At 64.0% G+C, this 54,253-nt stretch carries 64 protein-coding genes and 1 tRNA gene (1 of these 65 cut by a window edge); 49 read left to right on the top strand and 16 right to left on the bottom strand.

Features of this window, described 5'->3' with window-relative positions; translation table 11 throughout:
- Positions 1-325: 325 nt before the first annotated feature.
- The 20 genes from rpsJ to rpmD all read left to right on the top strand — a co-directional run bounded on the left by rpsJ (position 326) and on the right by rpmD (position 9,712).
- Complete coding sequence (rpsJ, locus tag B4L36_RS14155) at positions 326-634, top strand: 30S ribosomal protein S10 (protein WP_042247848.1); 309 nt, start codon at positions 326-328, stop codon at positions 632-634.
- An 11-nt stretch (positions 635-645) separates the two neighbouring features.
- Positions 646-1,542: a 50S ribosomal protein L3 gene (gene rplC / locus B4L36_RS14160; protein WP_292958446.1), complete on the top strand. Its 897-nt coding sequence runs from the start codon at positions 646-648 to the stop codon at positions 1,540-1,542.
- Positions 1,539-2,159, top strand: coding sequence for a 50S ribosomal protein L4 (gene rplD, locus B4L36_RS14165; protein WP_292958448.1), 621 nt, complete (start codon positions 1,539-1,541; stop codon positions 2,157-2,159). Before rplC ends, rplD begins: the two co-directional genes overlap by 4 nt.
- Positions 2,156-2,452, top strand: coding sequence for a 50S ribosomal protein L23 (locus B4L36_RS14170; RefSeq protein ID WP_292958450.1), 297 nt, complete (start codon positions 2,156-2,158; stop codon positions 2,450-2,452). Before rplD ends, B4L36_RS14170 begins: the two co-directional genes overlap by 4 nt.
- Before the next feature lie 95 nt (positions 2,453-2,547).
- Entirely contained in the window at positions 2,548-3,387 is an 840-nt protein-coding gene (rplB, locus tag B4L36_RS14175) for a 50S ribosomal protein L2 (protein WP_292958452.1), read from the top strand.
- Positions 3,388-3,390: 3 nt separating this feature from the next.
- A complete protein-coding gene (rpsS, locus tag B4L36_RS14180; protein ID WP_292958454.1) occupies positions 3,391-3,669 on the top strand; it encodes a 30S ribosomal protein S19 in 279 nt (92 codons plus the stop codon).
- Between the two features lie 5 nt (positions 3,670-3,674).
- The gene (gene rplV / locus B4L36_RS14185; protein WP_292958456.1) at positions 3,675-4,055 is read left to right on the top strand and encodes a 50S ribosomal protein L22; all 381 of its coding nucleotides are present in this window, start codon (positions 3,675-3,677) and stop codon (positions 4,053-4,055) included.
- On the top strand, positions 4,055-4,765 hold the full coding sequence (gene rpsC, locus B4L36_RS14190; RefSeq protein ID WP_292958458.1) for a 30S ribosomal protein S3: 711 nt from the start codon (positions 4,055-4,057) through the stop codon (positions 4,763-4,765). Before rplV ends, rpsC begins: the two co-directional genes overlap by 1 nt.
- Before the next feature lie 12 nt (positions 4,766-4,777).
- Positions 4,778-5,191 (top strand): 50S ribosomal protein L16, encoded by a 414-nt coding sequence (gene rplP / locus B4L36_RS14195; protein ID WP_292958460.1) that lies wholly within the window; start codon positions 4,778-4,780, stop codon positions 5,189-5,191.
- Between the two features lie 201 nt (positions 5,192-5,392).
- A complete protein-coding gene (gene rpmC / locus B4L36_RS14200; RefSeq protein ID WP_292958462.1) occupies positions 5,393-5,599 on the top strand; it encodes a 50S ribosomal protein L29 in 207 nt (68 codons plus the stop codon).
- A gap of 12 nt (positions 5,600-5,611) precedes the next feature.
- Complete coding sequence (rpsQ, locus tag B4L36_RS14205) at positions 5,612-5,857, top strand: 30S ribosomal protein S17 (RefSeq protein ID WP_292958464.1); 246 nt, start codon at positions 5,612-5,614, stop codon at positions 5,855-5,857.
- 76 nt (positions 5,858-5,933) lie between these two features.
- On the top strand, positions 5,934-6,302 hold the full coding sequence (gene rplN / locus B4L36_RS14210; protein WP_010400243.1) for a 50S ribosomal protein L14: 369 nt from the start codon (positions 5,934-5,936) through the stop codon (positions 6,300-6,302).
- Positions 6,302-6,607, top strand: coding sequence for a 50S ribosomal protein L24 (gene rplX, locus B4L36_RS14215; RefSeq protein WP_292958504.1), 306 nt, complete (start codon positions 6,302-6,304; stop codon positions 6,605-6,607). The genes rplN and rplX overlap by 1 nt, the downstream gene beginning before the upstream one ends.
- Positions 6,607-7,167 carry a 50S ribosomal protein L5 gene (gene rplE, locus B4L36_RS14220; RefSeq protein ID WP_292958506.1) on the top strand — a complete coding sequence of 187 codons (561 nt, stop codon included), beginning with the start codon at positions 6,607-6,609 and terminating at the stop codon, positions 7,165-7,167. Before rplX ends, rplE begins: the two co-directional genes overlap by 1 nt.
- Before the next feature lie 18 nt (positions 7,168-7,185).
- A complete protein-coding gene (gene rpsN / locus B4L36_RS14225) occupies positions 7,186-7,491 on the top strand; it encodes a 30S ribosomal protein S14 (protein ID WP_292958508.1) in 306 nt (101 codons plus the stop codon).
- 10 nt (positions 7,492-7,501) lie between these two features.
- Complete coding sequence (rpsH, locus tag B4L36_RS14230) at positions 7,502-7,900, top strand: 30S ribosomal protein S8 (RefSeq protein ID WP_292958662.1); 399 nt, start codon at positions 7,502-7,504, stop codon at positions 7,898-7,900.
- A gap of 12 nt (positions 7,901-7,912) precedes the next feature.
- Complete coding sequence (rplF, locus tag B4L36_RS14235; RefSeq protein WP_292958510.1) at positions 7,913-8,446, top strand: 50S ribosomal protein L6; 534 nt, start codon at positions 7,913-7,915, stop codon at positions 8,444-8,446.
- A 12-nt stretch (positions 8,447-8,458) separates the two neighbouring features.
- Entirely contained in the window at positions 8,459-8,818 is a 360-nt protein-coding gene (gene rplR / locus B4L36_RS14240; RefSeq protein WP_292958512.1) for a 50S ribosomal protein L18, read from the top strand.
- Between the two features lie 117 nt (positions 8,819-8,935).
- Positions 8,936-9,511, top strand: a complete 576-nt coding sequence (gene rpsE, locus B4L36_RS14245) for a 30S ribosomal protein S5 (protein ID WP_292958514.1) — start codon at positions 8,936-8,938, stop codon at positions 9,509-9,511.
- 12 nt (positions 9,512-9,523) lie between these two features.
- A complete protein-coding gene (rpmD, locus tag B4L36_RS14250; RefSeq protein WP_292958516.1) occupies positions 9,524-9,712 on the top strand; it encodes a 50S ribosomal protein L30 in 189 nt (62 codons plus the stop codon).
- Positions 9,713-9,869: 157 nt separating this feature from the next.
- Here the strand turns inward: rpmD and B4L36_RS14255 are convergent, their stop codons facing one another.
- Positions 9,870-10,562 carry a VPLPA-CTERM sorting domain-containing protein gene (locus B4L36_RS14255; protein WP_292958518.1) on the bottom strand — a complete coding sequence of 231 codons (693 nt, stop codon included), beginning with the start codon at positions 10,560-10,562 and terminating at the stop codon, positions 9,870-9,872.
- A 537-nt stretch (positions 10,563-11,099) separates the two neighbouring features.
- Between B4L36_RS14255 and rplO the strand changes: the two genes are divergently transcribed.
- The 18 genes from rplO (at position 11,100) to B4L36_RS14345 (ending at position 26,990) form a co-directional block, all read left to right on the top strand.
- Positions 11,100-11,576, top strand: a complete 477-nt coding sequence (rplO, locus tag B4L36_RS14260) for a 50S ribosomal protein L15 (RefSeq protein WP_292958520.1) — start codon at positions 11,100-11,102, stop codon at positions 11,574-11,576.
- Between the two features lie 109 nt (positions 11,577-11,685).
- Positions 11,686-13,056, top strand: coding sequence for a preprotein translocase subunit SecY (secY, locus tag B4L36_RS14265; RefSeq protein WP_292958522.1), 1,371 nt, complete (start codon positions 11,686-11,688; stop codon positions 13,054-13,056).
- A gap of 40 nt (positions 13,057-13,096) precedes the next feature.
- Positions 13,097-13,744, top strand: a complete 648-nt coding sequence (locus B4L36_RS14270) for an adenylate kinase (protein WP_292958524.1) — start codon at positions 13,097-13,099, stop codon at positions 13,742-13,744.
- A 213-nt stretch (positions 13,745-13,957) separates the two neighbouring features.
- Positions 13,958-14,326, top strand: coding sequence for a 30S ribosomal protein S13 (gene rpsM, locus B4L36_RS14275; protein WP_292958526.1), 369 nt, complete (start codon positions 13,958-13,960; stop codon positions 14,324-14,326).
- 11 nt (positions 14,327-14,337) lie between these two features.
- Positions 14,338-14,727 carry a 30S ribosomal protein S11 gene (gene rpsK / locus B4L36_RS14280; RefSeq protein WP_090616034.1) on the top strand — a complete coding sequence of 130 codons (390 nt, stop codon included), beginning with the start codon at positions 14,338-14,340 and terminating at the stop codon, positions 14,725-14,727.
- Positions 14,728-14,844: 117 nt separating this feature from the next.
- Positions 14,845-15,861, top strand: coding sequence for a DNA-directed RNA polymerase subunit alpha (locus B4L36_RS14285; RefSeq protein WP_292958530.1), 1,017 nt, complete (start codon positions 14,845-14,847; stop codon positions 15,859-15,861).
- 110 nt (positions 15,862-15,971) lie between these two features.
- The gene (gene rplQ / locus B4L36_RS14290; protein ID WP_292958532.1) at positions 15,972-16,397 is read left to right on the top strand and encodes a 50S ribosomal protein L17; all 426 of its coding nucleotides are present in this window, start codon (positions 15,972-15,974) and stop codon (positions 16,395-16,397) included.
- 320 nt (positions 16,398-16,717) lie between these two features.
- Positions 16,718-17,329 (top strand): helix-turn-helix transcriptional regulator, encoded by a 612-nt coding sequence (locus B4L36_RS14295; protein WP_292958534.1) that lies wholly within the window; start codon positions 16,718-16,720, stop codon positions 17,327-17,329.
- A gap of 62 nt (positions 17,330-17,391) precedes the next feature.
- Positions 17,392-17,982, top strand: a complete 591-nt coding sequence (locus B4L36_RS14300) for an acyl-homoserine-lactone synthase (protein ID WP_292958536.1) — start codon at positions 17,392-17,394, stop codon at positions 17,980-17,982.
- A gap of 60 nt (positions 17,983-18,042) precedes the next feature.
- The gene (locus B4L36_RS14305; protein WP_292958538.1) at positions 18,043-19,359 is read left to right on the top strand and encodes a replication-associated recombination protein A; all 1,317 of its coding nucleotides are present in this window, start codon (positions 18,043-18,045) and stop codon (positions 19,357-19,359) included.
- Positions 19,360-19,390: 31 nt separating this feature from the next.
- Positions 19,391-19,765, top strand: a complete 375-nt coding sequence (gene crcB, locus B4L36_RS14310) for a fluoride efflux transporter CrcB (RefSeq protein ID WP_292958540.1) — start codon at positions 19,391-19,393, stop codon at positions 19,763-19,765.
- Positions 19,762-20,808: an RluA family pseudouridine synthase gene (locus tag B4L36_RS14315; RefSeq protein ID WP_292958542.1), complete on the top strand. Its 1,047-nt coding sequence runs from the start codon at positions 19,762-19,764 to the stop codon at positions 20,806-20,808. Before crcB ends, B4L36_RS14315 begins: the two co-directional genes overlap by 4 nt.
- Positions 20,805-21,464 carry an HAD-IA family hydrolase gene (locus tag B4L36_RS14320; RefSeq protein WP_292958544.1) on the top strand — a complete coding sequence of 220 codons (660 nt, stop codon included), beginning with the start codon at positions 20,805-20,807 and terminating at the stop codon, positions 21,462-21,464. Before B4L36_RS14315 ends, B4L36_RS14320 begins: the two co-directional genes overlap by 4 nt.
- Positions 21,461-22,174 (top strand): ATP12 family chaperone protein, encoded by a 714-nt coding sequence (locus B4L36_RS14325; protein ID WP_292958546.1) that lies wholly within the window; start codon positions 21,461-21,463, stop codon positions 22,172-22,174. The genes B4L36_RS14320 and B4L36_RS14325 overlap by 4 nt, the downstream gene beginning before the upstream one ends.
- A gap of 170 nt (positions 22,175-22,344) precedes the next feature.
- The gene (locus B4L36_RS14330) at positions 22,345-23,361 is read left to right on the top strand and encodes an amino acid ABC transporter substrate-binding protein (RefSeq protein ID WP_292958548.1); all 1,017 of its coding nucleotides are present in this window, start codon (positions 22,345-22,347) and stop codon (positions 23,359-23,361) included.
- 118 nt (positions 23,362-23,479) lie between these two features.
- Complete coding sequence (locus B4L36_RS14335; RefSeq protein WP_292958550.1) at positions 23,480-24,736, top strand: amino acid ABC transporter permease; 1,257 nt, start codon at positions 23,480-23,482, stop codon at positions 24,734-24,736.
- 1 nt (position 24,737) lies between these two features.
- Positions 24,738-26,192 (top strand): amino acid ABC transporter permease, encoded by a 1,455-nt coding sequence (locus tag B4L36_RS14340; RefSeq protein ID WP_292958552.1) that lies wholly within the window; start codon positions 24,738-24,740, stop codon positions 26,190-26,192.
- Positions 26,193-26,201: 9 nt separating this feature from the next.
- Complete coding sequence (locus B4L36_RS14345) at positions 26,202-26,990, top strand: amino acid ABC transporter ATP-binding protein (protein WP_292958554.1); 789 nt, start codon at positions 26,202-26,204, stop codon at positions 26,988-26,990.
- Between the two features lie 94 nt (positions 26,991-27,084).
- On the opposite strand, the gene B4L36_RS14350 is transcribed toward B4L36_RS14345, so the two are convergent.
- From B4L36_RS14350 to rpmH, 11 genes are all read right to left on the bottom strand, one after another.
- The gene (locus tag B4L36_RS14350) at positions 27,085-27,603 is read right to left on the bottom strand and encodes a SixA phosphatase family protein (protein WP_292958556.1); all 519 of its coding nucleotides are present in this window, start codon (positions 27,601-27,603) and stop codon (positions 27,085-27,087) included.
- Positions 27,600-28,217, bottom strand: coding sequence for a ferredoxin (locus B4L36_RS14355; RefSeq protein ID WP_292958558.1), 618 nt, complete (start codon positions 28,215-28,217; stop codon positions 27,600-27,602). Before B4L36_RS14355 ends, B4L36_RS14350 begins: the two co-directional genes overlap by 4 nt.
- A complete protein-coding gene (gene argB / locus B4L36_RS14360) occupies positions 28,207-29,106 on the bottom strand; it encodes an acetylglutamate kinase (RefSeq protein WP_292958664.1) in 900 nt (299 codons plus the stop codon). The genes B4L36_RS14355 and argB overlap by 11 nt, the downstream gene beginning before the upstream one ends.
- 66 nt (positions 29,107-29,172) lie before the next feature.
- Entirely contained in the window at positions 29,173-29,823 is a 651-nt protein-coding gene (gene yihA, locus B4L36_RS14365; RefSeq protein WP_292958560.1) for a ribosome biogenesis GTP-binding protein YihA/YsxC, read from the bottom strand.
- Positions 29,820-30,581, bottom strand: coding sequence for an MOSC domain-containing protein (locus B4L36_RS14370; RefSeq protein ID WP_292958562.1), 762 nt, complete (start codon positions 30,579-30,581; stop codon positions 29,820-29,822). Before B4L36_RS14370 ends, yihA begins: the two co-directional genes overlap by 4 nt.
- A complete protein-coding gene (yidC, locus tag B4L36_RS14375) occupies positions 30,578-32,437 on the bottom strand; it encodes a membrane protein insertase YidC (protein ID WP_292958564.1) in 1,860 nt (619 codons plus the stop codon). The genes B4L36_RS14370 and yidC overlap by 4 nt, the downstream gene beginning before the upstream one ends.
- A 169-nt stretch (positions 32,438-32,606) precedes the next feature.
- Entirely contained in the window at positions 32,607-33,902 is a 1,296-nt protein-coding gene (locus B4L36_RS14380; protein ID WP_292958566.1) for a GGDEF domain-containing phosphodiesterase, read from the bottom strand.
- Between the two features lie 69 nt (positions 33,903-33,971).
- The gene (ttcA, locus tag B4L36_RS14385) at positions 33,972-34,847 is read right to left on the bottom strand and encodes a tRNA 2-thiocytidine(32) synthetase TtcA (protein ID WP_292958568.1); all 876 of its coding nucleotides are present in this window, start codon (positions 34,845-34,847) and stop codon (positions 33,972-33,974) included.
- A 13-nt stretch (positions 34,848-34,860) separates the two neighbouring features.
- The gene (gene yidD, locus B4L36_RS14390; RefSeq protein ID WP_292958570.1) at positions 34,861-35,109 is read right to left on the bottom strand and encodes a membrane protein insertion efficiency factor YidD; all 249 of its coding nucleotides are present in this window, start codon (positions 35,107-35,109) and stop codon (positions 34,861-34,863) included.
- Positions 35,106-35,525, bottom strand: coding sequence for a ribonuclease P protein component (gene rnpA / locus B4L36_RS14395; RefSeq protein ID WP_414692190.1), 420 nt, complete (start codon positions 35,523-35,525; stop codon positions 35,106-35,108). Before rnpA ends, yidD begins: the two co-directional genes overlap by 4 nt.
- A gap of 43 nt (positions 35,526-35,568) precedes the next feature.
- On the bottom strand, positions 35,569-35,703 hold the full coding sequence (gene rpmH, locus B4L36_RS14400; RefSeq protein WP_028725980.1) for a 50S ribosomal protein L34: 135 nt from the start codon (positions 35,701-35,703) through the stop codon (positions 35,569-35,571).
- A gap of 263 nt (positions 35,704-35,966) precedes the next feature.
- On the opposite strand from rpmH, the gene B4L36_RS14405 reads away from it, so the two are divergent.
- A complete protein-coding gene (locus tag B4L36_RS14405) occupies positions 35,967-37,388 on the top strand; it encodes a sensor histidine kinase (RefSeq protein ID WP_292958583.1) in 1,422 nt (473 codons plus the stop codon).
- Between the two features lie 74 nt (positions 37,389-37,462).
- Positions 37,463-37,539 (top strand) — tRNA-Arg (locus B4L36_RS14410).
- A 29-nt stretch (positions 37,540-37,568) separates the two neighbouring features.
- Here B4L36_RS14410 and B4L36_RS14415 read toward each other — a convergent pair.
- Positions 37,569-39,164, bottom strand: a complete 1,596-nt coding sequence (locus B4L36_RS14415) for an NAD(P)H-hydrate dehydratase (protein ID WP_292958585.1) — start codon at positions 39,162-39,164, stop codon at positions 37,569-37,571.
- A 155-nt stretch (positions 39,165-39,319) separates the two neighbouring features.
- Here B4L36_RS14415 and B4L36_RS14420 point away from each other — a divergent pair, with 155 nt between their 5' ends.
- The 7 genes from B4L36_RS14420 (at position 39,320) to B4L36_RS14450 (ending at position 49,101) form a co-directional block, all read left to right on the top strand.
- On the top strand, positions 39,320-39,658 hold the full coding sequence (locus B4L36_RS14420) for a P-II family nitrogen regulator (RefSeq protein ID WP_292958587.1): 339 nt from the start codon (positions 39,320-39,322) through the stop codon (positions 39,656-39,658).
- Positions 39,659-39,736: 78 nt separating this feature from the next.
- The gene (glnA, locus tag B4L36_RS14425) at positions 39,737-41,143 is read left to right on the top strand and encodes a type I glutamate--ammonia ligase (protein WP_292958589.1); all 1,407 of its coding nucleotides are present in this window, start codon (positions 39,737-39,739) and stop codon (positions 41,141-41,143) included.
- Between the two features lie 141 nt (positions 41,144-41,284).
- Positions 41,285-42,430 (top strand): RsmB/NOP family class I SAM-dependent RNA methyltransferase, encoded by a 1,146-nt coding sequence (locus B4L36_RS14430; protein WP_292958591.1) that lies wholly within the window; start codon positions 41,285-41,287, stop codon positions 42,428-42,430.
- An 80-nt stretch (positions 42,431-42,510) separates the two neighbouring features.
- Positions 42,511-44,610, top strand: coding sequence for a hybrid sensor histidine kinase/response regulator (locus B4L36_RS14435; protein WP_292958593.1), 2,100 nt, complete (start codon positions 42,511-42,513; stop codon positions 44,608-44,610).
- Positions 44,611-44,875: 265 nt separating this feature from the next.
- On the top strand, positions 44,876-45,946 hold the full coding sequence (gene recA, locus B4L36_RS14440) for a recombinase RecA (RefSeq protein ID WP_292958595.1): 1,071 nt from the start codon (positions 44,876-44,878) through the stop codon (positions 45,944-45,946).
- Between the two features lie 195 nt (positions 45,947-46,141).
- The gene (alaS, locus tag B4L36_RS14445) at positions 46,142-48,799 is read left to right on the top strand and encodes an alanine--tRNA ligase (protein ID WP_292958597.1); all 2,658 of its coding nucleotides are present in this window, start codon (positions 46,142-46,144) and stop codon (positions 48,797-48,799) included.
- Complete coding sequence (locus B4L36_RS14450) at positions 48,796-49,101, top strand: DUF1330 domain-containing protein (RefSeq protein ID WP_292958599.1); 306 nt, start codon at positions 48,796-48,798, stop codon at positions 49,099-49,101. Before alaS ends, B4L36_RS14450 begins: the two co-directional genes overlap by 4 nt.
- A gap of 16 nt (positions 49,102-49,117) precedes the next feature.
- Here B4L36_RS14450 and B4L36_RS14455 read toward each other — a convergent pair whose 3' ends face one another.
- Positions 49,118-49,588 (bottom strand): DUF4177 domain-containing protein, encoded by a 471-nt coding sequence (locus B4L36_RS14455; protein ID WP_292958601.1) that lies wholly within the window; start codon positions 49,586-49,588, stop codon positions 49,118-49,120.
- A 135-nt stretch (positions 49,589-49,723) separates the two neighbouring features.
- Positions 49,724-51,238, bottom strand: a complete 1,515-nt coding sequence (gatB, locus tag B4L36_RS14460; protein ID WP_292958603.1) for an Asp-tRNA(Asn)/Glu-tRNA(Gln) amidotransferase subunit GatB — start codon at positions 51,236-51,238, stop codon at positions 49,724-49,726.
- A gap of 282 nt (positions 51,239-51,520) precedes the next feature.
- Here gatB and B4L36_RS14465 point away from each other — a divergent pair, with 282 nt between their 5' ends.
- A complete protein-coding gene (locus tag B4L36_RS14465) occupies positions 51,521-52,147 on the top strand; it encodes a lytic transglycosylase domain-containing protein (protein ID WP_292958605.1) in 627 nt (208 codons plus the stop codon).
- A gap of 312 nt (positions 52,148-52,459) precedes the next feature.
- On the opposite strand, the gene B4L36_RS14470 is transcribed toward B4L36_RS14465, so the two are convergent.
- A complete protein-coding gene (locus tag B4L36_RS14470) occupies positions 52,460-53,845 on the bottom strand; it encodes a M20/M25/M40 family metallo-hydrolase (RefSeq protein WP_292958607.1) in 1,386 nt (461 codons plus the stop codon).
- 166 nt (positions 53,846-54,011) lie between these two features.
- On the opposite strand from B4L36_RS14470, the gene hemA reads away from it, so the two are divergent.
- On the top strand, positions 54,012-54,253 hold the 5' portion of the coding sequence (gene hemA / locus B4L36_RS14475) for a 5-aminolevulinate synthase (protein ID WP_292958609.1). It continues 988 nt past the right edge of the window; the window shows 242 of its 1,230 coding nt (coding positions 1-242); it begins with the start codon at positions 54,012-54,014; its stop codon lies off the right edge, out of view.

Here is a 54,253-nt window from a genome sequence, read left to right on the forward strand (position 1 = left end):
CCCGGAAAGGGCGGGCCTTTTGCGATACAGACGATGCCGGGAATGGCGCGGCGCATGGTCGCGCCCCGACGGCCGGAAGGCGAGGTTTCGGAGACTTTCGACATGGGCGCCGCATTGTCCGGGGCAATGCCTTGTCGAGGGTTGACGGCGTCGCCGGTTTTCCGCATAAGCGCGCCATCGCAACCGATGCATCAAGAATCGCTTGCCGTGGCCAGGGCCGTCCGCTAAGGGGGCGGCCTTGCAGTTTTTCATACGGTCCGACGCTGGCCCCGCGTGGTGCGTGGTCAGCCTCTCGACTGAAACCCTCAGAGACCGAGGGATGACGATGCAAAGTCAGAATATCCGAATTCGGCTGAAGGCGTTCGATTACCGCGTGCTGGATGCCAGCACCCAGGAAATCGTCAACACCGCCAAGCGCACGGGCGCGACCGTCCGCGGCCCGATCCCGCTGCCGAACAAGATCGAGAAATTCACCGTCCTGCGTGGCCCGCATATCGACAAGAAGTCGCGCGACCAGTGGGAGATCCGCACCCACAAGCGCCTGCTGGACATCGTTGACCCGACGCCGCAGACGGTTGACGCGCTGATGAAGCTCGACCTCGCCGCCGGCGTGGATGTCGAGATCAAGGTGTAAGGAGGTAACCCATGCTGCGTACTGGTGTTATCGCCAAGAAACTGGGCATGACGCGCCTGTTCCTCGAGGATGGCCGTCAGGTTCCCGTCACCGTCCTGCAACTGGACAGCCTTCAGGTCGTCGATCAGCGCACCGTCGAGCGTGACGGCTATGCCGCCGTGCAACTGGGCGCCGGTGTGGCCAAGGCCAAGCGCACGACCGCCGCGATGCGCGGTCATTTCGCCAAGGCCTCGGTCGCGCCCAAGCGCAAGATCGCGGAATTCCGCGTGGCCGAAGAAAACCTGATCAATGTGGGCGAAGAGATCACGGCCGACCATTACTTTGCCGGCCAGTTCGTGGACATCGCCGGAACCTCGATCGGCAAGGGCTTTGCCGGTGCCATGAAGCGGCACAATTTCGGCGGTCTGCGCGCCAGCCACGGTGTGTCGATCAGCCACCGCTCGCACGGCTCGACCGGCCAGTGCCAGGATCCGGGCAAGGTGTTCAAGGGCAAGAAGATGGCGGGCCACCTGGGCGCAGTGCGCGTCACGACCCAGAACCTGCAGGTCGTGCGCACCGATTCCGATCGCGGTCTGATCATGGTCAAGGGCTCGGTTCCCGGCTCGAAGGGTGGTTGGGTCACGATCAAGGACGCGGTCAAGAAGGCGCTGCCTGACAACGTGATCTATCCCGCCGCGCTGAAATCGGCCGCCGAGGCTGCTCATCGCGCCGCCGAGGAAGCCGCCGCCGCCGCCGCCGCCGAGGAAGAGGCCGCCCGCGAGGCTGCCGCTGCCGAAGCCGCCGCCGCAGAAGAGGCCGCGCTGAAGGAAGCCGAGGCGCAGATCGACGCCGACAAGGCCGCAGCCGATCCCAATGCCGACCAGTCCGCTGGTTCGGCCGACGGCGCGCCCGAAGGAGACAAGGAATGAAACTCGATGTGATCAAGCTGGACTCTGGCAGGGCCGGGTCCATCGAGCTGGCCGACGAGGTCTTCGGGCTGGAGCCGCGCGGCGACATCCTGCAGCGCGTTGTCCGCTGGCAGCGCGCCAAGGCGCAGGCCGGCACGCATTCGGTGCTGGGCAAGTCGGATGTCAGCTATTCGACCAAGAAGATCTATCGCCAGAAGGGCACCGGCGGTGCGCGCCACGGGTCCAAGAAGGCGCCGATCTTCCGTCACGGCGGCACCTACAAGGGTCCGACCCCGCGTAGCCACGCCTTTGATCTGCCCAAGAAGGTGCGCGCGCTTGGCCTGAAACATGCCCTGTCCGCCAAGGCCACCGCCGGCGAACTGGTGATCGTCGAGGATCTGAACCTCGACGACGCCAAGACCTCGGCCGTTGCCAAGGCCGTCCGGGAAAACGGCTGGAAGCGGGTGCTGGTCATCGACGGTTCGGACGTGAACGAGGGCTTTGCCCGCGCCGCGCGCAACCTCGATGGCGTGGACGTCCTGCCCTCGATCGGCGCGAATGTCTATGACATCCTCAAGCGTGACACGCTGGTGATCACGAAGGCGGGTGTCGAAGCTCTGGAGGCTCGTCTGAAATGAGCGCGAAAGCAGAACATTACGATGTGATCGTGAAACCGGTCATCACCGAAAAGGCCACGATGACCTCGGAGAACAACGGCGTTGTCTTCCAGGTCGCCAAGGATGCCAGCAAGCCGCAGATCAAGGACGCGATCGAGGCCCTGTTCGGCGTCAAGGTGAAGGCGGTCAACACCACCATCACCAAGGGCAAGCAGAAACGCTTTCGCGGCCAGCTTGGTCGCCGCAGCGACGTGAAAAAGGCCTATGTGACCCTGGAAGAGGGCAACTCGATCGACGTCTCGACCGGACTTTGATCGACGGCCGCGATTGCGCGGCCCCGGACCAGCCGGGGCCGCAATCGTTTGACTGAAACGGACCAGATCGGTCCAGAGCAACGGAAGACAGAAAGATGGCATTGAAGTCGTACAAACCGACGACGCCTGGCCAGCGCGGGCTGGTTCTGATCGACCGTTCGGAGCTTTGGAAAGGTCGCCCCGTCAAATCCCTCACCGAGGGTCTGACGAAGAAGGGCGGTCGGAACAACACCGGACGGATCACCATGCGCCGCAAGGGCGGCGGGGCGAAACGCCTGTATCGCATCGTCGATTTCAAGCGCAACAAGGTCGATGTGACGGGCATTGTCGAGCGGATCGAATACGATCCCAACCGCACCGCCTTCATCGCGCTGATCAGCTATGAAGACGGCGAGCGGGCCTATATCCTGGCGCCGCAGCGTCTGGCCATGGGCGACAAGATCGTCGCCGGCACCAAGGTCGATGTGAAGCCGGGCAATGCCATGCCCTTCAGCGGCATGCCCATCGGCACGATCGTCCACAACGTCGAACTGAAGCCCGGCAAGGGTGGCCAGATCGCGCGTTCGGCGGGCACCTATGCCCAATTCGTCGGTCGCGATGGCGGCTATGCCCAGATCCGCCTGTCCTCGGGCGAATTGCGGATGGTGCGCCAGGAATGCATGGCCACCATCGGCGCGGTGTCGAATGCCGATCATTCGAACCAGAACCTGGGCAAGGCCGGTCGCAACCGCCACAAGGGCATCCGTCCTTCGGTTCGCGGTGTCGCCATGAACCCGATCGACCACCCGCATGGTGGTGGTGAGGGCCGCACCTCGGGCGGCCGCACGCCGGTCACGCCCTGGGGCAAGGATACCAAGGGCAAGAAGACCCGCTCGAACAAGGCGACCGACAAGTACATCTTGCGTTCGCGTCACGCGAAGAAGAAGGGGCGTTAAGCTATGGCACGTTCTGTTTGGAAGGGCCCCTTTGTTGATGCCTATGTGCTCAAGAAAGCGGAAAAAGCCCGCGAATCCGGAAAATCCGACGTCATCAGGATCTGGTCGCGCCGCTCGACCATCCTGCCGCAATTCGTGGGTCTGACCTTCGGCGTCTATAACGGGCATAAGCATATCCCCGTGAATGTCTCCGAAGAGATGATCGGCCAGAAATTCGGTGAATACTCGCCCACCCGGACCTATTACGGTCACGCGGCGGACAAGAAAGCCAAGAGGAAGTAATCGTCATGGGTAAGGAAACAAATCCGCGCCGCGTGGCGGAGAACGAGGCTTTCGCGAAGACCAAGATGCTTCGCACCTCGCCGCAGAAGCTGAATCTGGTGGCTCAGCTGATCCGCGGCAAGAAGGTGGATCGCGCCCTGGCCGATCTGACCTTCTCGCACAAGCGCATCGCCGGCGACGTGAAGAAATGCCTGCAATCGGCCATCGCGAATGCCGAGAACAACCACGGCCTCGACGTCGACAACCTGGTCGTTGCCGAAGCCTGGGTCGGCAAGAATCTGGTGATGAAGCGTGGGCGTCCGCGGGCGCGCGGCCGCTACGGCAAGATCATGAAGCCGTTTTCGGAAATCACCATCAAGGTGCGCCAAGTCGAGGAGCAAGCGTAATGGGTCAGAAAGTCAACCCTATCGGGATGCGCCTCCAGGTCAACCGCACCTGGGACAGCCGCTGGTATGCCGATGACAAGGAATATGGGGATCTTCTGCTGGAAGACCTGAAGATCAGGGACTTCATCAAGAAAGAGGCCAAGCAGGCCGGCATCAGCCGCGTCATCATCGAGCGTCCGCACAAGAAGTGTCGCGTGACCATCCATGCCGCGCGTCCGGGCGTGATCATCGGCAAGAAGGGCGCCGATATCGAGGTGCTGCGCAAGAAACTTGCGAATTTCACCAAGAGCGACGTGAACCTGAACATCGTCGAGGTCCGCAAGCCCGAAGTCGATGCGGCGCTGGTCGCCGAGTCGATCGCGCAACAGCTTGAACGCCGGGTGTCTTTCCGCCGTGCGATGAAACGCTCGGTTCAGAACGCGATGCGCATGGGTGCCCTGGGCATCCGGGTGAACGTCGCCGGCCGCCTGGGTGGCGCCGAGATCGCGCGGACCGAATGGTATCGCGAGGGTCGCGTGCCGCTGCACACGCTGCGCGCCGACATCGATTATGCGCTGGCCGAGGCGATGACCCCCTACGGGATCATCGGCGTGAAGGTCTGGATCTTCAAGGGCGAGATCATGGAGCATGACCCGCAGGCTCGCGACCGCAAGGCCGCCGAGGCGCAGGAAGGTCCGGCTCCGCGTGGTCCGCGCCGCGACGCCCGCTAAGGAGACGAAACAATGCTGCAACCGAAACGGACGAAGTTCCGCAAACAGCACAAGGGCCGGATCCACGGCAACGCCAAGGGCGGGTTCGATCTGAACTTTGGCTCTTTCGCGCTGAAAGCGGTCGAGCCCGAGCGCGTGACCGCCCGGCAGATCGAGGCGGCCCGCCGTGCGATCACCCGCCACATGAAGCGTCAGGGCCGGGTCTGGATCCGGATCTTCCCGGACGTGCCGGTCTCGTCGAAACCGACCGAAGTGCGGATGGGCAAGGGGAAGGGCTCAGTCGATTTCTGGGCCGCCCGCGTCCATCCGGGCCGGATCATGTTCGAGATCGACGGCGTGAGCGACACCATCGCCCGCGAAGCCTTGCGTCTGGGCGCGATGAAACTGCCGGTCCTGACCCGCATCGTCGCGCGCGAGGACTGGTAGGGCGCGCGCGCCGAGGCGCGTCTGATACCAATACGCCCCGCCGGAAACGGCGGGGTTTGCCATTTGCCGGAAAAAGCCGGCAAGGGGTTGCATGAACCGGGCTCTGGCTGTATGGGCAGGCCTTCATCACGAAACTCCACCGGAATCAGGGTGGCCCGGCCAATCCGGGGCTCTCCGGTGATGTGGGAAAGGACGACGCGCATGGACGCGCAGGAACTGAAATCGAAGACGCCCGACCAGCTGAAGGATCAGCTTGTTGCGCTGAAGAAAGAGGCCTTCAACCTGCGCTTCCAGCAGGCCACAGGCCAGCTTGAAAATACCGCCCGGATGCGCGCTGTGCGCCGCGACGTGGCGCGTGTGAAAACCATACTGAACCAGAAAGCGGCCGACGCCGCTGCCTCGAACTAAGGAGCCCGGCCCATGCCCAAACGCATCCTGCAAGGCAAGGTCGTCTCGGACAAGAACGAGCAGACCGTCACCGTCCTGGTCGAGCGCCGCTTCAAGCATCCGCTGCTGCACAAGACCGTGCGGATGTCGAAGAAGTTCCGCGCCCATGACGCGGAGAACCGGTTCAAGGTCGGCGACACCGTTCGCATCGCCGAATGCGCGCCGATCTCGAAGACCAAACGCTGGACTGTCCTGACGGACGAAGCCGTCTCGGCTTAAGTCCTTCATCACAGATCAGAAATGATCGAAACCCTGGGGCCGGAAGGGCCGGTCCCCAAAGGTCGGGAGTAAACCTATGATCCAGATGCAGACCAATCTGGATGTCGCTGACAATTCCGGCGCACGCCGGGTGCAGTGCATCAAGGTCCTGGGTGGCTCGCATCGTCGCTATGCGTCGGTGGGCGACATCATCGTCGTCTCCGTCAAGGAAGCCATTCCGCGGGGCCGCGTCAAGAAGGGCGATGTCCGCAAGGCCGTCGTCGTTCGGACCGCCAAGGAAGTGAAGCGCGAGGACGGAACCTCGATCCGCTTCGACCGCAACGCCGCCGTTATCCTGAACAACCAGGGCGAGCCGGTCGGCACCCGGATCTTCGGACCGGTCGTGCGTGAACTGCGCGCCAAGAACTTCATGAAGATCATCTCGCTCGCGCCGGAGGTGCTGTGATGGCTGCCAAGCTGAAGAAGGGCGACAAGGTCGTCGTGCTGGCCGGCAAGGACAAGGGCAAGCAGGGCGAAATCACGTCCGTCATGCCCAAGGACAACAAGGCCATCGTGGACGGCGTCAACATCGCGATCCGCCACACCCGCCAGTCGCAGAACAGCCAGGGCGGCCGCGTGCCCAAGGCCATGCCGATCGACCTGTCGAACCTGGCACTGATGGACAAGAACGGCAAAGCGACCCGCGTCGGCTTCCGCGAGGAAGATGGCAAGAAGGTCCGTTTCGCCAAGACCACGGGAGACGTGATCTGATGCTGGACGCAACCAAATACCAGCCGCGCCTGAAGACGCAGTTCCGCGAGACGATCAAGCCCGCGCTGAAGGAAGAATTCGGCTACAAGAACGACATGCAGATCCCGCGTCTGGACAAGATCGTCCTGAACATGGGTATCGGCGAGGCCGTGAAGGACACCAAGAAGGTCAAGCAGGGCGCCGAAGAGCTGTCGCTGATCGCCGGTCAGAAAGCCGTCATCACCAAGGCCAAGAACTCGATCGCCGGTTTCCGCGTCCGCGAAGAGATGCCGCTGGGTGCCAAGGTCACGCTGCGCGGCGACAGGATGTATGAATTCCTGGACCGCCTGATCAACATCGCGCTGCCCCGCGTCCGCGACTTTCGCGGCGTCAAGGGCACCTCTTTCGACGGTCGTGGCAATTACGCCATGGGCCTGAAAGAGCACATCGTGTTTCCGGAAATCAACTTCGACAAGGTCGACGAAGTTCTGGGGATGGACATCATCATCTGCACCACCGCGACGACCGACGCGGAAGCGAAGTCGCTGTTGAAGCATTTCAACATGCCGTTCAACAGCTGATCGCGGAGGGAAAGAGATATGGCAAAGAAATCGATGGTCGAGCGCGAGAAGAAGCGCGAGCGCATGGTGGCGAAATACGCCCAGAAGCGCGCGGCCCTGAAAGAGGTCATCAACGACCAGTCCCGCCCGATGGAAGAGCGGTTCAAGGCTTCGCTGAAGCTGGCCGACCTGCCGCGCAATTCCTCGGCCACGCGGCTGCACAACCGGTGCCAACTGACCGGGCGTCCGCACGCGTATTACCGCAAACTGAAACTGTCGCGGATCATGCTGCGCGAGCTTGGCTCGCAAGGTCAGATCCCCGGTCTGGTCAAATCGAGCTGGTAAGGGGGCGAAAATGAACATGAACGATCCTCTCGGCGATATGCTGACCCGCATCCGCAACGCTCAGATGCGTGGCAAATCGACCGTTCGCACCCCGGCCTCCAAGCTTCGGGCCTGGGTTCTGGACGTGCTGAAGGCGGAAGGCTACATCCGCGGTTATGAAGAAGTGACGACCGATGAAGGCCATAACGAGCTGGAAATCGGCCTGAAATACCACGACGGCACCCCGGTGATCCGGGAATTGTCGCGCGTGTCGAAACCGGGCCGCCGCGTCTATGCCGGCGCCCGGGAAATCCCGCAGGTCCGCCAGGGCCTGGGCGTTTCGATCGTGTCGACCCCCAAGGGTGTCATGTCGGATGCAGCGGCTCGCAACGCCAATGTCGGCGGCGAAGTTCTCTGCACCGTATTCTGAGGAGGGCAGCAGATGTCTCGGATTGGTAAGAAGCCGGTCGAACTGCCCAAGGGCGTGACGGCCGAAGTGAAGGGTCAGACGATCGAGGTGAAGGGCCCGAAAGGCGCCCGCAGTTTCACCGCGACCGATGACGTCGATCTGGTCCTGGAAGACGGCGCCGTCGCGGTCAAGCCGCGCGGCTCGTCGAAGCGCGCGCGCCAGCAATGGGGAATGACCCGTTCGATGGTCGAGAACCTGACGGTCGGCGTGTCGGACGGCTTCAAGAAGGAACTGGAGATTCAGGGCGTGGGCTACCGGGCGCAGATGCAGGGCAAGACCCTGAAATTGTCCCTGGGCTATAGCCACGAGGTGAATTTCGAGACCCCGGACGGCGTCACGATCACCGCGCCGAAGCAGACCGAAATCGTAGTGGAAGGCATTGACCAGCAGCTGGTCGGCCAGGTCGCGGCCAATATCCGCGAGTGGCGCCAGCCCGAGCCCTACAAGGGCAAGGGCATTCGCTACAAGGGCGAATATGTCTTCCGCAAGGAAGGCAAGAAGAAGTAAGGGGCGCATGAAATGGCACTGAAAAAGCAACAGCTGTTCCAGAAGCGCCGCCTGCGCGTGCGGAACAAATTGCGGGCCGAAAACAGCGGTCGGCCGCGCCTGTCGGTCCACCGTTCCTCCAAGAACATCTCGGTTCAGGTCATCGACGACCTGAAGGGCGTGACTTTGGCTTCGGCCAGCACGCTGGAGAAGGATTTCGGCCTGGTCGGAAAGAACAACGTCGAGGCCGCCGCCAAGATCGGCACGGCCATCGCCGAACGCGCGAAGAAAGCCGGTGTCGAGGAAGTCGTGTTCGACCGTGGCGGCTTCATCTTCCACGGCAGGGTGAAGGCTCTGGCCGATGCCGCCCGCGAGGGCGGCCTGAAGTTCTGATCGCTGCGGGTGGCGCTGTCCGAAAGGGCCGCGCCACCCCGATGATCCGGGGGCGTTTCCTGCCCACCTGGATCGGTTTCAACGGCGCGGATCGCGCCCGATATGAAGGAATGCCTGATGGCAGAACGTGACAATCGCCGGGGCGGCCGCCAGCCTCGCGAAGAGAACCCGGAATTCGCCGATCGCCTGGTCGCGATCAACCGGGTGTCGAAGACCGTCAAGGGCGGCAAGCGCTTTGGCTTTGCGGCCCTGGTCGTCGTCGGCGACCAGCGCGGCCGTGTCGGTTTCGGCAAGGGCAAGGCCAAGGAGGTTCCCGAGGCGATCCGCAAGGCGACCGAACAGGCCAAGCGCAACATGATGCGTGTGCCGCTGCGGGACGGCCGCACCCTGCACCACGATATCGAGGGACGCCATGGCGCCGGCCGCGTGGTGATGCGGACCGCCGTTCCGGGCACCGGGATCATCGCCGGCGGTCCGATGCGCGCCGTTTTCGAGATGCTGGGTGTTCAGGACGTCGTGGCGAAATCGCTGGGCTCGCAGAACCCCTACAACATGATCCGCGCCACGCTGGACGGCCTGAGGAAAGAGGCCAGTCCCCGGTCGGTCGCACAGCGTCGTGGCAAGAAGGTGGCCGACATCCTGGCCTCGAACGACAAGCCGGCCGAGGCGCAAGCCGAAGCCGTCGGAGCGTAAGGAGCGAGAATTATGGCCAAGACCATCGTCGTCAAGCAGATCGGCAGCCCGATCCGCCGCCCCGCCATCCAGCGCGAAACGCTGAAAGGCTTGGGCCTGAACAAGATGAACCGCACTCGCGAGCTGGAGGATACACCCTCGATCCGCGGCATGGTCGCCAAGATCCCGCATCTGGTGACGATCATCGAGGAACGCGGCTGATCCGGGCAGACCGGCAGTGAAATCAGGGACGCCCCGGATCGGTATCCGGGGCGTTCTTGTCTGTTGATACGGGGTCCTTTCAACTGGTAACGCGAATCAATTCCGCCCCGGCTATGACTGACCGGGGTGTGTCCTGATTCAGCCCTGGCAAGCGGGCTCAGGCGGCCTTGCGGCGGAACATCGCGAGGCCGCCGGCCGCGCCGAACAACAGCAGGCCGGAAGCCGGCAGCGGCACCGGCGACAGGGCCTGCTGGTCGATATAATCGCCGCTGACATTGATCGAATAGCGCCGTGTGCCCGCGTGATCCTCGCGGAGAACCTGAAGATAGTTCATGCCGGCGTCGATGGGGCCCAGTTCCAGGGCCAGCGTCTTCATGTTCCTGTTCTTGCCGGGAGAGGTCAGGCCACCCAGGAATTTTCCGTTCAGCCAGACATAGGCGCCATTATTGACCGAGATCGAGGCCATGGCATTGGCAATGCCGCCGAGGCCCGCGTCCAGCGTATAGATGATCGCGGTTTCGGTATTCTTGCGCCAATGCTTGCGGATGCTGACCGGGTTTCTCGTCCAGGTGCCACCGGGATTCAACGGGTCGGTCAGCCAATTGCCAAGCGTTGCCTGCGCAGAGGACAAATCCGGCTCCGACGTGACCGTGAAATCGCTGGCGGGCCGTTTGCCCGGCCTGGGAAACATGAAGCTGCCCGCGTAGGGATTGGTGCCATCCAGCGCACGCCCGATGCTGTTATTGTAGTAGGCCGTGTTCGAATTGTCGATCAGGGTGGCGGCCTGGATCGTGGCGGCAAAGGTCGTCGAGGCGGCGAACACCGCCGCAATCAATCCGGAAAACTTCATAAAATCCTCGATTCATTCTGTCGAAGTTACTCGTGAATGCGTGTTGTTTGGCGCGAATTATCTGTCCCGTCAATTGTCTTTTTGATAATTTTGTTTTTTGTCGCAGGGACTTGCATGTCAAAGAATACATCCAGAAGAAGTAGTGCATCGGCGGAAATTCACGCGGCAGTTGAAGTCTGATGGCTTTGGTATCGTGGCGCGGTGCGGGGCTTGCGTGCGCCCTCTGGCGGCTCGGGCGTGGCCATCGTCAGCGGTTCGGGTGGGCATTCGGCGGCATCGGCGGGCTGGACGAAAAGCGCGATCGCGGTTGGGGGTCCGAGATGCGCATGCATGGCCGAGACCGGATGAATGGAAATTGATCCGAATGGCGGGGGATGTCGCGCGATCAAAACACAAGCGGTTGCGCCAGCGACTTGACCGCGGCCTGTAGCTTCTGTATCAGCCCGCGGTGCACAAGAGCACATTGATTCACCAGCCAAGACATGCCGTGGCCGTCCTGTTTCGCTTCGGGGATGAGTCCGGCGAAGGAGAAGCGACATGAAACTGCACGAAATTCGCGACAATGACGGCGCGAACCGCAAGAAGAAGCGCGTTGCGCGCGGGCCCGGCTCTGGCAAGGGCAAGACCGCCGGCCGCGGTATCAAGGGCCAGAAATCGCGCTCGGGCGTGGCCCTGAACGGATACGAGGGCGGCCAGATGCCGCTGTATCGCCGGTTGCCCAAGCGTGGCTTTACCAAGCCGAATGCCAAGAGCTTCGCGGTCATCAATCTGGGCCAGCTTCAGGGCTTTGTCGATGCGGGCAAGCTGGACACGAAGGCCGAGGTGACCGAGGAGTCGCTGGTCGCCTCCGGCATCGTGCGCCGAAAGCTGGACGGCGTCCGCCTGCTGGCCAAGGGCGAACTGAAGGCGGCGCTGAACATCACCGTCACCGGCGCGTCGAAAGCGGCCGTCGAGGCGGTCGAGAAGGCGGGCGGCAAGGTGACCTTGCCGGCGGCCCCGGCGGCTGCGGAATAAGCTGTTGAACGGGGCCCGCGCGGCCCATAGATAGCAATCAGCATTTCCTGGCGCCGCCGGTCCCCGGAAACGGGTCGGCGGCGCTGTCATGAGACGGGACGGAAAACACATGGCGTCAGCCGCAGAACAGATGGCCGCGAACCTCTCCTGGGGGGCACTGGGCAAGGCCACCGAACTTCGCCAGCGCATCTGGTTCACGATCGGCCTGCTGATCATCTATCGTCTGGGCACCTATATTCCGGTTCCGGGCATTGACGGCTCGGCCCTGCGCAATTTCATGGAACAGGCGCAATCGGGTATCGGCGGCATCCTGTCGATGTTCACCGGCGGCGCGCTTGGGCGGATGGGCGTCTTTGCGCTTGGGATCATGCCCTACATCTCGGCCTCGATCATCGTGCAGCTTCTTGCATCGATGGTGCCCTCGCTGGAACAGTTGAAGAAAGAGGGCGAGCAGGGGCGCAAGAAGATCAATCAGTATACCCGCTATGGCACCGTGCTTCTGGCGCTGTTCCAGGCCTTCGGACTTGCGAAAAGCCTTGAGGCCGGCGGTCTGGCGCACGAGCCGGGAATCTTCTTTCAGGCTTCGGTCGTGATCACGCTGGTCGGCGGCACGATGTTCCTGATGTGGCTGGGCGAACAGATCACCGCACGCGGTATCGGCAACGGAATTTCGCTGATCATCTTCGTGGGCATCGTCGCCGAGATTCCCGCCGCCTTGGCACGTTTCTTCGAACAGGGCCGTACCGGGGCGATCTCGACCCCGGTCATCCTGGGCGTCATCGTGATGGTCGTCGCCGTGGTTGCGTTCGTCGTCTTCATGGAACGCGCCTTGCGCAAGATCCGCATCCAGTATCCGCGCCGTCAGGTGGGGATGAAGGTCTATGACGGGCAATCCTCGCACCTGCCGATCAAGGTCAACCCCGCCGGCGTCATCCCGGCCATCTTCGCCAGTTCGCTGCTGCTGCTGCCGGTCACGATCTCGACCTTCTCGGGCAACCAGACCGGGCCGGTCATGTCCACGATCCTGGCCTATTTCGGACCGGGTCAGCCGCTTTACCTGATCTTCTTCGCGGCGATGATCGTCTTCTTTACCTACTTCTATACCCAGAACGTCAGCTTCAAATCCGACGACGTGGCGGACAACCTTAAAAATCAGGGCGGCTTCATTCCCGGCATCCGCCCCGGCAAGCGGACCGAGGAATATCTGGATTACGTGGTCAATCGCGTGCTGGTGCTCGGCTCGGCCTATCTGGCTGGCGTGGGCCTGCTGCCCGAGATCATCCGTGCGCAATGGTCCGTGCCGTTCTATTTCGGCGGCACCTCGGTGCTGATCGTGGTTTCTGTCACGATGGACACGATCAACCAGATCCAGAGCCATCTGCTGGCCCACCAATATGAAGGCCTGATTGAGAAATCCCAACTGCGTGGTAAACGCAAGCCGGGGACGGCGAAGCCGCGGCGCACGCCGTCGCGTCGCTGAGACTGACTGACAAACAGCCAGCCGAGGGGGACGGGCTTTCATGACGACGAACATCATTCTTCTGGGGCCGCCCGGCGCCGGCAAGGGCACGCAGGCGCGGCGGCTGGTCGAGGGGCGGGGCATGATACAACTGTCCACCGGCGACATGCTGCGCGAGGCCCGGACCTCGGGCACCGGGATGGGGCAGCGCGTGGCCGAGGTCATGGATCGTGGCGAACTGGTCACCGACGAAATCGTGATCGGCCTGATCCGCGAGAAGCTGTCCGAGGCCGGAACCGGCTTCATCTTCGACGGTTTTCCCCGGACATTGGCGCAGGCAGATGCTTTGGGCGATCTGCTGGAAGAAACCGGCATGACGCTGGACAGCGTGATCGAGATGCGCGTTGATGACGAGGCGCTGGTGCGCCGGATCACCGGCCGGTTTACCTGCGGCAATTGTGGCGAGGTCTATCACGACGACACCAAGCCGACGAAAGAGCCTGGAATCTGCGATGTCTGCGGATCGACCGATCTCAAGCGCCGGGCCGACGACAACGAGGAAAGCCTGAAGACCCGGCTTCTGGAATATTACAAGAAGACCTCGCCGCTGATCGGCTATTATTACGCGAAGGGCAAGCTGACCCCCGTCGACGGCCTGGCCGATATCGATGAGGTTTCGCGCCAGATCGCAGCCGCTTTCGACGTCTGAGATCGAGCCGGGCGGGATGATCCGCCCGTGTCAAGGCTTTTCCTTGGCCTGCCCTTGACGGGGCGGGCAACTGCCTTTAGATCACGGCATCTCGCAAGAGAATCACCCGGCAACCGGGTGGACCATAGACCGGCCCGAAGGCTTGGCTTTCGGGCCTTGTGTTGTGAAAAAAGGTTCCGGCGCTACGGAATCGCAACTGGAAAAGGAAAACGCGTGGCTCGTATCGCTGGCGTCAACATTCCGACGGGGAAGCGTGTCCCCATCGCCCTGACCTATATCCATGGCATCGGCCCGATGTATGCCGAACAGATCTGCGAAGCCGTCGGCATCGACCGTGCGCGCCGCGTCAACGATCTTTCTGATGCCGAAGTTCTGCAAATCCGCGAATATATCGACGGCAACCTGACGGTCGAGGGCGATCTGCGCCGCGAGGTGCAGATGAACGTCAAGCGCATGATGGACCTGGGGTCGTATCGCGGTCTGCGTCACCGCCGCGGGCTGCCGGTCCGTGGCCAGCGCACCCATACCAATGCCCGCACCCGCAAGGGCCCGGCGAAGCCGATCGCCGGCAAGAAGAAGTAGGGGGACGGACAATGGCACGTGACAAGACCCGCATGAAGCGCAAGGAGCGCAAGAACATCGCCACCGGCGTGGCGCATGTGAACTCCAGCTTCAACAATACCAAGATCCTGATCTCGGATGTCCAGGGCAACGCGATCGCGTGGTCTTCGGCCGGCACGATGGGCTTCAAGGGGTCGCGCAAATCAACGCCCTACGCTGCCCAGATGGCTGCCGAGGATGCTGGCCGCAAGGCGCAGGAACACGGCGTGAAGACGCTGGAGGTCGAGGTTCAGGGACCCGGTTCGGGACGTGAATCGGCCCTGCGCGCGCTGGCTGCCGTAGGCTTCAATATCACCGCTATCCGCGACGTGACGCCAATCGCCCATAACGGTTGCCGCCCGCCCAAGCGTCGCCGCGTCTGATCCTGGATCATTAACAAGCCGGACCGCGTGTCGATTGCGCGGTCCGGACATTTCGCATTTCACCTCGGGCGTTTCCGGCCTTGGTCATGGGACGGAAACAAGAATGGAGGCACATCCATGATCCACAAGAATTGGGCCGAACTTATCAAGCCGACACAGCTTGTCGTCAGGCCGGGCGCCGATGCGACCCGGACAGCGACGCTGGTCGCCGAACCGCTGGAGCGGGGCTTCGGCCTGACGCTGGGCAACGCGCTGCGCCGGGTTCTGCTGTCCTCGCTGCAGGGCGGCGCGATCACCTCGGTTCAGATCGACAATGTGCTGCATGAATTCAGCAGCGTGGCGGGCGTCCGTGAGGACGTGACCGACATCGTGCTGAATCTCAAGGGCGTGACGTTGAAGATGGATGTCGAGGGGCCCAAGCGACTGACCCTGGCCGCCAAGGGTCCGGGCGAGGTCAAGGCCGGCGACATTCAGGAAACGGCCGGCATTACCGTCCTGAACCGCGACCATGTGATTTGTCACCTGGATGACGGCGCGGATCTGAACGTGGAACTGACCGTAGCCACCGGCAAGGGGTATGTCGCTGCAGACAAGAACCGACCCGAAGACGCGCCCATCGGCCTGATCCCGATCGACGCCATCTTCTCGCCGGTCAAGCGGGTCAGCTACGAAGTCACGCCCACCCGCGAGGGTCAGGTGCTGGACTATGACAAGCTGACCATGAAGATCGAGACCGACGGCTCGCTGACCCCGGAAGACGCCGTGGCCTATGCCGCGCGCATCGTTCAGGATCAATTGTCGGTCTTTGTCAATTTCGACGAACCGGAATCGGCCAACCGCCAGGACAACGACGACGGCCTGGAATTCGATCCGCGCCTGCTGAAGAAGGTGGACGAGTTGGAATTGTCGGTGCGCTCGGCCAACTGCCTGAAGAACGACAACATCGTCTATATCGGCGATCTGATCCAGAAGACCGAGGCCGAGATGCTGCGGACGCCGAATTTCGGCCGCAAATCCCTGAACGAGATCAAGGAAGTGCTGTCGGGCATGGGCCTGCATCTGGGCATGGACGTGGTCGATTGGCCGCCGGAGAACATCGAGGATCTGGCCAAGCGGTTCGACGACCAGTTCTGAGCAAGAGGGCGGGGGCACCGTCCCCGCCTGTGACCGGGCATCCGCCCCAAGGAGAGCGACCCGCACGCATGGGTTGCCGGACAAAGCAAAACACGCTGTAGGAGAACATCATGCGTCACGCCCGCGGCTATCGCCGCCTCAACCGTACCCACGAACACCGCAAGGCGCTGTTCGCCAACATGGCTGGCTCGCTGATCGAGCACGAGCAGATCAAGACCACCCTGCCAAAAGCCAAGGAACTCCGTCCGATCGTCGAAAAGATGATCACGCTGGCCAAGCGCGGCGACCTTCATGCCCGCCGTCAGGCCGCGGCCCAACTGAAGCAGGACGGCCACGTCGCCAAGCTGTTCGACGAACTGGGTGCCCGCTACAAGGATCGTCAGGGCGGTTATGTCCGCGTCTTGAAGGCCGGCTTCCGTTACGGCGACATGGCCCCGATGGCGATCATCGAACTGGTCGACCGCGACCCGTCGGCCAAAGGTTCGTCTGATCGGGCGCGTCTGGAAGCCGAATCGGCTGTGAGCGACGATCAGTAAAGTCGCACGATCACCGAATCAGAGACCCCGTTGCCACACCGGCGGCGGGGTATTTTTGTTGCTTTCCGCAGCGTTAAGTCCCGAATGTGGCGCGAGGATGTGACATTTTATCGCCGCCCAGGCCTCGTCGAATTCTGCGTGATCCAGATCGCCCCGTTGATAAAGCGCCAGCAATTGCTGGTGAAGCCTGTCGGCCAGAGATGACGATTGGCCGTCAAGGCTCATACAACCGGCTCCAACGGATTAACGCTATGGCAACTATTCTGCGCCATGACTAGTGTGCACGTTGACGTATCGGAAAACAATTTGTCTAAAAAGCCATGTCATCACGCGCAGACATAAATGCCGCCTTGCGGAAACTGGGCAAGACCGCCCCATCCGGCTATTTTGTCGGACTGCACATCCGTTTTGCCGCTCCTCTCATGCAATTTCAGACCTATTCCGATGAATGGTCGGAATTCTATTCCGCCAACGGCTACGCACTGCGTGACCCGACAATCGCCTGGGGGTTTTCGACGACGGGGGCCTGTCGCTGGTCAAGCCTGCCGATCCCTGATCCCTTCAATATCCTCAAGGACGCGGCCGATCACGGACTGACCTTCGGGCTGACCCTGTCCTGCGGCCCGATTTCCTCGCGCACGATCGCCAGTTTTGCGCGCGACGACAGAGAATTCATCGATGACGAGATCGCCGAGATCTCGACCACCGTACGTCGGCTTCACGAAATCACGGAGCCGCCGGCGAGCCTGACCAAGGCTCAGAAAGAAGCCCTTCGTTGCATCGCGGAGGGCGATCGTCACGCAGCGGCGGCAGCCAAACTTGGCATTACCGAAAGCGCGTTCAAGGCACGTCTGATCTCGGTCCGCGAAAGATTGAAGGCCCGGACGACTGCCGAGGCGCTGCAGAGGGCCAAGGAATACCGTCTGTTGTAGGCGTTTGCCCAGGGGATCCGTGAGGCGGTGAGGGGACACCTCACACCCCAGGAGTACGTAAAATGCAGACGACTACACTTTCCTTCTCGAACCTGCACAACCATGGCGAATTGTTCGCCAATCTGTTCCGCGCCCGCAAGCAGAGTTTCATCATCCAGAAGAACTGGGATCTGCCCGAATCCGAGGATATGGAATTCGACCAGTATGATACGCCTCAAAGCCGCTGGATCGCGATCCACGACCGCGGCGAGGTTCTGGCGGGCATCCGATTGACGCCGACGATCGCGCGCTGCGGTATCTACAGCTACATGATCCGCGATGCGCAAAAGGGCATTCTGGGCGGGTCGATCCCGCAGGATCTGCTGTTCGCCGAGGCGCCCATCGACGAACAGACCTGGGAATGCTCGCGCGTTTTCGTCAGTCATTCGATCCCGCAAACCTATCGTCGCAAGGTTCACTTCAAGATGGTCGAGGCCATGACCGGATCGGCCCGGGAACTGGGCGCGTCGCGGCTGATCGCGCTGACCGGGGCGACCTGGCCGCGCTGGTATGGCCGCTGCGGGCTGGATGCCGAGGCGATCGGCCGCAGGATGTGGATCGACGATGGAGACTTCCAGTGCGTGTCGATCGACCTGACGCCCAAGATGCACTGATCCGAGGCAGTCGAAGGGGGCTGTTCGGCGCGGGTCCGCGGGCCTAGGATGGGCGCCGAAATGGCCGACCTTTTCGACACGCCCGCAACCGCCGAGCCGCCGCAATCGCCGGCGGCAAGACCTTTGGCCGATCGCATCCGCCCGGTGCGCATGGAGGATGTGATCGGCCAGGACAAGGTTCTGGCGCCGGAAGGGCCATTGGGTTCGATGCTGGAAGCGGGCAGCCTGTCCTCGCTGATCCTCTGGGGGCCGCCTGGCGTGGGCAAGACCACCATCGCGCGGCTTCTTGCCGACGAAACCGATCTGGCCTTCGTCCAGATCAGCGCCATCTTTTCGGGCGTTCCGGAACTGCGCAAGGTCTTCGAGGCGGCCAAGCTGCGCCGGCAGCAGGGGCGCGGCACATTGCTGTTCGTGGATGAAATCCACCGCTTCAACAAGGCGCAGCAGGACAGCTTTCTGCCGCACATGGAGGACGGCACGATCCTTCTGGTCGGCGCCACGACCGAAAACCCGTCTTTCGAACTCAACGCCGCGCTCATGTCTCGCGCGCAGGTGATCGTTCTGGAACGGCTGGGCCAGGCCGATCTGGAACGGCTGACGCAGCGGGCCGAGGCGGAACTGGGCCGCAAGCTGCCGCTGACCGCGCAGGCGCGCGAGGCCCTGCTGGACATGGCCGATGGCGATGGCCGTGCGGCGCTGAACCTGGTCGAACAGGTGGCCGCGTGGAAGACCGCCGCGCCCGTCGATGCCCAGGCCATGGCCAAACGGCTGATGAAGCGCGCGGCGAAATACGACAAGTCGGGCGATGAACATTTCAACCTGATTTCGGCCCTGCACAAATCCGTTCGCGGCAGCGATCCGGATGCCGCGCTCTACTGGCTGGCGCGGATGCTGGAGGGCGGCGAGGATCCGCGCTATCTGGCCCGCCGCATCACCCGCATGGCGATCGAGGATATCGGGCTGGCCGATCCGGCTGCACAGCGTCACTGCCTCGACGCATGGGCTCTTTTCGAACGGCTGGGCAGTCCCGAGGGCGAACTGGCGCTGGCGCAGGCGGTGATCTATCTGGCGCTGGCGCCGAAATCCAATGCCGGATACGGCGCCTACAAGGCCGCGAGGGCCGAGGCCAGGCGAACCGGCAGTCTGATGCCGCCCGCCCATATCCTGAACGCGCCGACAGCGATGATGAAGGAACAGGGCTATGGCGCCGGCTATGCCTATGACCACGATGCCGAGGACGGGTTCAGCGGCCAGAACTATTTCCCCGAGGGCATGAAACGGCCGGTTCTCTATGTTCCGGTCGAACGCGGATTCGAGCGCGATCTGAAGAAGCGGCTGGACTGGTTCGTCGCCCAGCGGCTGAAGCGCGGCGGTTGACTTTGGGCGGCTTCCGGCACAGGAGGGCGCGATGATGAATCCCTTCCTTCAGGTGGCCCTTGGCGGCGCTGCGGGCGCGACCGCCCGCTATTCGGTCTATCGTGCGATTGCCTGGCACGGGCCGGGTTTCCCGGTGGCGACGGGCGTCGTCAACGTCGTTGGCAGCTTCGCCATGGGCATTCTGACCATCGCGCTGGCGCAGCGGTTCGGCAACCATTATGCGCCGCTTCTGCTGACCGGCTTTCTGGGCGGGTTCACCACCTTTTCGGCCTTCTCGCTGGACGCGCTGACGCTGTGGGAACGCGGGCAGGCGGCGGGCATGATCGTCTATGTCCTTGTCTCGGTCGTGCTGTCGCTGGCGGCGGTGATTGCGGGCCTTGTCGTCGGACGGGGCTTTTTCGCATGAGCGGCGTGCAGACCCTGCGCGTCGGCCGGGACGAGGGCGACCAGCGCCTTGACCGCTGGCTGAAGAAGAAATTTCCGCAACTGACCCAGGGTGCGGTGGAAAAGATGTGCCGCACCGGCCAGTTGCGCCTCGATGGCGGCCGGGTCAAGGCCGCCAGCCGGATCGAGGCCGGGCAGGAGGTGCGTGTGCCGCCCCTTCCCGATGCCAGGCCGGCGCCACGGGCCGATGCGCCGCGCATTCCCGAATCAGATCAGCGCATGATCCAGGCCGCCGTGCTGTGGAGGGACGATCACATCATCGCCCTGAACAAGCCGCCGGGACTGCCCAGCCAGGGTGGCAGCGGGCAGGGCGACCGGCATGTGGACGGTCTGGCCGAGGCGCTGACATTCGGCTACAAGGACCGACCCAAGCTGGTGCACCGGCTGGACAAGGACACGTCGGGCATCCTGTTGCTGGCTCGCACCGACCGCGTCGCCCGCGCGCTGTCCGAGGCGTTCCGGTCACGCGCCACACGCAAGATCTACTGGGCCGTGGTCGCCGGCGTGCCGCAGCCGCGCATGGGCACGATCCGCTACGGGCTGGTCAAGGCTCCGGGTCACGGGCGCGGCGGCGAGGGCGAAAAGATGATCGCCGTCCATCCGCGCGACATCGACAGCACCGAAGGCGCGAAGCGGGCGACGACCGATTATGCCGTTCTGGACGCGCTGGCGAGCCGGGCAAGCTGGTGCGCGCTGGTGCCGATCACCGGGCGCACCCATCAACTGCGCGCGCATATGGCCGAACTGGGCCACCCGATCGTCGGCGACGGCAAATATGGCGGCTCGGGCCAGGAAAATCTGGGCGACGGCTGGGGGGCGCAACTGGGCGGAGAGATCAGCCGCAAGCTGCATCTTCATGCCCGGTCCCTGTCTTTCGACCATCCGGTCACCGGAAAGCGCCTCATCCTGACCGCGCCGTTGCCCGATCACATGAAACGCACCTGGAAAAGCCTTGGCTGGCACGAGAGCGATGTCCCCGAGGATCCCTTCGCGGAGGCGGAATGAAACTGGTCGTCTTCGATGTCGATGGCACGTTGATCGACAGTCAGCATCATATCCACGGCGCGATGAGCCTGGCCTTCGAGGGCGTCGGTCGCCCCCCTCTGCCGCGCGAAGAGGTGTTGCAGATCGTCGGCCTGTCGTTGCCCGAGGCGGTGGCGCGGCTTGTCCCGGATGGCGATCCTCATGTCCGGGCGCGCATCGTGCAAGGTTATCGCGAAGCCTTCCTGAAGGCGCGGATCGCACAGGCTGCGCCACTCTACGAGGGCGCGCGCGAATGCCTGGACCATCTCTCCGGCCGCGGTGATCTGCTGCTGGCGGTGGCGACCGGAAAATCCCGGCGGGGACTTGACGCGATGATCGAGGCACATGGCTTGCACGGCCGTTTCGTCAGCTTGCAGACAGCCGATCATCATCCCTCGAAACCCGCGCCCCAGATGGTGCAGGCCGCGCTGGCCGAGGCCGGTGTCGGCGCCGAGGCCGCGATCATGGTCGGCGATACCAGTTTCGATATCGAAATGGCGCGTGCGGCCGGGATGATGGGCTACGGGGTCTCCTGGGGGTATCACGGACCAGAGGGACTGGTGGCATCGGGGGCCGCGCTGGTCGCCGCCGATTTCGCCGCGCTGACCCGGGCGATCGAGGCTTGGGCCGCGGCATGAGCGAATGGAAGGCACGCCGCTTCTGGCAGGCCGCGGCGATCCGGCCCGACGCCGCGGGATGGCAGGTCGCGCTGGACGACCGCCTGCTCCGGACGCCCGGCAAGCAACCCCTGATCCTGCCGACCAGCGCGCTGGCCGGCGCCATTGCTGCCGAATGGGACGCGCAGAAGGATTTGATCGACCCCGCGACGATGCCGCTGACCCGCGCGGCCAATTCCGCCATCGAGAAGGTTCTGCCGCAATTTGCTGCGGTGGCGGGGATGCTGGCCGATTACGGGGGCACTGACCTCTTGTCCTATCGCGCCGACCAGCCCGAGGAACTGATCGGATTGCAGGCCGAGGGCTGGGATCCGCTGATCGACTGGGCGGCAACCGCGTTGCGCGCGCCGCTTCGGATCACCCATGGCGTGATCCCGGTGCCGCAGGATCCCGAGGTTCTGGCGCGCCTGCATCAGGTCGTGATCGGGCTGGACCTGTTCGGGCTGACGGCATTGCACGATCTCGTGACGCTGCCGGGATCGCTGATCCTGGGGCTGGCGGTGATCCGGGGCAGGATCGACGGCGAGACGGCGCATCGCCTGTCGCGCATCGACGAGGATTTTCAGATCAGCCGCTGGGGCAAGGATGACGAGGCCGCGCAAGCCGCGCGGTCGCGACGATGCGCATTGATCGACGCCGAGCGGCTGTGGTGGCTGTCTCGCGCCGGTTGAAAGCCGCTGCGTCACCTTGCGATCCGCTTGACCTGTTAGCGTTGATCGGCACAATACCGCCCATCATGGGCCGTTCATCCGACCGGCCCGGTGGGAATGCGGGCTGCCTCGGCGGCTCCAACAGCCGACCGGCCGAGAATGGCACGGAAGGCATCAACAGAGAGGACAAGATGAAGAAATCCCTATTTCTCGGCTCGGTTGCCGCGGTCACGCTGAGTGCCGGGGTCGGCATGGCCGACACGCTGGCCGATGTGAAGGCGCGCGGCGAACTGATCTGCGGCGTCAATACCGGTCTCGTGGGCTTCGCGGCGCCGGATGCGAACGGCAACTGGGCCGGCTTCGACATCGCGGTGTGCAAGGCCGTCGCGGCCTCGGTGCTTGGCGATCCCTCGAAGGTCAAGTATGTGCCGACGACCGGGCAGACCCGCTTTACCGCGCTGTCATCGGGCGAGGTCGATCTGCTGGCCCGCAACTCGACCTGGACCTTCTCGCGCGACACCGACCTGAAGCTGGATTTCGTGGCCGTGAACTATTACGACGGTCAGGGCTTCATGGTGCCCAAGGATCTGGGCGTGACCAGTGCCAAGGAACTGGACGGTGCTACCATCTGCATCCAGACCGGCACCACGACCGAACTGAACCTGGCCGATTACTTCAAGGCCAACAACATGAGCTATCAGCCGGTCAACATCGACAGCAACGCCGAGGGCGAGCAGCAATACATGGCCGGCGCCTGCGATGCCTATACGACCGACGCATCGGGTCTTGCCGCCACCCGCGCGGCCTTTGCCAATCCCGAAAACCACGTCATCCTGCCCGAGATCATCTCGAAAGAGCCGCTGGGCCCCGCCGTGCGCCAGGGCGACGATCTGTGGGCCGATATCGTGCGCTGGTCCTTCTACGCGCTGGTCGCGGCCGAGGAATACGGCGTCACCTCGAAGAATATCGACGAGCTGGTGAAATCCTCGCAGAACCCGGAGGTGCAGCGTCTGCTGGGCGTGACCGACGATCTTGGCGCGATGATCGGACTGGACAAGGAATGGGCCAAGCGCGCCATCCAGGCCAGCGGCAATTATGGCGAGATCTTTGCGGCCAATATCGGTGAACAGACTCCGATCGGGCTGGCGCGAGGTCTGAATGCGCAATGGACCCAGGGCGGGCTGATGTACGCCCCGCCGTTCCGCTGATCGGACGAGACAATCTTGTCGGGGGCGCCATGGCGCCCCCGATGGCTTCAAGAACAACGACAAGCCGGTCGGCCAGAAGCGGCACGAAAGCTGCAGGACCGGATGCAGGGGTAAAGCCATGACGGATGTTTCGGCACCGGCGAATCCGCCGTTCCGACTGAACATGCTGATCTATGACCGGCGCTATCGGTCGATGACCTTCCAGGTGATCGTCTTCATTCTGGTGATGGCGCTAGGATGGTGGCTGATCAACAACACGATCCAGAACCTGCGCGCCCTGGGCAAGGATTTCGATTTCGGCTTCCTGTTCCAGCGCGCGGGCTACGACATCCCGCAGACCCCGATCCCCTATACGTCGGATGACACGCATCTGCGTGCGGCCATTGTCGGGCTGCTGAACACGATCATCGTCTCGGTCCTCGGCTGCGTCGCGGCGACCATCCTGGGCGTCGGGGTGGGTGTGGCGCGCTTGTCGAACAACTGGCTGTTCGCCCGGCTGATGACCATCTATGTCGAGATGTTCCGCAACATTCCCCTGCTGCTGTGGATCCTGATCATCTACGCGCTTTTCACCGAGATCATGCCGGCGCCCAATGCCTATCGCGGCGAGAATCCGGCCTGGTCGAAGATCCTGTTCGACAATGTCGCCCTGACCAACCGCTATACCGCCATTCCCGGACTGGGCATGACCAACGATCCGGGCAGTCTGGATCTGGGCGCGCGCGTGACCATCAGCTGGGCCACGATCGCCTTCGCCGCCGCCCTGATCGCGGGCTGGTTCCTGCGCCGCGCGATCCTGGCATGGGCGCAGGTCACGCAGGACCGGACCGGCCGCCGTCCGACCACCTGGTGGATCAATCTCGGCGTGATGGTCGTGCCCTCGCTGCTGCTGATCTGGTTCTTCGGCCTGCATCTGCTGCCACCGGAGTTGAAGGGTTTCAACTTTACCGGCGGGCTGAACGTCCAGAACGCGCTGGTCGCATTGTGGCTGGCGCTGACCCTCTATACCGGCGCCTTCATCGCCGAGATCGTGCGCGCGGGCATCCTGGCCGTGAACAAGGGTCAAAGCGAGGCGGCCTTCGCGCTTGGCCTGCGGCCGAACCGGACCATGAACCTGGTGATCCTGCCGCAGGCGCTGCGGGTGATCATCCCGCCGCTGATCTCGCAATATCTGAACCTGATGAAGAACAGCTCGCTGGCCATCGCCGTGGGCTACATGGATCTGCGCGGCACGCTGGGCGGGACGACGCTGAACCAGACCGGGCGAGAGCTGGAATCCATCTTGCTGATGATGCTGATCTACTTGCTGCTCAGCCTGATCATCTCGGCCGGGATGAACGTCTTCAATTCCCGCGTGAAGCTGAAGGAGCGTTGACATGAGCGAGATGCACGCCGAAACCGTTCCCTTCGTTCGCGAGACCATGCTGCCGCCCGCGCCGCCGCCCATCCGCGAGGCCGGCGCAGTCAGATGGCTGCGACAGAATCTGTTCTCGGGCCCGGTCAACACGATTCTGACGCTGCTGGGTATCGCGATCATCTGGTTCATCGTCAGCCATTTCTGGCCCTGGTTCGCCCATTCCGTCTGGCGCGCCGACAGCCTGGCGCAATGCCGCGAGATCATCGCCCGAACCTGGGGCGAGGGCGCGTCGGGCGCCTGTTTCGCGGTAATCCGGGAACGCTGGCATCAATACATGTTCGGCTTCTATCCGCCCGAGCTTTACTGGCGTCCGCTTCTGGCCTTCGGCCTGCTGATGGTGGCTCTGGCACCGATCCTGTTTTCGGAATCGCGCATCATCCGCCGCATCGTGCTGATCGTCAGCGCGACGGCGACACTGATCCTGGCGCTGGCGCTTGGCATCCCCACACCGGCGCTGATCCTGGCCGCCACCGCGATGATCGGCGCCATCGCCGTGGCCGAACGGCAGCCGACCCGGCTGCTGATCTTCTCGGCGCTCTATCCGTTTCTGGGCGTCTGGCTTCTGTGGGGCGGCAGCCTTTGGGGGCCGCTGATGGTGCTGGCCAGTTTCGGCCTCGGGGCGCTGGCATGGGTCGTGGTCGCCCGGCTTTTGCCGCTGCTTGCGGCAGCGGCGGCGATCATCGTCGCGCTGGTCTGGTGGATCGGCTTCGCCGGACGGGCCGCCGAGGATCTGCAGAACCTGCTTCCGCTGGCGATCACGCCGGTCGCCTCGGACCAGTTCGGCGGTTTCCTTCTGGCCATCACCATCGGGATCGCCGGAATCGCGCTGTCGCTGCCCATGGGAATCATGCTGGCGCTTGCGCGCCGGTCGGACATGTTCCTGGTGAAATCCCTTTCGGTGATGTTCATCGAATTCATTCGGGGCGTGCCGCTGATCTCGCTTCTGTTCGTGGCCTCCTTGCTGCTGAACTATTTCCTGCCGCCGGGCACGAATTTCGACATCATCCTGCGGGTCATCATCATGGTCACGCTGTTTGCCGCGGCCTACATGGCCGAGGTGATCAGGGGCGGTCTGGCCGCCTTGCCGAAGGGGCAATACGAGGCGGCCGATGCCCTGGGTCTGGATTACTGGAAGGCGCAACGGCTGATCATCCTGCCGCAGGCGCTGAAGATCTCGATCCCGGGGATCGTCTCGACCTTCATCGGCATGTTCAAGGACACGACGCTGGTGACCTTCGTGGGCCTGTTCGATCCGCTGAAGGGCATTTCCGACTTCGTCCGTGCCAATTTCGCCTGGAAGGGCATCTACTGGGAGCCGTTCATCTTCGTCGGTGCCATCTTCTTCATCATCTGCTTCAGCATGTCGCGCTATTCGATGTTCCTTGAACGCCGGCTTGCCCGCGACCACCGATAGGATCCCGCCATGAGCGAAGCCATTGACCGCGACATCAACCGCAGCCACATGAAGGTCAGCGACGAGATCGCCATCGACATCCGCAACATGAACAAGTGGTTCGGAACCTTCCACGTGCTGCGCGACATCGACCTGACGGTGCACAAGGGCGAACGGATCGTCATCGCCGGCCCCTCCGGATCAGGCAAATCGACGCTGATCCGCTGCATCAATCGCCTGGAAGAACATCAGGCGGGCCATATCACCGTGGATGGCGTCGAGTTGACCAGCGACATCAAGAATATCGACAAGGTGCGCTCGGAAGTCGGCATGGTGTTCCAGCATTTCAACCTGTTCCCGCACCTGACCGTGCTGGAGAACTGCACCCTGGCTCCGATCTGGGTGCGCAAGGTGCCGCGCAAACAGGCGGAATCCACCGCCATGGCCTTTCTGGAAAAGGTCAAGATTCCCGAACAGGCGTATAAATATCCCGGCCAGTTGTCGGGCGGCCAGCAGCAACGGGTGGCGATCGCGCGCTCGCTCTGCATGCAGCCCAAGATCATGCTGTTCGACGAGCCGACCTCGGCACTTGATCCCGAGATGATCAAGGAGGTTCTGGACACGATGATCGAACTGGCCGAGGAAGGGATGACCATGCTGTGCGTGACCCATGAGATGGGCTTTGCACAGGCGGTCGCGAACCGGGTGATCTTCATGGATCAGGGCCAGATCGTCGAGCAGAACAATCCCCACGATTTCTTCAACAATCCGCGCTCCGAGCGGACCAAGCTGTTCCTGAGCCAGATCCTGGGGCATTGATCGCGGCCCGATAGGCAGTCTGGGTCGCGGGCGGCCAGAGGCAACCTGCCCGGCCGGCAAGATGATCGAACGGTCAGAAAGGCTCTGCCCGCGGTCAGGCCCGGCCGTCGAAGCGGACGAAATCCATGACGCTGCCCTGACCGGGTTCGGCCTGCGACCATGTGTCGATCTGGAAATCGACGACCAGAGTGGCGCAGGTCGGATAGCGGCGGAAATCCGGGTCCATCGGCGGCCGCGCGGGCAGCAGCGCGGCCAGTTCCGCGATGCCGGGATTATGGCCCAGCATCATCACCGTGGGATGGCTGGCCGTGCGCAGGATCGTCAACATCTTGTCCGGGCTGGCATGATAAAGGCCGGGTTCTATCCGCAGCAGCGGCCGCACCTCCAGCGGGGCGCCCTCGACCATGGCCCAGGTTTCCTTCGTGCGTTGCGACGACGAACACAGGACCTCTTCCGGCTCATGGCCGCGGCTTGCCATCCAGTCGCCCAGTTCGCGCGCCGAACGGCGGCCACGATCGTTCAGCGGGCGGTCGTGATCGCTGAGAGCCGGATCGTCCCATGCCGATTTTGCATGGCGGGTGAGGATCAGTCGTCGATGTCCAAGTGGGGTCATGGGTGGAACTGCCTCATATGCCATTCCGATTGCTGGCGCAGCCTGCCACAGCCCAAGCTGATCGGGCAAGCACGTCTGACACGACAGCCCCCGGTCATGCAGTCGCGCCCTTGGGGCTGGTCGAGAAAATCGTGGCAGCGGGCCGTGATGTAGCCGTTGTCGAATGCCCCGGCCGGGCAGGCGTCGCGGCAGGGCTGCGGGCAGGCCTCGCAGGGGCTGGTGGCGGCAGCGGGCAGGGGCAGAAGCCCCCCCGGCACCCGCAGCGCGCCGCGAAAGCTGATGAGAAGGCCGGCTTCGTCATGGACCAGCATCCCGACCGGCGATGACCAGCAGCGACCGCTGGCCAGCGCCCAGGCGAAGAATTGCGGATAGGGCGGCCCGTCAGAGGGAAAGATCGCCTGCGCATCCAGTCGCCCGGCCCAGGCCCCGATGATCCGCCTGGACCAGCGATCCATCGGATGCGGCCTGCCATCGGCATATTCCGCGGATCGGGTAAAGCGGCGCCAGAACGCGGCGCCCTCGGGCGCGATCAGAACGATCGTCGCGGCGTCGTCGGGGCAAAAGCCCGCGATCATCAGCCCCGCCGGCGCCGTCAGGTTCGGCTCACAGACCATCCTCGCCCTGCCGCAATCCATGTGCCTTGATTCGCGGCTCGGTTGAGCGGATCAGGCTGCCCGCGCCATGTTCGGTGAACAATTCCAGCAGGCAGGCATGGGGCACCCTTCCGTCTAGGATCACCACCGCACGAACGCCCTCGTCGATCGCCTGCAGCGCGGTTTCGGTCTTGGGGATCATGCCGCCGCTGATCCGGCCATCGCCGATCATCTCGCGGACCTGATCGGGGTGAAGTTGCGTCAAGACCTCGCCGGACTGGTCCTTGACGCCCGCGACATCGGTCAGCAGCAGCAGGCGGTCGGCCCTGAGCGCACCGGCAATGGCACCCGCCGCGGTGTCGCCATTGACGTTGAATGTCTCGTTATCCTCCATGCCCGTGGCGACCGGCGCGCAGACCGGGATCATGCCGGCATTGTACAGATCGCGGATGATCTGGATGTTCATCTCGACCGGACGGCCGACAAAGCCCAGTTCGGGGTCGTCCGCCTCGCAGACCATCATGTCGTCATCCTTGCCGCTGATCCCCACCGCGCGGCCGCCCGCATCATTGATTGCCTGCACAATGCGCTTGTTGACCAGGCCCGACAGCACCATTTCGACCACTTCGACGGTTTCCTTGGTGGTGACGCGCTTGCCGCGCACGAAGCGGCTTTCGATACCCAGGCGGGCCAGCAGGTCGTTGATCATCGGTCCGCCGCCGTGACAGACGATCGGGTTCATGCCGACCTGCTTCATCAGGACGATGTCGCGGGCGAATTCGGCCATCGCTTCGTCGTCGCCCATCGCGTTTCCGCCAAATTTCACCACCACCACGGCGCCGGAATAGCGTTGCAGGTAAGGCAGAGCCTCGGAAAGCGTGCGCGCTGTGGCGATCCAGTCCCGGTTCATGTTCTGCTTTTTCATCCCTCAAAGGCCCCCGATGCGACGACGCGGAGCCTAGGACGCCGGCAAGGATCAGTCCAGAGCGGCGATGATCGATCGCAGGGTGGCGATTCCCTGGCCCTTTTCGGAAGAGGTGACCACCAGTTGCGGAAAGGCTGCCGGATGCTTTTGCAGCGCGTCCTCGACCTGCGCCAGCACCGGCTTGATCGCATTCGGGCCGGGCTTGTCAGCCTTGGTCAACACGACCTGAAACGGCACCGCTGATCTGTCCAGCAACGTCATGATCTCGTGATCGACGGGCTTCACGCCGTGGCGCGCGTCGATCAGACAGAAGGCCCGGCGCAAGGTGGGGCGCCCGGCCAGGTAGGATTTCAGCAGGCCCTGCCATCTGGACACGACAGCAACAGGCGCCTTGGCAAAGCCATAGCCCGGAAGATCGACCAGATAGGCCCGATCGCCCAGGGTGAAATAATTGATCTCTTGCGTGCGTCCCGGCGTGTTCGAGGCCCGCGCCAGTCCCTTGCGGCCGGTCAGCGCATTGATGAGGCTTGATTTTCCGGCATTGCTACGGCCGGCAAAGCAGACCTCGGGCCGGTCCGGGGGCGGCAGGCCGTCCATGGCGACGACGCCTTTCAGAAAATCGACGGGGCCCGCGAACAGCAGCCGGGCCGCCTCGGCCGCCTCGGCTTCGGGCTGAGGCGCGACGGGGAAGGCGACCTTCATGCCGAAACCCCGTCGCCGATGGCGATCTCGCCGCCGGTGACGACTTCGGCGAAGATCCCGAAATCGTGGTGCCCGTAGAGGCGTTCCAGCGTCGCAACCATATCCAGATCCCTCGCGCCGGTCCGGGTATCGGCGCTGGTGGCGTCGCAGCGGGCAATGGTGTCGGTCACCCGCAATTCGGTCGCGCCGATGCGGATGATCCGGCCGATCAGTTCGCGCTCGGCAAAGGGGGCCCAGCCCTCGACCCACAGATTGCCGCGCCAGCGGTGAAGACCCAGCGGATGGCCGATCCTTTCCTCCAGCGCCGACAGGCTGGAAAGCGACAGGATCGACAGCCAGGGCCACTTCTGGTCGGTCCAGATCGCGACACCCCTGACCAGGCGGGTCGGCGCCGGCGCGTCGGCGGGCCAGAGCGGACGCAGCCATTCGATCAGGCGGTCCGCTTCCGTTTCGGGATCGAAGCTCAGATCGGACTGCGCCGGTTGCGACAGCGCGATGCGACCATTCCGCCAGCCACCCGCGATGGCCTGAACCGCAGCCGATGAGACGCCGCGGACAAAGCAGGATTTCGGCAGCCAGCGATCCGGCGCACCGCCGCTTTCGCTGGCCCGCGCATGGCGTTCGCCGGCCTCGGTGACGACAGCCCATTCGCGATCGCCGGGCAGCCGGCGCGCGGCTTGCAGGGTCACCTTGTCCAGCCCTTCACCGCCGACCGACTTGATCGGATGCCGGCGGATATGGGCCAGCCGTGCGCTCACTTGCCCTTGCTTCCGGATTTGCTGTCGCGTTTCGGACGTTTCGGGATCGAGGCCTTGATGTTGCCGAACAGATCGGGACGGTGCCCGTGCATCGACATGATCGTGTATTGCTGGATGATGGTGATGGTGTTGTTGGTGATCCAGTACAGCACCAGCCCCGAGGCAAAGCCGCCCAGCATGAACATGAAGACCCAGGGCATCAGCGCAAAGATCATCTTCTGCGACGGGTCGGCCGGGGTCGGGTTCAGCCGCTGCTGCATCCACATGCTGATCCCCAGAATGATCGCCAGCGCCGGCAGCGACAGCGAATGCAGCAGAGTGCCCTGTGCGGGCGGCGCGAAGGGCAAGATGCCGAACAGGTTCAGCAGGCTCGAGGGGTCGGGCGCGGACAGGTCGCGAATCCAGCCGATCCAGGGCGCGTGCCGCAATTCGATGGTGACGAAGATGACCTTGTAGAGCGAGAAGAAGATCGGAATCTGCAGCAGAACCGGAAGGCAGCCCGCGGCGGGGTTCACCTTCTGGGACTTGTAAAGCTCCATCACTTCTTTCTGGTATTTCATCCGGTCATCGCCGGTGCGTTCCTTGATCGCCTCCATCTGTGGCTGCAATTCCTTCATCTTCGCCATCGAGATGTAGGATTTGCGCGCCAGCGGGAAGACCAGCAGCTTCAGGATGAAGGTCAGCGCAATGATCGACCAGCCCATGTTGCCGATCTGCGCGTTCAGCCAGTGCAGGATGCGGAAGATCGGCTTGGTCAGGAAATAGAACCAGCCCCAGTCGATGGAATCGACAAAACGCTGGATACCGGGCGAATCTTCGTAGGCGCTGATCACCCCCCAGACCTTGGCGCCCGCAAAGAGATAACCCTGCGCGGTATAGCTGGCGCCCGGCTGGACATTCTGCATCGGATAGCGCGCCTCGGTCTGATAGATGTCGGCGCCTTCGGCGTATTTTACGACCGCGGTGAAGGATTGACCGGGCGCGGGCGCCAGCGTCGTCATCCAGTATTTGTCGGTAAAGCCGATCCAGCCATTGTCCTTGACGTCGATCACATCCGCACGACCCTCGCGGGCAACCGGGGCCAGATCGGCGATATTCTTGTATTTCAGTTCGACCAGTTCGCCATCACGCATCCCCACCGCACCTTCGTGCAGGACGAAGTAATTCTGCGTGTCGGGTCGGCCGTGGCGGGCGATGATGCCGTAGGGCGCGGCGCTGAAGCTGGCCTCTCCGTTGTTCTCGACGCTCTGACTGACGGTAAAGAGATAGTTGTCGTCCAGTTCGAAGGTCCGGCGAAAGATCTGGCCCGCGCCGTTGTCCCATGTCAGTGTCACCGGCTTGCCGGGTGCCAGCGTGTCGCCGGATTCGAGCGTCCAGATTGTCGATGGGCCGGGCACCGACGCGGGATCGACGCCGGGGCCGGGCGTCCAGCCATAGACGGCGTAATAAGGTTTCGATCCGGTCGTGTCGATGCGGGGATCGGCGGTTGCCGAGGACGGCGCCAGCAAACGGACATTGGGCGAGGACGGATCCAGCGTTTCCTGGTATTTCAGCAGCGACAGATCGTCGATACGGCCCCCGGCCAGCGAGATCGAACCCGCGAGCGCGGGTGAATCGATTTGGACGCGGCCAGCCCTGTCCGCAGCCGGCACGGCTTGGGCCGACAGATCGGCAGTGGCTGTCGCATCGCCCGTCGCCTCGGGCGCCGCCGGCTGGGCGCCGGTGCCCTGCTGGGCCACGGGCTGTGCGGGCTCTGTCGGTGCCGGGGGCTCGGGCGCGAAGACCGTGTACCAGATCAGGATCACCAGAAACGACAGCACCGTCGCCAGGATCAGATTGCGGTTGTTGTCGTCCATGTCCCAAGTCCACCGTCATCGCGTCAGTCGCGCCGGTTCAACAGAAGGGGCCGTCAAAGGTCAAGCGGAATTGGGCCAGACGTCTTTTGCGCGGTCCGTTTCGCGGGGGGGGGCTGGCCGTCAAGATAGCCGACCGCGAAGGCCGTCGCACCCGCGGGTCGCGGCGGTGTCAGCCCGCCTTCCGGGGCGGCATCAGGCGCATCGATTCGGCGCGGCGGGCGTGATCGTCGAGAAAAGCGCAGGCTTCCTCGAGGGGCAGGGGGCGCGCGATCGAATATCCCTGGACCTGATCGCATCCCATCTGGGCAAGAAAGGCATGTTCCTCGGAGGTCTCGACGCCTTCGGCCAGCGTCGCGACGCCCAGATGTTCTGCCAGCGCCAGGATGGCAAGGATCATTCGCTGTTGGCCGGGGTCGATATCGCAGCCCATCACGAAACTGCGATCAATCTTGATCCTGTGCACGCCGAACAGCCGGATTGCATCCAGGCTGGCATATCCGGTGCCGAAATCATCCAGATCCAGCCGGCAGCCCGCCTTGGACAGCATTTCCAGATTGGCGCGGGCCTCGCTGTTCGCGGTGACGGGGCCCACGCTTTCGAGAAGTTCAAGCACCAGCCGGTTGGTCGGAATGTTCTGGCGATCCAGTTCCCACAACAGGCTGGCCGCAAAACCGCTGTCGCCCAGTTCGCAGTTCGATATGTTCAACGCCACCGTCGGCACATCGCGGCCTTCGCTATCCCACCGCTGCAGCGCCGCCAGCGATTGTCGCAGCATCGACAGCGTGAGCGCGGCGTGATCCGCTTCGGTCATCTTGGGCATGAAGGCTGCGGGGGGCAGGATCCCGTGGACCGGGTGGTTCCAGCGGGCCAGCGCCTCGAAACCGGTGACCTTGCCGGTGTGGCAACACAATTGCGGCTGAAAATAGGCGATGATCTGACCGTCGGCCACGGCATCCGCGACGCAGGCGGGGATGGCGTCGGTGATCCGCTGCGGATCGTGACTGTAAAGACGCAGATTGCCCAGCCCTTCCGCATCCAACCGCTCCAGACGATGGCGCGCATCCTCGATCATGTCGGCCAGTTCGGCCGATGCGTCGGCATTGGCATGGACCATGACCCCGGTCAGAACCGGGGCCACGGTCCGCCCCGATGCTGCGACCGGTCGCTGCACCTCGCGTTGCAAACGGCTGGCGATTCGCATCGCCTCGATCTCGCAGCGGTCGGAGACGACGACCGCGAAGACGCCGGGCGCGATGATCTGCACCGGATCTTCCGGGCGCATCGCGCGGTTCAGCCTCATGCAGATGCTGACCAGCAGGTGCCCGATTCCGGCCCTGCCCAGATGGTCGGTCAGAACATCGAAATTTTCGAGCCGCATCAGCAGGACGCTGAGGGGGCCCGTGCGATCGCGGGGCTTGCCGTCACGCAACAGTCGCGTTTTCAGCCAGTTCGCGGATCTCATCATTCGGTGGCGCATTCTGTCCCTTCCACGGGTTACCTTTGGCAGGTCTAGCGCAGAATGCTTGTTGTTCAGTTAATGTTCACACAGGGAATCGTCAGCCGCTTGCATCGCATTTGAACGATCCGCGACGAGGCCGGCGAAATTGAACAGGTTCGGGTCCAGCAGATGCGAAGGGCGTGCATTCATCAGGGCACGAAACATGATCTGCCTGCGGCCGGGGCTGCGCGATTCCCATTCGTCCAGCAATTTCTTGACCTGAACGCGCTGCAAGCCTTCCTGGCTGCCGCAAAGATCGCAGGGAATGATCGGATAGGCCATCGCCCGCGCGAACCGGTCGCAATCGGCCTCGGCCACGAAGGCCAGGGGGCGCAAGACCATCAGATCGCCTTCTTCATTCAGCAATTTCGGCGGCATGGTTGCCAGATGACCGCCATGAAAAAGGTTCATGAAGAAGGTTTCCAGAATGTCGTCGCGATGATGTCCCAGAACGACAGCCGAACATCCTTCTTCCCGTGCGATCCGATACAGATTGCCGCGCCGCAACCGCGAGCACAGGGCGCAGTAAGTCCGTCCCTGCGGCACCTTTTCCTTCACGATCGAATAGGTGTCCCGATATTCGATGCGATGTGGCACGCCGCGCGCCGCCAGAAATTCCGGCAGGACCGTGGCCGGGAAACCGGGCTGGCCCTGATCCAGATTGCAGGCCAGCAGGTCCACCGGCAACAGGCCGCGCCACTGCAATTCGTGCAGCACTGCCAGCAGCGTATAGCTGTCCTTGCCGCCCGACAGACAGACCAGCCAACGCGCGCCGGGCCGGACCATGCCATAATCCTCGATCGCGGCGCGGGTTTCGCGCACAAGGCGCTTGCGCAGCTTGCGGAACTCGGTCGATGAGGGGGCGCCGGCGAAAAGCGGATGAATTTCGGTATCGTCAGTGTCATCCGGCATCGCCTGGGCCTTCTCATTCATGATCATGACCCGAGTCTCGGGCCCCGGGAACGGGATCGTGGCCATGTCCGCCCCAGGGGTGGCACCGCGCGATGCGCCGGATTGCCAGCCAGCCCCCCCGGAACGCGCCGTGTCGCTGCAGCGCCTCCAGCGCATATTCAGAGCAGGTCGGCTGAAAGCGGCAACCATTTCCCAGCCAGGGCGAAGCGACCAGGCGATAGGCGCGCACCGGCAGCGCCAGGAGGCGGGCCAGCGGGCTCATCGGTGAATCTTGCGCAGCGCGACCGACAAATCCCGCTGCAAGTCGTCGAAATCGCGCGCGATCGTCGCCTCGGGGCGACCCACCAGGACATAGTCCCAGCCAGCCCGCCCCCCATGCCGCAAGCCCAGCCGGGCGATCTCGCGCAGGCGGCGCCTGGCGCGGTTGCGGGCAACGGCGTTGCCGATCTTCTTCGAGCAGGTGAAGCCCACGCGAAGCGGGCCATCATCGCCGCGATCCCGCGCCTGAAGCATGAAACCCGGCGTTCCCTGACGCCGGGCGCGTGCGGCGGCAAGAAAACCGGCGCGATTCGCAATTACCACGGGCATCTTGCCGCATCCGGCGAGGGGCACGGCAAATGCCGCCCCGCCATCATCCCTTGGCTGCGGTTCAGCGCGGGGATGGGGCAGGGGCGGCATGGTCATTGCCTCGACGTGCGGGGATGTTACCCGGCGGAAAGGCTTACGCCGACAGACGCTTGCGGCCCTTGGCACGGCGGGCGTTCAGCACGCGGCGGCCGCCCTTGGTGGCCATGCGGGCGCGAAAGCCGTGGCGGCGCGCACGAACAAGGTTCGACGGTTGGAAAGTGCGCTTCATGGTCGGTCTCCGGGTCGGTCTTTTGCGGTTTCGATCAATTGTAATTGCGTATGGCGATGTGCAGGGGCAATAACCCCGCGCGATGCGCCGGTTGCAGGAAGTCCGCTGGATAATGCAGCCCAAAGCCCGCGTCAACTGCCGCCGGCAATCTTTCCGACTGCCTCTGGAAAGGGAACCAGCGAATGATCACATTCGTTTGATGTGCAAACCGGCCCCGCGAAAGCCGAAAACACGCAGGCGACGAGCAAGACGATCCGGACAAGATGCGATTGAACACCATTTCCGGCCGATTCGCTGCACTGACGATCATTTTCGTCGTGCTGGCCGAGTTGTTCATCCTGCTGCCGGCCTTGTCACGCTTTCGGCTGGACTTTCTGGAATCGCGTCTGGAGCGGGCGCAGATCGCATCGCTGGCGCTGCTGGCGACCGATGAATCGCTGACCAGCGACCTGGAATCGGAATTGTTGCAGAATGCCGGCGTGCTGAACGTTGTGCTTCGCCGCGATAACGTGCGCCAGCTGGTCCTGTCCTCGCCCATCCGCGATCAGGTCAGCGCGACCTACGATCTGCGCGAAGAAGGCGTCGTGCAGACGATCGACGATGCTCTGGTCACGCTGCTGGACGACAGGGACGAAACCGTGCGCGTCATCGGCTCTCCGGTCAATCAGGCGGGCCAGCTGATCGAGATCACCATGAAGACCGCCCCCCTGCGCGGCGCGATGATCGATTACGGGCTGCGGTTGCTGGTGCTGTCGGCGGCGTTTTCGATACTGACCGGGATCCTGCTCAACATCGCGGCTCAGCGGCTGATCCTGGTGCCGATCCGGCGCGTGATCAGCCATATGACCTCTTACGCGCTGGAACCCGACAACACGCGCCACATCATCACCCCCAACGCCCGCCTGGCCGAATTGCGTGACGCCGAAACGGCGCTGGAGGCGATGCAGAAGACCGTCACCTCGTCGCTGAAGCAGAAGGAGAGGATGGCGCAGCTTGGCGAGGCTGTGGCCAAGATCAGCCACGATCTGCGCAACATCCTGACGACGGCCCAGATCTTTGCCGACCGGCTGGAGGATAGCGCCGATCCCAAGGTTCGCCGCGCCGCGCCCAAGCTGGTGAACTCGATCTCTCGCGCAGTGAACCTGTGCGAAACGACCCTGGCCTTCGGCAAGGCGGAAGAGCCTGCGCCGTCCCTGTCGCGTTTCAACCTGACCCAGCTTGCCGCCGAGGTGATCGAGGCCGAGACGCTGGCGGGCGAAGCCGCGGGGCAGGTCGAATTCGTCACCGACATCGCGCCCAGCCTGACGATCCGCGCCGACCGCGATCAGCTTTACCGTGTGCTGGCGAACCTGTCGCGGAACGCGCGACAGGCGATCGAGGGCACCGGCAGCCCCGGCGCAATCGAGATCGGAGCGGGCGAGACCGATTCCGAATGGTGGATTCGCGTTGGCGATTCGGGCCCGGGTCTGCCCGAGAAGGCGCGCGAATACCTGTTCAAGCCTTTCAGCGGCAGTTCGCGGAAGGGCGGCACCGGACTGGGCCTGACCATCGCCGCCGATCTGATCCGCGGCCATGGGGGCCGGCTGGAACTGGTCCGCAGCGACGAAGAGGGCAGCGAATTCATGATCCACATTCCGCGCGACATGGCGATCTTGCCGGCGCGTGCGGGCGCCGCCGCGCGATAGGGAAAATGGCGTGGAAAATGCGCCGCACCCTCTTGCATCCGCTGGGAGGGGGGGGTAGACCACCGCCCTACGACGGACCCGTAGCTCAGCTGGATAGAGCACCAGACTACGAATCTGGGGGTCGGGCGTTCGAATCGCTCCGGGTCCGCCATTACAGCATCCAACCGTCCCAAGCCGGACTCACATGCCCATCTCTCGCAGGACGGCGGGCAGTGTCTGGGGCAGATCGTCGCCGATCAGTCCGGGGCCGAAGGCGCGAGCCGCCTTGGCATGCAGCAGGGTTCCCCAACCGGCGGCCTCCGGCGCAGGCAGGCCGCGCGCCAGCAGGCCGGCGATGATCCCGGCCAGCACGTCGCCCGCGCCGGCCGTTGCCAGCCAGGGAATGTCGAAGGCGGAGTGAATGATGACCCTGCCATGCGGGTTGGCGCCGTCACAGGACGGCGGCGCAGCGATCACCGTGTCGGGGCCTTTCAACAGCACAATCGCACCGCAGCGCGCGGCGGCCTCGCGCGCGGCGTCTATTCTGGAAAAGGCCGGGCCGCGCTCGGGCAGCGCCCCGAGACGGTCGGCCAGGTCGGGAAACAGCCGCGCGAATTCGCCTTCATGCGGTGTCAGCACGCAGCCTTGGTGCAGCGTCGCGCGCATGGCCGGCGCCCCCGCAATCGCCGTGATCGCGTCAGCATCGATCACGCAGGACCGGCGCGAAGCCAGAAGCGCCGGCAGCAAGACCCCCGCACGGTCCACCCCGCAGCCGGGACCGATCGCCACAGCACGGATCCGGGCGTCGCTCAGCATCCGCTCAAGATCGTCGGCGCTGTCCACACACCGCCGCATCAGCGCGTCGGGCGGTCCGGCATGATCGCCCATCGCTGCCTCGGGCGGGCCGATCGTCACCAGACCGGCGCCCACGCGCAGGGCTGCCCGCGCCGTCAGTCGCGCAGCACCGCCCCTGCCGGCCGGACCCGCAAGGACCAGCGCGTGACCATGGACGAATTTATGCGCCGCCTGATCCGATCGTTTGGCCAGCCTTGCGATGCCGGACTCGCGCATCCGTGTCGGGCCGATCGGAGGCCATATCGCTGCAAGCGACGGCGGGACGGGCTTTTGGTCGCGCCAGCCTGAAAGCCCGATATCCGCGATCACCAGATCACCGCAGAGGACAGGGCCGAGGCCGATGAGATGGCCAGGCTTGGGGCTGTCGAAGGCCACGGTCAACGCGGCGCGGGGATCATCCGGGCTGCCCTTGCGCGGCCTGCCCAGCATCGCGCCGCTGTCCATGCACAGGCCGCTGGGGCAATCGACCGCGACCATCCGGTTCCCGAATCTGTCTGTCCCGAGGCCGGCCAGAACGTCTGCGATCGCGCCCTCGGGCGGGCGGGTCAGACCGGTGCCGAAGATCGCATCGACGCAGAGATCCTCGCCCTCGGCGCGCCGCAGGGATTGCCGGGTCAGGGGTTCGACAGGGCCGATCTGGCGCCAGCGTCGCTGCATCTCGGCGGCATCGGCGCCGCGCCGGCTGTCCACGCCCAGAACCCGTGCCCGCCAGCCCGCGCGGGCCAGATGACGGGCGATCACATAGCCGTCGCCACCATTGTTTCCGGGGCCGCACAGGACGGTGACCTGTCCCGGCCTGGGCCAGCGCAGGCGAATCTGGCCCGCTACCGCGGCGCCAGCCCGCTCCATCAGGGTCAGTCCCGAAACCCGGCCGCCGGACATGGCGGCGGATTCGATGGCGCGCATTTGGGCGGTGGTCAGGATTTCCGTGCCTGTCAGCATTGTGTCTGCCTGATATATTGCCATTATGCCTTAAAAACGAGCAATGAATCGCGGTCCGGTGGTTTGCGCCCCCGATCCCCGCCGCGCCGCATTTACCCGCGTGATGAAACCCGCCAATCAGACGTCAGGCAAGCCGCGAGGAAGGATCATTTGTGATGAAAAAGATCGAGGCGATCATCAAGCCGTTCAAGCTGGACGATGTGAAGGAGGCGCTGCAAGAGGTCGGCGTGCAGGGTCTTTCCGTCACCGAAGTCAAGGGTTTCGGTCGCCAGAAGGGGCATACCGAACTGTATCGCGGCGCGGAATACGTGGTCGATTTCCTGCCCAAGGTGAAGATCGAGATGGTGTTGCCCGACGATCAGGTCGAGGCCGCCGTGGATGCGATCGTGGGCGCCGCCCGGACCGAGAAGATCGGCGACGGCAAGATTTTCGTATCGCCTGTCGAGCAGGCAATCCGTATTCGCACTGGCGAAACCGGCGACGACGCAGTCTAAGAGAACCGGCAAGGTCAACACCACTTCCGCACCCGGCGCCCTGACACGCCGGGTCGCAATGACGCAGAAAGGGAAGAGATGAAAATCAAGGATGTCTTGCAATTGATGAAGGACGAAGACGTCGCCTATGTCGATGTCCGCTTCACCGATCCCAAGGGCAAGCTTCAACACGTGACGCTAGATGTCGATCTGGTCGACGAGGACTTCTTCGAGGAAGGCTTCATGTTCGACGGCAGCTCGATCGCGGGCTGGAAGTCGATCGATCAGTCCGACATGAAGCTGATCCCCGATCCGGCATCGTCCTATATCGATCCGTTCTATGCCGAAAAGACGCTCTGCGTTCACTGCAACGTCGTCGAGCCCGATACCGGCGAGGCCTACAGCCGTGATCCGCGCGGCACCGCCGTCAAGGCCGAGGCCTACCTGAAATCGTCCGGGATCGGCGACGCGGCCTATTTCGGCCCCGAGGCCGAGTTCTTCATCTTCGACGATGTGCGCTATTCCGTGACGCCGCAGAAGGTGGCCTTCCAGATCGATGCCGTCGATGCGGCGTGGAACACCGATACCGAATACGAGATGGGCAACCAGGCCCATCGCGCAGGTCACAAGGGCGGCTATTTCCCGGTCAACCCTGTCGATGCCGCTCAGGATATCCGCGGCGAGATGCTGTCCACGATGAAGCGGATGGGCATGAAGGTGGACAAGCACCACCACGAGGTCGCCAGCGCGCAGCACGAGCTGGGGCTGATCTTCGGATCGCTGACCGAACAGGCCGACAATATCCAGAAATACAAATACGTCATCCACAACGTCGCCGCCGCCTATGGCAAGTCGGTGACGTTCATGCCCAAGCCCATGAAGGGCGACAACGGCAGCGGGATGCACGTCAACATGTCGATCTGGAAAGAGGGCAAGCCGCTGTTCGCCGGCGACAAATACGCCGATCTCAGCCAGGAGGCGCTGTATTTCATCGGCGGCATCCTGAAGCACGCCAAGGCGCTGAACGCGCTGACGAATCCCGCGACCAACAGCTACAAGCGCCTGATCCCCGGCTTCGAGGCGCCGGTGCTGCGCGCCTATTCGGCCCGCAACCGGTCCGGCTGCGTGCGGATCCCGTGGACGGAATCGCCCAAGGCCAAGCGCGTCGAAGCCCGCTTCCCCGACCCGGCGGCGAATCCCTATCTGGCCTTTGCCGCGCTGCTGATGGCCGGTCTTGACGGGATCAAGAACAAGATCGATCCCGGCGCCGCCTCGGACAAGGATCTCTATGACCTGCCGCCCGAGGAACTGGCCGAGATCCCGACCGTTTGCGGCAGCCTGCGCGAAGCGCTGGAGGAACTTGAAAAGGACATGGACTTCCTGCTGGCGGGCGACGTGTTCACCCGCGACCAGCTTGAAGGCTATATCGCGCTGAAATGGGAAGAGGTCTATGCCTATGAGCATACCCCCCATCCGGTCGAGTATCAGATGTATTATTCGGTCTGATCGCCCCTGGACAGTGATCGGGAGAAGGGCGCCGCGAGGCGCCCTTTTTCGTCGGCCGGTTTCGCCGGCGCCAGGCCTGCGCTAAAGCGACAGGGATTGACGGTGAGGCAGGAGCGGCATGAGACAGGCCGGACAGATACGATGACACCGGCCGCGCGCATTGCCGCCGCCGCCGATATCCTGGACCGGATCCTCGCCGGCGATCCGGCCGAGGCGGCGCTGCTGCGCTGGTCGCGCGGCAGCCGCTTTGCCGGCTCGGGCGACCGCGCGGCCATCCGCGATCTGGTCTTTCATGCCCTGCGCTGCCGCAACAGCCTTGCCCATCGTGGCGGCGTGATGAGCGGGCGCGGCCTGATGATCGGCCTGCTGCGCGACGAGGGCCGCGATCCCTGCGCGCTGTTCACCGGCGAGGGTCACGCCCCGGCCCCGCTGACTGCCGAGGAAATGACCGACCATCCGGGCGATGCCATCGATCTTCCCGACTGGATCCTGCCGCGCTGGCGGGCGTCGCTGGGGCCGCGCGCCGATGACGAGGCCGCGGCCTTGCGCCTGCGGGCACCGGTCTGGTTGCGGGTGAACCCGTTGCGCGCCACTTTGCCCGAGGCCCTCGCAGCCCTGGCGGAGGACGAGATCGCGGCCGAATCCCACCTGCAACTGCCCTCTGCGCTGCGCGTCACGCGCAACGAGCGGCGTCTTTCCACCAGCCGCGCCTATCGCGACGGAGTGGTCGAGCTTCAGGATCTGTCGGTGCAACTGGCCTGTGCGACGGTTCCGGTTCGGGCGGGGCAGCGGATCCTCGATTACTGCGCCGGCGGCGGTGGCAAGGCGCTGGCCCTTGCCGGGCGTGCCGAGAACCTTCGGATCGCCGCCCACGACGCCGATCGCGCTCGGATGCGCGATCTGCCCGTCCGTGCGGCGCGGTCCGGCGCGAAGGTCCAGATCGTGCCGCGGCCATCGGGGGTCTTCGATCTGGTGGTGGCGGACGTGCCCTGTTCCGGTTCGGGAACATGGCGGCGCAGCCCGGACGCCCGATGGCGCTTGTCCGAACCCGATCTGCAAGCTCTTGTCGCGGCGCAGGCAAGGATCCTGGACGACGCCTCGGGCCATGTGGCGACCGGCGGACTGCTGGCCTACATGACCTGCTCGATGCTGGATGACGAAAATACCAGGCAGATCGCGGCCTTTCTGGCGCGCCGCCCGGATTTCGCCCTTCGCAGCGCGCATCGCTGGTCGCCCCTGTCCGCCAGCGACGGCTTTTTCCTGGCCCTGCTGGAGCGGTCGCGATGAAAAATGTCCACAGGCGCATTAACGCAATCTTAAGCTCGTCCGACCTATCCAGAACGAAACCGCGCAGAAGGGCGATTCGGATGGATCAGTTGGACCGGATGTTGGGATTGTCGCGCAACGCCATGGCTGCCTTGCCGCTGCTGTTGCTGCCGATGGCGATCGGCGCGCTGATTCTGGTGGTGATGCCGGGCAATCCCAGCGGCGCCGCGGCGATCGTGTTCTCGACCATCGCCGTGGCGTGGTATCTGCTGGGCGGCGCGATTTCGCTGGCGCATGGGTTTCAGGGCTACATGGCCCGGCGCGGGCTTTCGGCGCTGCGCCGCGAGGTGGCGTTGGCCGCGGAACCTGTCTGGGTCTGCGATGGCGAGGGTCAGGTTCTGTTTCAAAACGAGGCCAGTGAGGTCTTCGGCGATCTTCTGGGACGCAATATCGTGGCGCTGCTGGGGCAGATGCGCGCCGATGCCGAGGGCGATGCCGAGGATATGCTGGCCCGCGCGGGCAAGGGCGGATACGCCGAGCTGGCGCTTGATACCGGCGCCATGATCGCGCTGACCCGCTCCAGGGATGCGCCACTGCAATTGTGGTCTTTCCACATGCCTGGCGTGTCTCCGGTCGATGACGCGGCCATGGGCCATGCGCGGCCGGACGACGATTTCGACGCCCTGCCGGTCGCGCTGCTTCGGTTGTCGCCGGACGGTCTGATCCGGCGTGCCAATATCGCCGCACGAAAGCTGCTGGATGGCCGCCTGCCGTCCGAGACGCCGATCCAGCTTTCATCGCTGCTGGAAGGTCCGGGGCGGCCCATCGGCGACTGGCTGATCGACGCTCTGTCGGGGCGGCTTGACGGCCGTGCCGAGATGCTGCGGATGCGTGGTGCCGAAGGTCGCGCGGGCGAGCCTGCGCGCGATCGATACTTCCAGGTTGCCCTGGCCCCGGATCCCGTCGATCAGCCGGGACTGATCGCGGTCTTGCATGACGCCAGCGCGCTGAAGACGCTGGAGGCGCAGTTCGTGCAGAGTCAGAAGATGCAGGCGATCGGGCAGCTTGCGGGTGGCGTCGCGCATGATTTCAACAATCTTCTGACGGCGATCCGGGGACATTGCGATCTGCTGATGTTGCGCCACGACAAGGGCGATCCGGAATTCGCGGATCTCGACCAGATCAGCCAGAATACCAACCGCGCGGCGGCGCTGGTCGGGCAGCTTCTGGCCTTCTCGCGCAAGCAGACCCTGAGGCTGGAGACGCTGGACCCGCGCGATACGCTGGCCGATCTGACGCATCTGCTGAACCGTCTGGTGGGTGAACGGGTCGGGCTGACGATCACCAACGATCCCGCACTGCGTCCGATCCGCGCGGACAAGCGGCAACTGGAACAGGTCATCATGAATCTCGTGGTCAACGCGCGCGATGCCATGCCGCAGGGCGGCGAGATCAACGTTCGCGCCGACAACGTCTCGCTGCACAAACCCTTGTCGCGTGACAGGGTCGATTTGCCGAAAGGCAGCTATGTCCGCATCCGCGTGTCCGACGAAGGCTGCGGCATGTCGCCGGAAGTGCTGGACAAGATCTTCGAGCCGTTCTTCACCACAAAGCGCACCGGAGAGGGTACCGGCCTGGGCCTGTCGACGGCCTATGGTATCGTCAAGCAGACCGGCGGCTATATCTTCTGCGACAGCGAGCCTGGGCGAGGCACCTGCTTTTCGCTGTATTTTCCGGCGCATGATGCCGCCGCCGAAAGTTCGCCCGCAGCCTTGCCCGAACCGGTATCGGGGCGTGAACACGCCCCCGACCATCCCGCCTCGGTCCTTCTGGTCGAGGACGAGGCCCCTGTCCGGGCCTTCGCGGTCCGCGCCCTGCGGCTGAAGGGCTATGAGGTTCACGAAGCCGACAGCGCCGAAAGCGCGCTTGAAATGCTGTCCGACAGCCGGCTGAAGATCGATGTCTTTGTCACCGACGTCGTGATGCCAGGCATGGATGGACCAAGCTGGGTCAGAACCGCGCTGAGGGACCGGCCGAAGACCAGGGTTGTGTTCATGTCCGGCTATACCGACGACATTTTCGGCGAAGGCAGCATGCCGGTCCCGAATTCAGCCTTTCTCGCCAAGCCCTTCACCCTGGCCGAATTGACCCAGACCGTCGCACGTCAATTGTCGGCGCCGCCGGGACCGTCGCTGCATTGACCCGCCGGATCGGATCAGCAGACCGGCACGGAGCGGGGCGAAAAAAACGGCAAAGGCAGGCAAAAGCCGACGATCGGGGAATCCGGTAATGATTCGTTAACCGCTCGTCGCGCATCATCGGAGGCAGAATCGCCTCGGTTAACCAATTTCACTTGAAACGAGGTCCCGGATCGGGCATTCAGGCGTGAGAACAAGAAGTGAACAATTCGCGGCGGCCCGGCAGATTGCTACGCCCGGATGGCTGTGAAATACATGTGAGGACGACATGGCACAGGCGAGCATTTTCGACATGAACGACAAACGCGGCGCGGACAAGCAGAAGGCGCTGGACAGCGCGCTGGCTCAGATCGAGCGCCAGTTCGGCAAGGGCTCGATCATGAAACTGGGCGCCGACAATCCGGTGGCCGAGATCGAGTCAACCTCGACCGGATCGCTGGGGCTGGACATCGCGCTTGGAATCGGCGGTCTGCCCAAGGGGCGCATCGTCGAGATCTATGGACCCGAGAGCAGCGGCAAGACGACGCTGACCCTTCATGCGGTGGCCGAGGAACAGAAGAAGGGCGGCGTCTGTGCCTTTGTCGATGCAGAACACGCGCTGGATCCGCAATATGCCCGCAAGCTGGGCGTCAACCTGGAGGAGCTGCTGATCAGCCAGCCCGATACAGGCGAGCAGGCGCTGGAGATCGTCGATACTCTGGTCCGTTCCGGCGCGGTCAGCATGGTGGTGGTCGATTCCGTCGCCGCGCTGACACCCAAGGCCGAGATCGAGGGCGATATGGGCGACCATCAGGTTGGCGCGCAGGCCCGATTGATGAGCCAGGCGATGCGCAAGCTGACCGCCAGCATCGGCCGCAGCAATTGCATGGTCATCTTCATCAACCAGATCCGCATGAAGATCGGCGTGATGTTCGGCAGTCCCGAGACCACGTCGGGCGGGAACGCGCTGAAATTCTATGCGTCCGTGCGTCTGGACATTCGCCGCATCGGCTCGATCAAGGATCGCGACGAGGTGATCGGGAATACGACGCGGGTGAAGGTCGTCAAGAACAAGGTTGCCCCGCCCTTCCGGCAGGTCGAATTCGACATCCTGTATGGCGAGGGCATCAGCAAGGTCGGCGAACTGGTCGATCTGGGCGTCAAGGCCGGCGTGGTCGAGAAATCGGGCGCGTGGTATTCGCATGGCGACGAACGGATCGGCCAGGGACGCGAGAACGCCAAGCAATATCTGCGCGACAATCCCGATATCGCCTATGCGATCGAGGACAAGATCCGGGCCAGCCATGGTCTGGATTTCGGCGTCGCGGGCGGCGAGGACGAAAAGCTGACCGAGGATTGAAGCAACGGGCAGACCGACCATTCGACGCGCGCGGGGGGCAATCCTTCGCGCGTTTTCTTTTCCGGTCGGCGCCTTTCTCCGGCTGGGTATCAGCGCGCGGCGGGATCGCTGGACAGCGGGCACGGCGGACGATAGACCGAACGCCAGCTTTTGCGGCGCGGGGACGCCGCGATATTCCTGCGATGAAGGCCGCTCATGCCAAGTCTGAACGACATCCGATCAACGTTTCTGGGCTATTTCGAGAAAAACGGCCATCGCGTGGTCGAAAGCAGCCCCCTGGTGCCGCGCAACGATCCGACGCTGATGTTCACCAATTCCGGAATGGTTCAGTTCAAGAACCTGTTCACCGGACTGGAGACGCGGGACTACACCCGCGCGACGACGGCGCAGAAATGTGTCCGCGCCGGCGGCAAGCACAACGATCTGGACAATGTCGGCTATACCGCTCGGCACCACACCTTCTTTGAAATGCTGGGCAATTTCAGCTTTGGCGACTATTTCAAATCCGAGGCCATCGCCTTCGCCTGGGAATTGCTGACCCGGGATTTCGGGCTGTCCAGGGACAGGCTGCTGGTCACGGTCTATCATACCGATGACGAGGCCGCGAATATCTGGAAAAAGGTGGCCGGATTGCCGGACGACCGCATCATCCGCATCGCCACGGCCGATAATTTCTGGCAGATGGGTCCGACCGGTCCCTGCGGCCCCTGCACCGAAATCTTCTACGATCACGGCGATCACATCTGGGGCGGGCCGCCGGGTTCGGCCGAGGAAGACGGCGACCGCTTCATCGAGATCTGGAACCTTGTCTTCATGCAGAACGAGCAATTCGAGGACGGCTCGATGCGCGCGCTCGACATGCAATCCATCGACACCGGCATGGGACTGGAACGGATCGGTGCGCTCTTGCAAGGCAAGCACGACAATTATGACACCGATCTGATGCGCAGCCTGATCGAAGCCAGCGCCCATGCCACGAGCGTCGATCCGGACGGCTCGGGCAAGGTGCATCACCGGGTGATCGCGGATCATCTGCGTTCGACCGGCTTCCTGATCGCGGATGGGGTCATGCCCTCGAACGAGGGGCGCGGCTATGTGCTGCGGCGCATCATGCGGCGCGCGATGCGTCACGCGCACATGCTGGGTGCGCAGGATCCGGTGATGTATCGGCTGGTCCCGGCCCTGGTCGGGCAGATGGGCACGGCCTATCCGGAACTGACCCGCGCGCAGCCGCTGATCGAAGAGACCCTGCGCAGCGAGGAAACCCGGTTCCGGCAGACTCTGGACCGGGGATTGCGGCTGCTGGACGAGGAAGTGGCAAAGCTGCCGGAGGGCGCGAATCTGCCGGGCGAGGCGGCCTTCAAGCTGTATGATACCTATGGTTTCCCGCTGGATCTGACACAGGATGCCTTGCGTGAAAAAGGCCGCGCGGTCGACATCAGCGGCTTTGATGCCGCGATGGCCGAACAGAAGGCCAAGGCCCGCGCGGCCTGGGCGGGCAGCGGCGAGACGAAGGACGCAGCGATCTGGCATGATCTGGCCGAACGTCATGGCGCGACCGAATTTCTGGGCTATGACACCGACGAGGCGGAAGGTCAGATCCTGGCTCTGGTGGTGGAGGGGGCCGAGGCTTCGGAAGCGACCGAGGGCGCAGAGGTTCAGATCGTCGTGAACCAGTCGCCCTTCTATGCCGAATCGGGCGGTCAGGTTGGCGATACCGGTCTTGTCAGGACCGAGACAGGCGCCGCGCGGGTAACCGACACCAGGAAGGTCGCGGGCGTCTTCACGCATATGGCCCAGGTGACGCTGGGCACGATTGCCAAGGGTCAGGGTGCGCAATTGTCGGTCGATCGTGACCGGCGCGGCATGATCCGCGCCAACCATTCGGCCACGCATCTGCTGCACGAGGCATTGCGTCGGACCCTGGGCGCCCATGTCGCGCAGCGCGGCAGTCTGAACGCGCCTGACCGGCTGCGCTTCGATTTCAGCCACAACCATGCCGTCACGCCCGAGGAGGTCTCGAAGATCGAGGCGGAAGTGAATGATTTCATTCGGCAGAATTCCCCGGTCGAAACCCGGATCATGACCCCCGACGACGCTCGTGCCTTGGGCGCCCAGGCATTGTTCGGCGAGAAATATGGCGATGAGGTGCGGGTGGTCTCGATGGGTCGGCAGGGCAATTCCGGCAAGGGCACGGATGGCCAGACCTATTCGCTGGAACTTTGCGGAGGCACGCATGTCCTGCGCACGGGCGATATCGGCGCCTTCGCGCTGCTGGGCGATTCCGCTTCCAGCGCCGGAGTGCGGCGGATCGAGGCGCTGACAGGGCAGGCGGCGCTGGACCATCTGCGCGCGGCAGACCGGCAATTGGCCGAGATCGCGACCCTGTTGAAAGCGCAGGCGGGCGATGTCGTGAACCGGGTGCGCGCCCTGGCCGATGAGCGCAAGGCACTGGCCAGCGAGGTCGCGCAGTTGAAGCGGCAGCTTGCCATGGGCGGCGGCGGGGCCACCGAAGCCAAGGAAATCGCCGGCGTGAAATTCATCGGCCGCAGGGTCGAGGGCGTCGGCGGCAAGGAGCTTGGGCCTCTGATCGACGAGATGAAAGCCAAGCTGGGCAGCGGCGCGGTGCTGGTCCTGTCGGAAGCCGACGGCAAGGCGACCGTGGCCGCCGGCGTGACGCCGGATCTGACCGACCGTCTCAGCGCCGTGTCCCTGGTGCAGGCCGCCACCGCCGCGCTTGGCGGCAAGGGCGGCGGCGGGCGGCCAGATCGCGCCCAGGGTGGCGCGCCGGGACTGGAGGCCGCCGAAAGCGCCTTTGCCGAAGTCGAGAAACTGATCGGGGCGACACTATGAGCGCGCTGTGGATCGCACATGTCCTCGTGACCGACCCCGAGGCCTATCGCCGCTATGCCGAGGCCGCCGGACCAGCGATCGCATCGCATGGCGGCGTTTTTCTGGCGCGGGGCGGCCGCTACCGGCAATTCGAGGGGCAGGACCGGCCGCGCAACGTCGTGGCCCGCTTTCCCAGCTTCGAAGCGGCCGTGGCCTGCTACGAAAGCGCCGAATATCAAGCCGCGCTGGCCCATGCCAAGGATGCGTCCACGCGCGAACTGGTCATCGTCGAAGAGACGTCGCCCGCTGCCGATCCGGCATGATCCCTGAACCGCAGGGCTAAATCCGGTCAGGCTCGGTCCGCGGTGCGGGAGGTTCGGTCCCGGTCGGGTTTTCCTTGACAATCGGCTCGGCGTCGGCGGTGGCGGCCGGCACCGTTTCGGAAACCCGACGCGGGGGCTGCGGTGCCGCGGCCTCGGGCAGCGCCGGTGCCGGCTGGGGCTTGCGCACGGGCGCGGCGGCGACGGGATATTCGGGTTGCGGAATCTGCTGCCTTTCGGGTTCTGGCGTCTCGGTGGCGTCTGCCTTGCGGCGGAAAACCAAGAGGTTGTGATAGATCGTCGTCCGCCCCGTCAGGCCGCTGCGTTCGTCGCTGGGCAACACGTCGGCGCGGATATATTCCCAGCCATCCTTTGCCATCCGGTTCAGTTCCTGCGTCACTGCCAGCGCATAGCGGTCGGTCGGGGTCTTGACGTCCCTGGCTTTCTCGCCGCGCGTGGGGGCCGGAATGACGGTGTATTCGAAGGGCATCTGTCTGCGTCCTGAACCTTGCATCAACCAGAAGGTAGAGCAGATGCCGCATCGCTTGCCAAGGGCGGCGGGGTCATCTCCGACAGAGGAAGTGGCCGCCGTTTCAGCCTGCGCGACCCTCTGCCGCCGCAGCCGCTACAATTGCAGCTTTTTTGCGACCAGTTGGTTGACGGCGGCCGGATTTGCCTTGCCGCCGCTGGCCTTCAGCACCTGGCCCACGAACCAGCCCGCCAGTTTCGGATTGGCCCTGGCCTTTTCGACCTGGGCGGGATTGGCGGCGATGATCTGGTCCACGACGGCCTCGATCGCGCCTATGTCCGTGACCTGTTTCATGCCGCGCGCCTCGACGATCCCGGCCGGGTCGCCGCCCTCGGTCCAGATGATCTCGAACAATTCCTTGGCGATCTTGCCCGAAATCTCGCCCTTGCCGATCAGATCGATCACGCCGCCAAGCTGCGCCGCCGAGATGGGCGAGGTCTCGATCGTCAGGCCTTCCTTGTTCAGACGACCGAACAGCTCGTTGATCACCCAGTTCGCGGCCGCCTTGCCATCGCGGCCCTGCGCGACAGCCTCGAAATAATTGGCGTTCTCGACATCCGCGGTCAGCACCCCCGCATCATATTCCGACAGCCCCATCTCCTTGACAAAGCGGGCCTTCTTTTCATCGGGCAATTCGGGCATATCGCCTGCGATGGCATCGACCCATGCCTGTTCGATGTCCAGCGGCAACAGGTCGGGATCGGGAAAATAGCGGTAATCATGCGCCTCTTCCTTGCTGCGCATCGATCGCGTTTCGCCCCGGTCGGGATCGTAGAGGCGGGTTTCCTGCACGATGCTGCCGCCATCTTCCAAAATGGCGATCTGGCGGCGTGCCTCGTGATCGATCGCAGCCTGGATGAAGCGCAGCGAGTTCATGTTCTTGATCTCGCAGCGGGTGCCAAGATGACTGAAATCGCCGGTTTCCTGAAAGCGTTCGTAATCGCCGGGCTTGCAGACCGACACGTTCACGTCGGCGCGCAGGTTGCCGTTTTGCATGTTGCCATCGCATGTGCCCAGATAGCGCATGATCTGGCGCAGCTTGGCGACATAGGCGGAGGCTTCCTCGGGGCCGCGGATGTCGGGGCGGCTGACGATCTCCATCAGCGCGACACCGGTGCGGTTCAGATCGACGAAGGACATGTCGGGATCCATGTCGTGAATCGACTTGCCGGCGTCCTGTTCCATGTGAATACGCTCGATCCGCACGCGCCGCGCAATGCCCGGCCCCATGTCCACGATCACCTCGCCCTCGCCGACGATGGGGTGGTAAAGCTGGCTGATCTGATAGCCCTGCGGCAGATCGGGATAGAAGTAGTTCTTGCGGTCGAAGGCGCTGCGCAGATTGATCGCGGCTTTCAGGCCCAGCCCGGTGCGCACGGCCTGGGCCACGCAGAATTCGTTGATCACGGGCAACATCCCGGGCATGGCGGCATCGACGAAGGAGACGTTGGAATTCGGCTCGGCGCCGAATTCGGTCGATGCGCCGGAAAAAAGCTTGGCCTTGCTGGCGATCTGGGCGTGGACTTCCAGCCCGATGACCAGTTCCCAATCGCCCCTCGCCCCGGCGATGACCTTTGGTTGGGGGGCGGTGAAGCTCAGGTGGTCCAGCATCGGGATCCTCGTCGGCAAATGGCGTCTCGGCGGGTGTTCTAGGGCAGCAGAGGGCGCTTGTCACTGGGGGCCTGCGTCACGCCCGACGCGCGCACCCCGCCTGCCCTGCGACACGTCTTTGTGTGACAGGTCAAGAAGGCCGCCCCGGCATGGTCGATCGGCGGATTTTCGTCGCGCCGCGGGCGTGGCCGGGCGGGATTTCGCCGAAGGATTCCGCGATGCTTGCGGGAATTGCACGCATGGCTAATCCGGAAGCGACGAAACCTTCCAGAGAGGATCCCGATGCACGCTGCGCTTCTGCCCCTGGCCGCTCTTGCCTTGCTGAGCGCCTGTGCGACCACGACGAGCGACAAGGCCGAACGGGCGAAGCAGGCCGAGGCGCAGGCCCGGCAGATGTCGCTGGCGCAAAGGCCGCCGATGCGGTGGGGTCAGCGGTCGGGCGCGGATGCCTGGACCAGGGCGACGCTGACCGCTTTGGATCGCGAGGGGGTGAAGGTGCTGTCGCGCGTGCCCTCGGACATCGACGCCTTCTGCCCCAATTACGCCCAGCTTGGCGCGCCGGGCCGCAAGGCCTTCTGGGCGGGTCTGCTGTCGGCGGTGGCCAAGCATGAAAGCACCTATAACCCGAAAGCCAGTGGCGGCGGCGGCAAGTGGATCGGCCTGATGCAGATCGCGCCCGCGACCTGGCGCAATTACAATTGCGACGGCAATATCCGCAACGGGGCCGACAACATGTCCTGCGCCGTCCGGATCATGTCGCGACAGGTCGCGCGCGACAATGCGGTGGCCAATGACGGCAGCGGCTGGCGCGGCGTGGCGCGCGACTGGGCGCCGATGCGCAACCCCGAGAAGCGCGCCGATATAGCCGCCTGGACCAGCAGCCAGAGCTATTGCACGCCACGGGGATAGAAGCGGCGTTTCAGGTCGGCCTGCGCGGCGCTGCCGGGAAGACCGGTGCCAAGGACCGCCGATGGCGCCAAAGGCGATTGGAAAGAGAACGAGACGGAAGAAAGGTCGCTCCGGCTGCCGGCTCAGGGGGCTTGGCGGGAAACCGGAGCGCCTCGCTCTCTTGCGGTCATCGGCGCCTCCGCCTGTACCGCGATTCGCAGTCTTGTCCGCAATTGCTTAATTTGTCGTTAATCGCCCCTCGCCCTCTTTTCAAATACCTCGGGGGGTGAGGCCCCCTGGGGCCGAGGGGGGCAGTGCCCCCCTGCCGCCCGCCTATCGCAGGGCCGCAAGGATGCGCGCCCAGGATCGCGCGCCTTTGGCGAAGCTTTCGACGTCGTATTTCTCGTTCGGGGAATGGATCCGGTCATCGTCGCGGCCAAAGCCGATCAGCAGGGAATCCATGCCCAGAATATGCTTGAAATCACCTGCGACGGGAATCGAGCCGCCGGCGCCGATAAAGGCGGCCTCGCGCCCCCATTCCTCGCTCAGCGCGGATTTGGCGGCCGCGAAGGCGGGATCCGAGGTGTCCATGACGCTGGCCGGGCTGCCGCCGTGGTCGTGAAATTCCACCGTGCAGTCGGCTGGCAGGAAGCCGCGGACATGATTGCGAAAGGCCTCGCGCACCGCTGCGGGATCCTGCCGGCCGGTCAGGCGGAAGCTGACCTTGGCGCGGGCTTCGGCGGGCAACACGGTCTTGAAACCATCGCCGGCATAGCCTCCGGCAATGCCGTTGATCTCGGCGGTGGGCCGGTTCCAGACCATTTCCAGCGGGGTACGGCCCTTTTCCCCGATCGGCTGCGACAATCCGACACGGGACAGGAAATCCCGTGCGTCGAAATCAAGCGCCTGCCAGTCGCGGCGCAGCGTCTCGGGCAGATCGGCCACACCCTCGTAGAAGCCCGGCAGGGTGACGCGACCCTCCGCGTCCTTCAGCGCCGCCAGCGCGCGCGTCAGGATCATGATCGGGTTCGCGGCCAGCCCGCCGAAACTGCCCGAATGCAGGTCGCGATCGGCGGCTCGGATCACCACTTCCTCGCCGACCAGGCCGCGCAATTGCGTGGTGATGGCGGGGCGGCCATCCGCATAGAGCCCGGTGTCGCAGATCATCGCCAACGAGGCCGACAGGCGGTCCTTCTGCGCCAGTAGAAAGGGGCGCAGCGAGGGCGAACCGGATTCTTCCTCGCCCTCGAACAGCAGGATCAGATCGCCGGGCAGGGCGCCGTGAACCGCCTTCCAGGCGCGAAACGCCTCGACAAAGGTCATCAATTGGCCCTTGTCGTCGCTGGCGCCGCGGCCGCGAATGACGTCACCGGCATCGGTGGACTGGATTTCCGGCTCGAAAGGCGGACGGTCCCACAGGGCCAGGGGATCAACCGGCTGCACGTCGTAATGGCCATAGAACAGCAGCGGACGCGCCCCGCTGGGCGGCGAGGTCGCAATCACCATCGGATGGCCTTCGGTCGCCATCACGCTGGCCTCGAAGCCCAGCGAGGCAAGCTGTGCGCAAAGCCATTCCGCCGCGTCGCGCACGTCGCCCGCATGGGCCGGATCGGTCGAGATCGAGGGGATTCGCAGAAAGTCCAGCAGCCGCTGCAAGGCCGGCTCAAGCCCCCGGTCCAGCTCTGCCAGAACCGCCTCCAGCCTGTCATCCTGCGCCATGTGGTCGTCCTTTCCCGGTGGTGTTTGCAGCTTCCGCGCCCTGTTCCTTGGTCGTGTCACGGCGATTTTGGTCTGTTCTTGCCGGAATTTGACGTGTATCAACTTGGGGCCGCGCGTGATCTGACAATGATCGCACCCAGCCAGCTACGCAAGGGAACGCCCGCACATGGACTATGACGCCGCCCTGGATCAGGCCATCGCACGTTTGCACGACGAGGGCCGCTATCGCACATTCATCGATATCGAACGATCGAAGGGGCAGTTTCCCCTGGCCGTCTGGACCCGTCCCGATGGCAGGAAACAGGACATCACCGTCTGGTGCGGTAACGATTATCTGGGCATGGGCCAGCATCCCGCGGTCCTGGGCGCGATGCACGAGGCGCTGGATGCGGTCGGCGCCGGGTCGGG

Origin of the sequence: Paracoccus sp. UBA889 (genome assembly GCA_002294185.1) — a bacterium.
GTDB lineage: Bacteria > Pseudomonadota > Alphaproteobacteria > Rhodobacterales > Rhodobacteraceae > Paracoccus.

Bases quoted from the DNA above. Each gene is read 5' to 3' on its own strand.
- rnpA (WP_414692190.1), bottom strand. From the start codon at position 35,525: ATGCCGCCCCTGCCCCATCCCCGCGCTGAACCGCAGCCAAGGGATGAT.
- rpmC (WP_292958462.1), top strand. From the start codon at position 5,393: ATGGACGCGCAGGAACTGAAATCGAAGACGCCCGACCAGCTGAAGGAT.
- B4L36_RS14435 (WP_292958593.1), top strand. From the start codon at position 42,511: ATGGATCAGTTGGACCGGATGTTGGGATTGTCGCGCAACGCCATGGCT.
- yihA (WP_292958560.1), bottom strand. From the start codon at position 29,823: ATGAAGGTCGCCTTCCCCGTCGCGCCTCAGCCCGAAGCCGAGGCGGCC.
- B4L36_RS14335 (WP_292958550.1), top strand. From the start codon at position 23,480: ATGACGGATGTTTCGGCACCGGCGAATCCGCCGTTCCGACTGAACATG.
- B4L36_RS14430 (WP_292958591.1), top strand. From the start codon at position 41,285: ATGACACCGGCCGCGCGCATTGCCGCCGCCGCCGATATCCTGGACCGG.
- B4L36_RS14295 (WP_292958534.1), top strand. From the start codon at position 16,718: ATGTCATCACGCGCAGACATAAATGCCGCCTTGCGGAAACTGGGCAAG.
- B4L36_RS14355 (WP_292958558.1), bottom strand. From the start codon at position 28,217: ATGGTCTGTGAGCCGAACCTGACGGCGCCGGCGGGGCTGATGATCGCG.
- alaS (WP_292958597.1), top strand. From the start codon at position 46,142: ATGCCAAGTCTGAACGACATCCGATCAACGTTTCTGGGCTATTTCGAG.
- B4L36_RS14340 (WP_292958552.1), top strand. From the start codon at position 24,738: ATGAGCGAGATGCACGCCGAAACCGTTCCCTTCGTTCGCGAGACCATG.
- rpsK (WP_090616034.1), top strand. From the start codon at position 14,338: ATGGCACGTGACAAGACCCGCATGAAGCGCAAGGAGCGCAAGAACATC.
- B4L36_RS14455 (WP_292958601.1), bottom strand. From the start codon at position 49,588: ATGCCCTTCGAATACACCGTCATTCCGGCCCCCACGCGCGGCGAGAAA.
- crcB (WP_292958540.1), top strand. From the start codon at position 19,391: ATGATGAATCCCTTCCTTCAGGTGGCCCTTGGCGGCGCTGCGGGCGCG.
- B4L36_RS14405 (WP_292958583.1), top strand. From the start codon at position 35,967: ATGCGATTGAACACCATTTCCGGCCGATTCGCTGCACTGACGATCATT.
- B4L36_RS14285 (WP_292958530.1), top strand. From the start codon at position 14,845: ATGATCCACAAGAATTGGGCCGAACTTATCAAGCCGACACAGCTTGTC.
- rpsS (WP_292958454.1), top strand. From the start codon at position 3,391: ATGGCACGTTCTGTTTGGAAGGGCCCCTTTGTTGATGCCTATGTGCTC.
- ttcA (WP_292958568.1), bottom strand. From the start codon at position 34,847: ATGCCGGATGACACTGACGATACCGAAATTCATCCGCTTTTCGCCGGC.
- rpsC (WP_292958458.1), top strand. From the start codon at position 4,055: ATGGGTCAGAAAGTCAACCCTATCGGGATGCGCCTCCAGGTCAACCGC.
- B4L36_RS14420 (WP_292958587.1), top strand. From the start codon at position 39,320: ATGAAAAAGATCGAGGCGATCATCAAGCCGTTCAAGCTGGACGATGTG.
- rplR (WP_292958512.1), top strand. From the start codon at position 8,459: ATGGCACTGAAAAAGCAACAGCTGTTCCAGAAGCGCCGCCTGCGCGTG.
- rplO (WP_292958520.1), top strand. From the start codon at position 11,100: ATGAAACTGCACGAAATTCGCGACAATGACGGCGCGAACCGCAAGAAG.
- argB (WP_292958664.1), bottom strand. From the start codon at position 29,106: ATGAACCGGGACTGGATCGCCACAGCGCGCACGCTTTCCGAGGCTCTG.
- B4L36_RS14170 (WP_292958450.1), top strand. From the start codon at position 2,156: ATGAGCGCGAAAGCAGAACATTACGATGTGATCGTGAAACCGGTCATC.
- B4L36_RS14255 (WP_292958518.1), bottom strand. From the start codon at position 10,562: ATGAAGTTTTCCGGATTGATTGCGGCGGTGTTCGCCGCCTCGACGACC.
- B4L36_RS14345 (WP_292958554.1), top strand. From the start codon at position 26,202: ATGAGCGAAGCCATTGACCGCGACATCAACCGCAGCCACATGAAGGTC.
- rpmD (WP_292958516.1), top strand. From the start codon at position 9,524: ATGGCCAAGACCATCGTCGTCAAGCAGATCGGCAGCCCGATCCGCCGC.
- rplC (WP_292958446.1), top strand. From the start codon at position 646: ATGCTGCGTACTGGTGTTATCGCCAAGAAACTGGGCATGACGCGCCTG.
- glnA (WP_292958589.1), top strand. From the start codon at position 39,737: ATGAAAATCAAGGATGTCTTGCAATTGATGAAGGACGAAGACGTCGCC.
- rpsJ (WP_042247848.1), top strand. From the start codon at position 326: ATGCAAAGTCAGAATATCCGAATTCGGCTGAAGGCGTTCGATTACCGC.
- B4L36_RS14465 (WP_292958605.1), top strand. From the start codon at position 51,521: ATGCACGCTGCGCTTCTGCCCCTGGCCGCTCTTGCCTTGCTGAGCGCC.
- rpsE (WP_292958514.1), top strand. From the start codon at position 8,936: ATGGCAGAACGTGACAATCGCCGGGGCGGCCGCCAGCCTCGCGAAGAG.
- B4L36_RS14315 (WP_292958542.1), top strand. From the start codon at position 19,762: ATGAGCGGCGTGCAGACCCTGCGCGTCGGCCGGGACGAGGGCGACCAG.
- rplN (WP_010400243.1), top strand. From the start codon at position 5,934: ATGATCCAGATGCAGACCAATCTGGATGTCGCTGACAATTCCGGCGCA.
- B4L36_RS14380 (WP_292958566.1), bottom strand. From the start codon at position 33,902: ATGATGAGATCCGCGAACTGGCTGAAAACGCGACTGTTGCGTGACGGC.
- rplD (WP_292958448.1), top strand. From the start codon at position 1,539: ATGAAACTCGATGTGATCAAGCTGGACTCTGGCAGGGCCGGGTCCATC.
- B4L36_RS14470 (WP_292958607.1), bottom strand. From the start codon at position 53,845: ATGGCGCAGGATGACAGGCTGGAGGCGGTTCTGGCAGAGCTGGACCGG.
- rplP (WP_292958460.1), top strand. From the start codon at position 4,778: ATGCTGCAACCGAAACGGACGAAGTTCCGCAAACAGCACAAGGGCCGG.
- B4L36_RS14300 (WP_292958536.1), top strand. From the start codon at position 17,392: ATGCAGACGACTACACTTTCCTTCTCGAACCTGCACAACCATGGCGAA.
- B4L36_RS14325 (WP_292958546.1), top strand. From the start codon at position 21,461: ATGAGCGAATGGAAGGCACGCCGCTTCTGGCAGGCCGCGGCGATCCGG.
- secY (WP_292958522.1), top strand. From the start codon at position 11,686: ATGGCGTCAGCCGCAGAACAGATGGCCGCGAACCTCTCCTGGGGGGCA.
- B4L36_RS14330 (WP_292958548.1), top strand. From the start codon at position 22,345: ATGAAGAAATCCCTATTTCTCGGCTCGGTTGCCGCGGTCACGCTGAGT.
- rpsQ (WP_292958464.1), top strand. From the start codon at position 5,612: ATGCCCAAACGCATCCTGCAAGGCAAGGTCGTCTCGGACAAGAACGAG.
- rpmH (WP_028725980.1), bottom strand. From the start codon at position 35,703: ATGAAGCGCACTTTCCAACCGTCGAACCTTGTTCGTGCGCGCCGCCAC.
- B4L36_RS14320 (WP_292958544.1), top strand. From the start codon at position 20,805: ATGAAACTGGTCGTCTTCGATGTCGATGGCACGTTGATCGACAGTCAG.
- rplX (WP_292958504.1), top strand. From the start codon at position 6,302: ATGGCTGCCAAGCTGAAGAAGGGCGACAAGGTCGTCGTGCTGGCCGGC.
- B4L36_RS14350 (WP_292958556.1), bottom strand. From the start codon at position 27,603: ATGACCCCACTTGGACATCGACGACTGATCCTCACCCGCCATGCAAAA.
- gatB (WP_292958603.1), bottom strand. From the start codon at position 51,238: ATGCTGGACCACCTGAGCTTCACCGCCCCCCAACCAAAGGTCATCGCC.
- rplE (WP_292958506.1), top strand. From the start codon at position 6,607: ATGCTGGACGCAACCAAATACCAGCCGCGCCTGAAGACGCAGTTCCGC.
- yidC (WP_292958564.1), bottom strand. From the start codon at position 32,437: ATGGACGACAACAACCGCAATCTGATCCTGGCGACGGTGCTGTCGTTT.
- rpsH (WP_292958662.1), top strand. From the start codon at position 7,502: ATGAACATGAACGATCCTCTCGGCGATATGCTGACCCGCATCCGCAAC.
- rplQ (WP_292958532.1), top strand. From the start codon at position 15,972: ATGCGTCACGCCCGCGGCTATCGCCGCCTCAACCGTACCCACGAACAC.
- recA (WP_292958595.1), top strand. From the start codon at position 44,876: ATGGCACAGGCGAGCATTTTCGACATGAACGACAAACGCGGCGCGGAC.
- B4L36_RS14450 (WP_292958599.1), top strand. From the start codon at position 48,796: ATGAGCGCGCTGTGGATCGCACATGTCCTCGTGACCGACCCCGAGGCC.
- yidD (WP_292958570.1), bottom strand. From the start codon at position 35,109: ATGAGCCCGCTGGCCCGCCTCCTGGCGCTGCCGGTGCGCGCCTATCGC.
- rplF (WP_292958510.1), top strand. From the start codon at position 7,913: ATGTCTCGGATTGGTAAGAAGCCGGTCGAACTGCCCAAGGGCGTGACG.
- rplB (WP_292958452.1), top strand. From the start codon at position 2,548: ATGGCATTGAAGTCGTACAAACCGACGACGCCTGGCCAGCGCGGGCTG.
- rplV (WP_292958456.1), top strand. From the start codon at position 3,675: ATGGGTAAGGAAACAAATCCGCGCCGCGTGGCGGAGAACGAGGCTTTC.
- B4L36_RS14305 (WP_292958538.1), top strand. From the start codon at position 18,043: ATGGCCGACCTTTTCGACACGCCCGCAACCGCCGAGCCGCCGCAATCG.
- B4L36_RS14415 (WP_292958585.1), bottom strand. From the start codon at position 39,164: ATGCTGACAGGCACGGAAATCCTGACCACCGCCCAAATGCGCGCCATC.
- B4L36_RS14270 (WP_292958524.1), top strand. From the start codon at position 13,097: ATGACGACGAACATCATTCTTCTGGGGCCGCCCGGCGCCGGCAAGGGC.
- rpsN (WP_292958508.1), top strand. From the start codon at position 7,186: ATGGCAAAGAAATCGATGGTCGAGCGCGAGAAGAAGCGCGAGCGCATG.